The following is a 56,903-nucleotide window of genomic DNA, read 5'->3' on the forward strand; positions in this document are numbered from 1 at the left end:
ACAGTGGACGCGAGCATCTTTGTTAGTAAGTGTTTAAGAGCGTACGGTGGATGCCTTGGCACCAGGAGCCGATGAAGGACGTAGGAGGCTGCGATAAGCCTCGGGGAGCTGTCAACCGAGCTGAGATCCGAGGATTTCCGAATGGGGAAACCCAGCACGAGTGATGTCGTGTTACCCGCATCTGAATATATAGGGTGTGTGGAGGGAACGTGGGGAAGTGAAACATCTCAGTACCCACAGGAAGAGAAAACAACAGTGATTCCGTGAGTAGTGGCGAGCGAAAGCGGATGAGGCTAAACCTCAAGCGTGTGATACCCGGCAGGGGTTGCGTTTGGGGTGTTGTGGGGTCATTCTTCTTGATTCTGCCGGATCAAGCGAGAGTAAGAAACCAATGTGTTAGTCGAAGTGGTCTGGAACGGCCTGCCATAGACGGTGATAGTCCGGTAGACGAAAACATGTTGGCTCTCGTGAGTGATACCCGAGTAGCAGCGGGCCCGTGAAATCTGCTGTGAATCTGCCGGGACCACCCGGTAAGCCTGAATACTCCCTGGTGACCGATAGCGGACTAGTACCGTGAGGGAAAGGTGAAAAGTACCCCGGGAGGGGAGTGAAATAGTACCTGAAACCGTGCGCTTACAATCCGTCAGAGCCTTCGTACTTGTGCGTGGGGTGATGGCGTGCCTTTTGAAGAATGAGCCTGCGAGTCATCGGTGTGTGGCGAGGTTAACCCGTGTGGGGTAGCCGTAGCGAAAGCGAGTCCGAATAGGGCGCCCTTTAGTCGCACATTATGGACCCGAAGCGGAGTGATCTACCCATGGCCAGGGTGAAGCGACGGTAAGACGTCGTGGAGGCCCGAACCCACTTAGGTTGAAAACTGAGGGGATGAGCTGTGGGTAGGGGTGAAAGGCCAATCAAACTCCGTGATAGCTGGTTCTCCCCGAAATGCATTTAGGTGCAGCGTCACGTGTTTCACGCCGGAGGTAGAGCTACTGGATGGCCTAGGGGGCCCACAAGCTTACCGAAGTCAGCCAAACTCCGAATGCCGGTGTGTGAGAGCGTGGCAGTGAGACTGCGGGGGATAAGCTTCGTAGTCGAGAGGGAAACAGCCCAGATCGCCGGCTAAGGCCCCTAAGCGTGTACTAAGTGGAAAAGGATGTGGGGTCGCTTAGACAACCAGGAGGTTGGCTTAGAAGCAGCCACCCTTGAAAGAGTGCGTAATAGCTCACTGGTCAAGTGATCCTGCGCCGACAATGTAGCGGGGCTCAAGTACACCGCCGAAGCCGCGGCATTTCAGCATTATCCTGCTTTCGAGCCAGGAGCTGGGATGGGTAGGGGAGCGTCCTGTGGCCGTGGAAGCAGCGGAGTGATCCAGCTGTGGAGGCCACGGGAGTGAGAATGCAGGCATGAGTAGCGAAAGACGAGTGAGAAACTCGTCCGCCGAATGACCAAGGGTTCCTGGGCCAGGTTAATCCGCCCAGGGTGAGTCGGGACCTAAGGCGAGGCCGACAGGCGTAGTCGATGGACAACGGGTTGATATTCCCGTACCCGTGTATCCGCGCCAAATATCGAATCAGTTGTGCTAAGTATCCAAAAGCGGATGGACCTCCTTCGGGAGGCCGGATGTGGCTGCATACGACCCTGGCTGTAGTAGGTAAGCGATGGGGTGACGCAGGAAGGTAGCTGGGCCAGGTGATGGAATACCTGGTGTAAGCCTGTAGGGCGTTGTGTAGGCAAATCCGCACAACATATAGCCTGAGAGGTGATGCGTAGCCGTTGTGGTGAATTCAGTGATCCTATGCTGCCGAGAAAAGCCTCTAGTGAGTTGGTACACGGCCCGTACCCCAAACCGACACAGGTGGTCAGGTAGAGAATACTAAGGCGATCGAGAGAACTGTGGTTAAGGAACTCGGCAAAATGCCCCCGTAACTTCGGGAGAAGGGGGACCTGCCCTGGTGACGAGTCTTGCACTCAGAGCTGGGGAAGGTCGCAGAGACCAGAGAGAAGCGACTGTTTACTAAAAACACAGGTCCGTGCGAAGTCGTAAGACGATGTATACGGACTGACGCCTGCCCGGTGCCGGAAGGTTAAGAGGACCGGTTAGCGCTTCGGCGCGAAGCTGAGAATTTAAGCCCCGGTAAACGGCGGTGGTAACTATAACCATCCTAAGGTAGCGAAATTCCTTGTCGGGTAAGTTCCGACCTGCACGAATGGCGTAACGACTTCTCTGCTGTCTCAACCACAGACTCGGCGAAATTGCATTACGAGTAAAGATGCTCGTTACGCGCGGCAGGACGAAAAGACCCCGGGACCTTCACTATAGCTTGGTATTGGTGTTCGGTACGGTTTGTGTAGGATAGGTGGGAGACTGTGAAGCTTGGACGCCAGTTCAGGTGGAGTCGTCGTTGAAATACCACTCTGATCGTATTGGACTTCTAACCTCGGACCATGATCTGGTTCAGGGACAGTGCCTGGTGGGTAGTTTAACTGGGGCGGTTGCCTCCCAAAATGTAACGGAGGCGCCCAAAGGTTCCCTCAGCCTGGTTGGCAATCAGGTGTCGAGTGCAAGTGCACAAGGGAGCTTGACTGTGAGAGTGACAGCTCGAGCAGGGACGAAAGTCGGGACTAGTGATCCGGCACCGGCAAGTGGAAGCGGTGTCGCTCAACGGATAAAAGGTACCCCGGGGATAACAGGCTGATCTTCCCCAAGAGTCCATATCGACGGGATGGTTTGGCACCTCGATGTCGGCTCGTCGCATCCTGGGGCTGGAGTAGGTCCCAAGGGTTGGGCTGTTCGCCCATTAAAGCGGCACGCGAGCTGGGTTTAGAACGTCGTGAGACAGTTCGGTCTCTATCCGCCGCGCGCGTTAGAAACTTGAGGAAGGCTGTCCCTAGTACGAGAGGACCGGGACGGACGAACCTCTGGTGTGCCAGTTGTTCCGCCAGGAGCACTGCTGGTTGGCTACGTTCGGAAGGGATAACCGCTGAAAGCATCTAAGCGGGAAGCCTGTTCCAAGATGAGGTTTCTCTCCCACTTGATGGGTTAAGGCCCCCTACAGACCATGGGGTTGATAGGCCGGAACTGGAAGCCAGGTAACTGGTGTAGGTGACTGGTACTAATAGGCCGAGGGCTTACTATCGAAGGTGTTACGCGTCCACTGTGCGGTATCTGAAACAACACACAGATCACCGAGACAACAATTATCTGCCCTTGGGGGTGGTTGGTTGTGGCTCTCTGTGTGACAGTTTCATAGAGTTACGGCGGTTATAGCGGTGGGGAAACGCCCGGTCCCATTCCGAACCCGGAAGCTAAGGCCACCTGCGCCGATGGTACTGCACTCGACAGGGTGTGGGAGAGTAGGACACCGCCGGAACATCATTGCGAAAGGCCCTCCAACTTCGGTTGGAGGGCCTTTTTGCGTTCCCGGACTGGTGCCGTAACCTGTGCTGCCGGTTGACAACTCGCATGTCGGATCTCCACACTAGCGGGAGGGCGTGGGCCTCAGGCGGACGTCGCTGTGAGCTGACCGAGCTGTGTTCACACCACGCACCAGGGGAAGGTCAATGGCTGTCTTCATCAGCTACCACAGCAGCAAGCGCTCCGTCGTCGAACACATCGCCGGCTACTTTCAGCGTCGGGGGATCACCACATGGTGGGCGCCACGGGACATCCCACCGGGCTCGAAGTGGGATGAGGCGATCTCGGTCGCCATCAGAGACGCCTCGGCGCTGGTTCTCCTGTTCTGTGCCGGCGCTGATTCGAGCGTCCACGTCAAGCGCGAGGTCCTGCTCGCCGATCGTGCCAAGATCCCGATCTACTGGGTGCGCCTGGAACAGGTGGAGCCGGACAAACTCGGCTACTTCCTCTCGCCGACCCAGTGGGTGGATTGGCTGGACAGACGCGATGGCACGCTGGAGGGTCTGGTCGCGGACCTACTGAATCCCGCGGTCGGCGGCCGCGGTCTCGAGCGGGGACAAGAGGGCCGGCAGGTCGAACCCGCGAAGGTGACGGGATGGCCGGCGGGCGTCGTGGCTTTCGACAACGAGGCACAGGCCGCTGAAGCTGCCGCGCACACCTATTTTCGGGCAGCCAACGAGATGCCGCACCGCAGCGTCGTGCTACCGACGGGACGTGCTGGGACCCAGCTGTTCAATGCCATGCTGCGCATCGCCGACGACTATCACCCGCTGCCGTTCGGCTCCGCGCCGATCCTTTCCGACACCGAGACCTTCGGTGTCTTCGACCGGCACGATTCCTCACGCACCCGACACGTCCTCGAAACCCTGGTCGAGCCCTTGGCAGACCGTGGCCTAGGACCCACGGCGAAGCAGCTACAGCTGCTGTCGGGACAGATCAACCAGAACTCCGACCCGCTGCAATCCACCCGGCGAATGCTGCGCATGTATCCGCCTGCAGTGCATGGTATTTCGATCTCTCCAGATGGCGAGGTGCTCGGCTACGAGGTCGGCGCATACACCGACCCGGACGACATCGCGGGTGACGGCTGCCGAATCGTCGAGTTGAGCGAACACGGGCGCCGCTACATCGACCCGAACCAGCCCTCGCGGTCCGTGATAACGATCGGCCTGGCGGCTGCTATCGAATGCTCGGCCCTGATGATCCTCGCGTTCGACCGAAGCAAGTCACGCATCATCCACCAGATGTCCCACTTTCCGGCGACCGCGGGAGTGCCCGCGACGCTGCTGCGGCGCAATGCCGGCGCGGTGATCGTCACGACCAGGCGCATCGCCCAGGAAGCCGAACTCGATCACGTCCACTATCCGATCTCGGCCAAGGCAGGTAGCGAATGGATCTTCAACAAGTCTTTGTGAGACCGACTCCCACCGTGGCGGTGGTCGGGATGGCCACCATCGACTACCTCTATGTCCTGGACAGCCACCCTGCCGAGGACAGCGAGAACCCGGTGCGCCAGCACGAAGTGGTGATCGGAGGCCCGGCTGGGCGCGGTGCGATCGCGGCCGCACGATTGGGCGGTGAGGGAGTCACCCTGTCGGCGATGTGCGGGACCGGTGTCCACGCCGATGTGCTGCGACGCGAACTGAAAGCTGAACCCCTGACGACGAATCTGGCTGTGCGGCACCAGGAGAGCCAGCATTCGGCCGTGATTGTCACGGCCGATCGCGGCACCCGCACGACGATCTGGACCCCGCAGCCGCGCGCGGACGAGCAGTTCATCGACGCCCTACCCACGGTGTTCGATGGGGCTGACGCGGCTTTGCTCGACTGCACCGACCCGGCGTTGAGCAAGGCGGCGATCGCGCGGTGCCGCGAGTTGGGCGTCCCGGTCGTGATCGATACCGGCGGCTACAAGCAGTCCAGTGAAGACCTGTTGGCCGGCGTCGAGTTCATCGTCTCGCCAGAGAAGTTCTTCACCGGAAGGCACCCCGGCGAACCGCTGGAACGTAGCATGGCGAAGGTGCACGAGGACTTCCAGCCGAAGGTTCTCGTCGCCACCCAAGCCGCGCGTGGCGGCGTCTATCTCGACGAGACCGGCACACATCGCTACCGCGGATTTCCTGTGGACACCAAGGACTCCTGTGGCGCCGGGGACACCTTCCACGGTGCGCTCGCATGGGCGGTGGCGGCGGGCGCCGACACCGCAACCGCCCTGGACATCGCGTCGTGGGCAGCGGCGCAGAAGTGCGCGGTATTCGGGAACGGCGGTATTCCGAATCGCGCTCAGCTGGAACGATTCCTGGAGGAGTCGATCGGGGATAGCACCAGGTAGCTACTGGGTGTGCGAGGCCCGCCACAAGGTGTGCTCGCGACTGATCGCTTCCTCGGCATCGGCGACCGCCGACGACCATTCCTGCTCCGTGTGATCGCGCTCGAGCATGTCCCGGATCGTGCTCAGCTCGTGCGCGGCCACCGAGTACGCGACCGCGGTGGTCGTGTGCTGGCGCGCGGACGACCAGGCGGCGAGGCCGGCGATCGTCGCGGCGACGATGCCCGCGAGGTCGAAGTCGACAGCACCCAGCGCCTTCGCTAGAGCCGCCGAGATCCCTACGATCTCGAAGCTGAGCGAGACGAAGCCGAACTGATTCGCCCGCCGGTAGTGGTACTCCGCTTTGGTCGCGTACCAGTGCTGCTGCTCGAGCACCCGCCCCTCGTTGTAGACAGCGCGGCGCTGCCCCAAGGGGAGCTGTCGTACCTCGCGCATCCGGTCGCTGATGGTCCGCCCGGTCGGCGGCGGAAAGTTCAGCGAGCGCAGCGGACGCTGTAAGCGGCGCACCCGGTCGACGAGCAGCTGATCGGCCGCCGCCGCTGGCATACCACTCGGGAACGGCGAACCGCCGACCATGTACTTCCAGGTCAGCGTCTTCACCGACTCTGCTAGTGCGCGTCCCTCGTACCAGTCCTGATCGGGACGGTCGCGAAGCTGCCAGACGTTGAGCGCGAGCATCGTCACGAACGCCACGGTCGTGACGATCGCAGCGGCATCGATGCCGTGCGAGCCAACGCGAATGGTGAACGCGGCGAACACAGCCGCGACGACGGCCAGGACCAGCCGCGCACCATGAGCGCGCAGGAACTGGAACTGCCCCCGCAGCGAGGCGGAATCGGCAGATTGGTATAGAGCGGGATAGTCCTCGATGGAGAACACGAACCCGTCCGCATGGCCCCCAGACACCAAACGAGACTAGCAGCGATCGCCGAGATGTTCCGAGATACGTTTGACCACATTGTGTTTCAACGAGCACCGGTCGGATTGGGTATCCGAAATGCGATCTGGCGTAGATGGCCTCGTCATCCATCGTGATCACATAGCAGGTCCTGAGAAGGACGGTCGGCATCCCGCGGTGCCGAGGTCCACAGCGACGGTGCACCGGGCTGTCGAATCTGTCACAAATCGTCGACATCCTCCGATACGCAGTCTGGCCGCGATGATCTCGGAGGGTGCGATGGTAGAACAGCTCAACGTAGGCAATGCCAAAGATGGCATCGGCAGGACAGTCGACGGCATCGGCAAGGCCGCGCGAACCGCGTCAACGCAGTTCGTCGGGCAAGTCGGCAACGTCAAGGACGCTGCCAGAGGCCGGGTCGAGAAGCTGACTGTGAAGAAGCCGGATCCCTACGAATCGGCTGTGGCGGAATACAACGGCGTCTTCACCGCGATGGCTGACCGGGGCTTGTCTCTGTTGCGGCAGCGCGAACGTTCGACGGACCTGATCGAGCTGGTCGAGCAGTTGGTGAACAGCATCGCCAACACCCCGAAGTCGTTCGAAACCGACTTCGACGAGATCGAGGTGCATAAGAAGCACTTCCTGCAAGCGGAGGACTTCGCTCAGAAGGAGCTGGAAGCGGCACGGCTGTCGGCGGCCGGTGCCGGTGCCGGGTTCGCGGCGGGCACCGCGGTGGCGGGCTTGGCACCGTCGGCGGCGATCTGGGTCGCCACCACCTTCGGGACGGCCTCGACCGGCACCGCTATCTCGACCCTGTCCGGGGCCGCGGCCAGTCAGGCAGCGCTGGCGTGGCTCGGTGGAGGCGCGCTGGCCGCTGGTGGCGGCGGCACGGCGGCAGGCACCACACTGCTCGCGCTGGCCGGCCCGATCGGCTGGACTATCGCGGGCGCAACTCTGCTCGCGTCTATCGCTCTGTTCGCGAAGAAAAAGTTCGAGAATCGAGAGGCGAAGCACGAAGCGCTGACCGCGATCAAGCGGAACACTGCCCTTGTCAAAGGCATGGATGCGCAAATCGAGGACCTCCTCCAGCGGACGACCTCGCTTCGCGAAGGTCTGGTCAAGGGCTACGGCGAAGCATTGGTGCACTTCCGCGCTGATTTCCAAGCGCTCGCCCCAGGCGAGCGGACGGAACTCGCTGCGTTGGTGAACAACACGAAGGCGTGTGCGGCCATGCTGAGCCTGCGCATCGAGCAGGACGCCGCCGGTGAGTGATGCTGCCGAGTTCCTTGCGAACACACAGGAGCAGGCAGTCGCGTCCTGGGTGAGCTATCTCAATCAGCTCCGCATAGACAACCTCCTGAGCGCGCTCAGCCAGCAGGACGAGCATCTCCAGGACGCGCTCACCAGCGTCGGTGAAGCCATCAGGAAGATAGACCTCGAGGTGGTCGCCGCCAACCGTGGCGGACAGCGTGGCATGCACGGGTTCATCGCCGAGGTCGCTGAAGTCGGGATCGGCAACGCCCGCAAACAGATCCTCGGCCACGCGCCCGATTACCAGTGGGTGAACGACAACGGACCCGTTGACTTGATGCGCGGAAGTGTCGAGATCCAGCAGAAGTTCGTCGCCGCAGGCGGCCGCTTCTCACTGGGCGCGATCGCCGAGCACCTCCAGAAATATCCCCAGTACGTGAACAACGGTGGAAAATACCAGATCCCGCGCGATCACTTCGAGGTGATCCGGCGGTTGCACGGCTTGTCGCGCGATGAGGCCGGCAAGCTCCTGTCACGCAGTTCCGACGGACCTTCCCTCAGAGACTGGCAGCGGGTCCAGACGTTCTTCCACACCAGATCCGTCGGCATCGAATCGCTCGAACCCTCGACGCTCAGGTACGACGAAGTCCAGCGCGAGGTCTACGCCTCGACCCTGGCGGCGGAAAAGGACTCGCTCCGTGCCACGGACCGATCCCTGCGTGCCGACGCCCACCAACAGAGCCGACCGACGCTGAGTCAAGGAGGTACGGTCGCGCTCACCGCCGCCGCGACCGCGGCCGGAACGGCATTCGTACTGGCCGTGTTCACCAGGCGTCGGGAAGGCAAGAGGCTCAAAGAGTTCAGCGGGCAGGACTGGTTCGAGATCGCGGGCGAAACCGGTGTGGGTTTCGGCAAGGGCGGTGTCCGAGGACTGAGCATCTACGGGCTCACGAACTTCACCGCCACCTCGGCAGCCGTTGCCAGCTCGATCGTCACCGCCTCCTTCAGCATCGCCGAGCAGGCGAACAAGCTACGCCGCAACGAGATCGATGAGCTGGAGTTCATCGAGAACTCCGAGATGATCGCCTTGGAAGCCGCGGTACGAGCGCTGTCCTCTTTCGTCGGCCAGGCGGCTATCCCTATTCCCATCCTCGGTGCCGTCATCGGCAACACGGTCGGCACCGTGATGTACAAGGCCGTCGCATCGTCGTTGACAAAGCGAGAGGCAGCGTTGATCGAGCGCTACCTCGACGAGCAGCGTGTGCTCGACGAGCACCTCGCCGCTGAGTATCAGGTGATGGTGGAGAAGCTGACCCAGAGCATGTCCGACTATCTCGGACTGCTCGAATTGGTCTTCTCGCCTGACGTGCAGGTCGCACTCGTCGGATCGGTTGAGCTGGCGGCGGCACTCGGTGTGGCTTCGGACGAGATCCTGGACTCCGAGGAGAAGATCGACGCCTACTTCCTCGACTAGCTAGGTGCGACAGGAGTTTCGAGGTAGACCTCGACGGTGCCGGTAGCCCTGCGGACGCTCGTCCAGCTACCCTCGCCGTCTCGTCACGTCCGCGCCGCCGAGTCTTGGCAGAGTGTCGACGGAGGGCCGAACTGCCTTATACACCAATGTATTCCGCGTATCGTCATCATTGCCCGGTCGCCGGAATCCGCAGGATCCGGCGGTTCCGCGATTCCCTCGATGACGACCTGTGCTCGCGCCGCGCCAGGATCGAACATCTCCCGGCCCGACGAACGAGCCCCGAGTCCGCGGTGCTTCGCCCGCATTGCCGCCCAGGCGAAGAGCGCCAGCGGGCCGATGATCACGATCAGCACCAACAAGTCCAGGCCTGGCTCTACCGCTACCCGCAGTTGTAGATCGAAACGATTATGAGGACCGAGTCCCCCTTGCGCACGGAATCCAACTGATCCGGTGACAGCACCTCCCGGGGACGCTTCTGTCTTCCCCACGGCTCGGCGATGTTACGAGGATTACGGTCTAGGACGACCGATACCCCACAGCGGCCCTCTTGTTCGCCTCTCACGACGATCGTGTAATCATTCGGAAGCTGCTTCGGTGTCGAAACGAAGGGCGGATCGAGTTTGTGCAACGGATAGCCGGGAACGCTGATAGTCGCTGCAACATCCGATGGAACCGGTGGCGGGCCAAGAAAATATGCTTTTGCGCCAGGCGGACTGTCTCCGCTCGACACGTCGGTGACATCTACCCGGACAAATCCGGTCGCGGTCGTGTTTTCCGCGATACGTCGTGCCTCGCTCGGGCTGTAGCGCCACTCATCCCACCAGTAATACCCGTAGATTCCCAGTCCGACCACTACCCCCAGCACAACAACTCGAACGGCCCAGCGATGCCAAACGTCACGCTCTAGCGACCGGATTCTCAATAGTATGCCCCAGATCCTCGCAGTATGTTGTCTGCCGCCTTGAACACTTCAAGTGTGCTCTGGCCATGCTCTACTTCGTTGGCGCTGAACGTCCCGCCGCCCGCAGCGACATCTGTAGTGCGTTGCACCATACCGCCAGCGTTGTATCCTGAACCTAGAAACTGATTCAGTGGCGTACTCGCACGTACCTCGGGGGTAGCGTTTTCCATCGCCACGTCCTGCAACATTCGGAGATTGTATGCTGCAGCCTTGATTCCTAGTTCGTCACTTGTTGTCAAGTCCGCCCATTCCTGCCCTTCGAACTGTGCTGGATACTTATCCTTCACTTCGTTGAACGGGCCTGGCTTTTGGTTTGTCAAGCCGATCGAGTTGCCGGCGTCGTTCTTGTCGATTCCGAATGGTGTTGCCCACCTTCGTGCTTTGTCCCAGGCGTATCCGGCGAGAATACCTTTGTCCGAGTCCGGGTGATAGTTCTCGGGGTTTCCGTGGGTCGCGGCGTGGAAGTCGTTCCCATTGGCGTAGCCGGATCGCAGCGGTGCCCCTTCTTGCAGGGCCATGGCCAGGACCATGCGCGGATCGACGCCCGCTTCGTGCCCGTACTGGACCGACCAGATGGCCCAGGCTTTCATCTGCGGCCCCCAGGCATCCAGTGCGCTGGAGTCGCCGAGAGTCAGCGTCGGGGCCGGGGTAGTCCACGTGGACAGGTTCGTGAGGTCATCGACGATGGCCGCGTTGTCGTGCTCGTTTCCGGACTCGACGATCATCGCCAGTGCTTGGATCGCCTGGAGATCGCGCAGACCAGTAAGAGCGTCACATCCAGGTAGTCCGCGGTTGGATCCGACTACCGACAGTTGGTTGTAGAGGTCAGTGCTGCTCAACGCGGTGGACAGTGCGCTGCGAGCGATTCCGATGTCAGGCTCGATCAGGTCGGCATCGACCGTGATCGTCATCGAGGTGGTGCCGATCGCTGTGGCCACAGTGGCGTCGGGATGAGCCGGGAATGCTGTGGTAGCAGCAACTGTCGAGAGCTTCTGGCGGGCGGCGAGGAGATTGGTGTGGTGTGTGCGGGTTGCATCAGCCAGCGCCATTGCGACGGTGGAAATCTGCTGTGCAGCACCACGCAAGGCAACCAAGCCCATTTGCAGATCACGGACTTCATCGGCCTGGACGACGGCAAACGAGTCGTGCACGGTCTGCAGGGTTGCCGCCGCTCCGCTCAGCTCCTGGCTGTTCGAGAAGGTCTCCCACCCCGAGGCTGCGGTGTCGAGAGCATCAGCGCGCGCATTTGGTGCCCCGGTCCACCCAGAGGAACTGATCCCGGTGGAGTTGATCACGACGCCAGGGCCGTTGTCGCCTGTTGCGCAGGGAATATCAGGGAACCCCGTGCCTGCGATGGATGACAGCGGTGCCCGGGCCGGATGGCTCGGCGAAGCGCCCTTGCTCGGGTTCGAATCCGCGTTGTACTCCGCCGTATCCCAGTTGAAGCCTGCGGCGTTGATGATGTCGCTGTAGTGACGCAGTGCGTCGGCGTATGTCTGAACGAAGGTCCGAATCTCGCTGGCGTGCAGGAGATACGCGGTCGCCCACGGCACAGCGGCCAGGTAGTTCCCCGCCATGCCGGTCGTAGTGGTCAGAGCCGGAGCGAGATCGCGGGTGACCGCAGTGCCGATTTCGGTCGACAGCGTACTGAGTTTCTGCGCGGCGTCGTAGTAGATGTCGGATCTGATCGCGAGCCCGGGCGCCATCAGCCTTGCCCGGGCGATCGCCGTGCCGCGGAGGACAGTGCTGCGTCAGGAACCACGGAACATCCTCGAGTTGGCCGACTGAGCGGTCCCGTAGTGCCCGTGTGCAGCTTTGGCCGCGTCACTCATCGTTCGGATGCCGTCTGCGAAGTCGCAGATCGATCGGTCGGCTGTCCGGCACTGACCGAACTCATCCTTGTGCGCGACAACCCATCTCGCCTATTCGGGCCGAGGCCGATCACGATTACCGGAGGTCTGTTGTCTCGGCCGACCGTCACTTGGTCGCACCCAGAACCCAGCTCGTCGAGGTCGGCTGCGGTTCTCTCGACCTTGTCGGCCATCGCCGCAGCCGGCAGCCTCATGACTCGTTGATTCCGTGCAGTACCGGGCTGTTGGTGATCTCGGCGGCTGATGACGGGGGCGCGTGGCGGCGACCGCCGACATGCGCACAGGTGAGTGTCGCCGCGACGGCCTCACTGACGGGACGGACCACCGGGTCGGCCGAGTCGGCAGGCGTCGGCGTACCTGTCCGATGTGGATGCCCTTCGAGATCGAAGAAGAACTGGATGCCCTCGGCGCTGCTCGGAGTATTGGCCGATCATTACGTGCCTGAGTCGGCCCGGCTCGAGCTCAACGGTTGTCTGGCCGCGCATGACAACGACATCGAACCGCTGCTCCTCGTGGTGGCCGACTGTCCCTTCCGGTGGAGTGCCGCCGCGATGACCTGCCCCAGGAACTTCGGGCGTGGTGTTGACGACATCCTCGCCAGCCTAGCGGCATGGGCCGCCAGGTATGACTCGGGCATGAGGGTGGAACGAAAAGGACAAGTTGACGGCCGACATGATGAACCGTCCCGATCGGTGGGCTGACGTAACGATGGATCAGGTGCGAGCCGAGTGCAAAGACGTGGAATGCGGCCGAATGACGTGGATGCCGCGTCGAAGCAACATCGGCCAATACGGGCATCGCTTGACGCGGTGCTAGCAGAGGGCGTGGATGAAGACGATCTCGGATGTGTCCTTGCTCGTATAGGCGACCCACCTGGTCAGGGCGGTTTGCCCTTCGTCGGCGCGAAAGGTATGTTCCGATTCCAACAGCGGGAGGTTCTTCGTATCCCGCCAGTGGTACTTCCAATCTTTCGGCACCCCGGAAATGAATTTGGTAAGGCCTGACTTGGTCTTGAACTCATCCATTTCGTTGGCGGGGATTTCTACCACAGCGGTAACTACTTCATCTCCGAAACCTGTCTGCTGCTCGAATTCGACAAGTTTGACGCTGTTTGGGAACACGAGTGAGCCGCAGGTCTCGAGGGATAGGAGGTCTTTGCGCTCGCTCGAGCAGGCTGTCAGTGTAAATATTTGCGCGCCTATCGCGGCGATGAGGAGTGCATAGGTCAGTCTTCGTTTCATAGCCTCTGTGTCCAGGTCTGTATGGTGTCGGATTGTCCGCGTGCTATGAAACTTCGTGCCCACCCGAATTCTTCGAGTTCGCGCATGTGATTGCCAACCGAGTTGGCTTGGTTTCGTTTGACGTTGCCAAATGGAATCCAATTCTTTGTTTCAAAGTTGTAGTAATCCCAGATGTACACCTTATAGCTCAACTCGGCGTATAGACCGTCGTCTCTGGAACGAACGATTGTGTCGCTTCCGACTGACACATCGAAGTGCCCGATCCCGAACTCGACGTCTGGATCCTCGGTGGGTCCGCAGCCCTTCCAGTCAGAGGTGAGCTCTCGAAGGATACCGACCTGTGGGTCCAGTCTCGCCTGTTCGACGATCCCGTCGAGACACAACGCGACGGTGTCCCGGACGTTCGTTGTGTTCACCGCTTTTTGGAAATGTTCGGATTTTATGGTGAAGTCGGAGTTCGGTCCAGGGTTCGACAGGTAGAATTTGAAGAGGTCCGCTGAGAAGGTGTAGCCAGCGCCCTGAAAATATTGTAGAGCGAAGAAAGCGTCGACGGTCTTGTAAGTCCTGGCTTCGATCTTGTCGGCGATTCCAGTGCGTGATCCATACGCGGCCGGATTCTTCTTCGGCGGATCAGGCGGTGGATGCAAGGCTGTTCTCCCACCAAACGTTGTCGCTGTAACCGTATCGCCTAGTTCCCATGTCAGCGATGGCCCAGCCCGGAGCAGTGAAATCGTCGGGCGCAAAGGCCGGAGGGACCCGGCCTGACGTGTACTCCAATGCTTGGGACACTTTTCCGATCGCGTCTCGTATCTGGTCCTGACGAGCACGAGCGGCCGCGATGAGGACGTCCAACTCGGAGGAGATCGTCGAGCGATACGATTCCTGGATCGGCTCCGCCAATGCTTGAGCCCAAACTCCCAACGGGAATGTGAAGTCGAGCAGCGTGATCGACTTGGCGAGGCCGCCACTGAGTTCCGTCGCTTGGTTGTGGACGAGTCGTTCTAGAAGGGTGGCGGCGGCCTCGACTATCTGACAGACAGCCTCCATGTCGTCGCTGCGGTTGGTCAGCGTCATCGCAGTCGTGCTCGAGCTCGCCTCGAAGGCCTGCGCGGCGTTGCCGGACCAACTGCTCCGCAGCCAGGTCGCACCGCCGGAAAGGTTCTGGGAAGCGACGTAGTCGTTGATCCCGATCAGCCGGACCAGCTTGCCGGCGGTCTTCAGTGACTCCCAGTCGGCCTCCAATGGCTTCAGGAGATCGGCTGCCGGCTGGACGCCGACAGCGGCCATGATCGCGGCGTCGTAGCACGAGATCGACTCGATGGCGGAGGTCACGGTCTGGCGGACCGAGTACGTGACAGAGTCGGTGTTGGTGAGTGCTGGAAGTTGCAGCGACGGGTATCGCACGCTGTCGCCAGTGCCCAGCTGATCGCCGGAGCGGCTATCTCCTCCGACGCTCGCCAAGGCGTACGCATTGTTCTGGTCTGTTGCTTGATAGGAGGTTGCCGCAGTCGAGAGATTGTCGGCGAGGTCCTGGATAGCGGTTTGATCCGTGCGTTGCGCGGCCTCGACCGCGACGTGGAACCGCTCGAGTGGCGGCGATACCTCGGCGAGAAGACCGGCGACGCCCTCGGGTAGCCGGATCTCGGGCATCAGGCGCGAGGCGTTGGCGGAGAAGTTCGAACCGATATCCTGCAAGTCCAGCCTGAAGCCGTTGAGCTGAGTCGACTCTACCGATAGTTCAGCCATGGTCCAGGCCTGGACGAGATAGCCGGCGGTGTATATGCGCTATCGCAAATCGCATGTGATGCCCACTCCCCCTTAGTAGTTCAGCGATCTGGGCTGGAGAGTACAGTAGGTTCCACCCGTGCGCCATCGCGGATGTCGGTGCTGTGAGCGCATCCGAAGTGGTGCTGGCTCAAACCGTATCGAGTGCACGATCGACGAGCGCCGGGCACCGAATCGGAGACTGAAGCCGAAGAAGCTCATCGACTGCATGATTCCGCCGGCCAAGGCTATCGCCTGGTTGTAGACCAGGCGCTCGAGACATGCGCCGCCGTTCTCGACGATCTTCGAGACGGCGTTCAGGTCGTCACTTCGCCCCGTGACCGTCTGCGACAGGGTGGACGTGCTCGATCCGAAGGCGGTAGAGGCGTCGCCCTGCCAACTGTTCTGCAGCCATCGCGTGCCTTCGGTGAGGTTCTGTGACGCCACATAGTCGTTGATGCTGAGGCTGCCGATGCGTCGGCCGATAGCCTGCAGCGTCTCCCAGTCGGCTTCCAGCGGTGTCAGATAGTCTGCGGCGGGCTTCATGCCGATCGCCGCACTCAATGCTTCGTCGTATCCGGCTATCTGCTCGATCGCGCTGACCACAACCGCGCGCAATGTGTAGGCATCCTCCGGGGTGTCCGGGAGAGTGGGCAACTGCAGTCCGCCGAAGCGTTTCACGGTAGCGCTGGATCCGGTTGCTGTATCGGAGCCACCATGGGCGTTCGTGGAGGTCGTTGACAGCGCGGTTGCCGTCGCATCGTCGGTGGACTCGTACTCGTTCGCCGCTGTGGTCAAGGTCGTGCGGAGTGTGTCGATGGCCGCCAGATCCGATTGTTGCGCTAACGATATCGCGACGCGGAACTTCTCGAACGCGGGTGTCAGGGTGGCGATTACCCCGGATGCTCCGGGCGGGAGCGTCACTGCTGGAAGCAGTCGTGTGGTGTTCGACGCGAGGTTGGTTCGGGCGTCCTCGAGGTCCAGGTGGAATCCGGTCAGGCTGCCGACGTCGACGATGAGATCGGTCATGTCGTCACCGCATTCGGACGGGCGGTGTGGTCGGTCGTGATGACCGAGCTGTGTTGTACGGCAACGCGATACGGACGGAACACGATATCCCCCAATTGAATCCGGTGGCAGCTATCTCACCGCGCACGCACGACGATGCCGTGGGGGAGCGGGGCGCCCGGGCGAATCACGGCAGTAGGAGAGGGGTACTGCAGGCGATCGTCTCCTGCCCGCCGGGCAAGCCGGTGTACAGGGATTCGCCGTCGACGTCGCGAGGGGCAGGGCCGGCTGTCGACGAGAAGCCGAGGCAGAACGAGATCGAATACGGAGGGCCCGTCAGAGGCGGCAGGTTTTCCGTCGCCGAAGGTCCTTCCGGGTGGACTACACGCAATGGCAGCGGCACGTGGATCCTGTCGGTCAGAGTGGATCCGGGTTCGATTCGGGTTGCCAGTGGGGGCGGGAGCGGGATCGATCTCGGCACTAGGCAATTCGGTGATCGGTACAGGAATTGTCGCTGGCTGATCTCGACGACACCATCGGTGCGGGGTACGACGAAATGCCTCTCGCGAGGGGCGGCCGAGCCGGTGTCCTGCTGGATTCGGTTGATCGCGTAGACGGGGCTGGTTCGGTTGTTGGTCGCGGTGTAGCGGATGATCAGTTCCGTTGGGGTTTTCGTGATGTCCACAGTCAGCCCCAGTTTTTCGTCCCAGTGCGCCGGGGCGGGTTCGCACCACTGGTTTCGGTTCTCGTCGATCGGAGTGGTCGATGGTTGTGGCGAGGTGGTTGGAATCGCCGAGTATCGCGTAGCCGAGTCGATGTGCTCTTGGGTGCACCCGGTGAGGACGAGGATCGACGATGCGAAGAGGACCCGTCGTATGTTCATGGGAGTACTGATCACTTCCCGGGTGCGTAGTGTTCTCGGCGGGGGATTCCCAGTTCGTCTCGTAGTGCGTTCTCGGTCAGCACCGAGGGATGCTCGCTCTCGTCGGCGAACTGTTCCGGTGTGCTGGGGTCGTTGTCGTGGTCGATGGTCAGGCCGACGGCGACCCGTTCGCGTTCGAACATGCCTTCGCCGGTGGGCGAGTACTTGTTCGGGTACTGGCGGTCGACCGCGTCGGTGCCGGTGTAGACATCGGACGTCGGCCGCATTGTGCCATGCGTTTCGTCGTAGGCGTGCGCGGCTTCGTGGTAGAGGGTCGTGATCGGTGGGTGGTTGTCGTACGGCGTTCCAGCGTACGCGGAGCTGACCTCGGAGAACGATGTGCCGCGTGGGTTGTAAGTGATCGTCGACGAGGTACCGGCGCCTGGTTTGCCGTCGGCGCCGAGATCCGCTGCGGCGGGATCTGTCGCTCTGGCGGAGTCCGATCCGGCCGCTCCTTCGATGATCGTGACGCTGTGCGGGGTTTCGCCCAGGCTCGCGAGCATCTGTTGCCCGATCGGCGATGACCGCATGAACTCCAAGTCAGCTCGTACGCGATCCTGGAATTCCGGGGATCCGGTGACGGTGACTTTGTCGGGTATGTCGCTGAGCACCACGTTCACGACGTTGTTGCTGCCGTTCTGGCCGGCGGCGCCGACGGAATCCTCGCCGTCCTGGGCGTAGATGGTGTCGTTGCCTCCGTCGTTGCCGACCGCGTCGGTACCGGCGCCGGTGTAGACCTTGTCGTCGCCGCCGCCCGACTGGAGGCGATCGTTGCCGGCGCCGCCCGAGACGGTGTCGTTGCCGAAACCGCCGAAGACGGTGTCGTCACCGGCCGAGCCTTCGACGTAGTCGTTGCCGTCGCCGCCGAAGAGGGTGTCGTTGCCCTCGCCGCCGTAGATGACGTCGTCACCGGTGCCGCCGCCGAGGATGTCGTCGCCGGAGGCTCCGTTGATGTAGTCCTTACCGCCGCCGCCTTGGACCTTGTCGTTTCCCGCGCCGCCTTCGAGCTTCAATCCGACCTGGGTGCCCGCGTCGACGGAGATCTTGTCGTTGCCGCCTTCGGTGAAGAGTGTGATGTTCTGGGCTTGCCGGCCTTCGAACTTGTACTCCTTGCCGTTCACGGTGACGGTCACGATGTGGGTGTTCGGGTCTTCGTGGACGTCGACATCGTCGTCGCCGTCGCCTGTCTTGATCACGACGGTCTTGTCGGTGGTGACGACCACGGGTTGCCCCGCCGGGTCGAGGCCGCCGCCCAATTCGGTGGCGGCGGTTCGGAGTGCCGCGGCGGTGGTCTGGTCGTCGGTGTTCGCGTCGGCGATGATGGCCGTGACCGAGGCGACGATGTCCGATTGCACCGTTGTGCGTCGGGTGCGTTCGGAGTCGGTCAGGTCGGTGTCTCGTCCGTCGCGTTTCCAGCTGTCCGTCACCGACCCGTCCGCGGCGATTTCTATCCCTCTGTCGTTGCCCAGGTTTCGAGATCGGTCGCTCGTGTTCGGAGTCGATCCATGGTGTCGGCACGGTTGATCGCGACCTGTTTGAGTGGTTCGACGATTCCGGCGATTCGGCTGAGTTCGTTCTTCGACGTCAGCAGATTCTGTTGCGCGGCATCCTTGGTCGCGCCGGTCCAGTCGGGGAACGCGGAGGCGCGATCGATGTAGCCCTCGAAATCGCGCACCGATTGGCTGCGGCGGGACAATGCGCGGACCGCGGTCATCAGTGTGTCGGAGTTCCAGGAGATCACGTCGGACCAGGTCGCGGCCATCAGGCGCCCGTCTGAGCGGTCAGGGCCGCCGCCGTCGAGCCGTCGACCGCGGCGAGCGAGTCGATGCTGGATATGACGGCCTCGGTGAACCCGGTCAGGACCGTCAGCAGCGCGGATCCGACAGTGTCGAAGGCGGCGTCGAGGGTCGCGGCGGCGGTTGTCGATTCACCGCCCCAACCCGGCTCGGCGCCGTGCATCTCGGTAGACAGCGAGTTCCAGTCGTATCGAACTGTCTCGGTCTCGGTCACGAGCCGCTGGATAGTCGAAACCAATTCCGCGACAGGCAGGTCCAGATTTCCGGTACCACTCATGTGCCCCCCTTGCTGGAAGGCTAGTGAGGGAGCGGTGCGGGGTCAACAGCTGGCGTCTAGGACTCGTTCGACAATGCCGCGGCGACTTCGTCGAGGCCGCAGGTACGGGCCTGCACAACCAGGAGTTTGCGGACGCGGTCGGGGAGTTCGGCGTTGACGGCGACGATGGTTTCCCAGGCGGTGGCGTCGCCGGTGCCGAGGAGTTCGACGAGGGAGTCGAGCTCGGGGAGGCCGTCGAGGAGGGTGAGGACGCGGGTTCGGGGTTCGCCGTCGATGATCAGGGCCAGGGGGAGCATGGTGGGGGCTGCGGGGCTGGCGAGGAGGATCAGGTCGCGGAGGGCGGTGTCGTCTTCGGCGAGGACTCGTCGGGCGATGCAGCGTTGCTGGTTGTGATCGAGGTGGGGGACCAGGGGGAGGAGATCGAGCCAGAGGCCCTGGGCCAGGGAGATGTCGGAGACTCGTTCCAGGGTGGCGGGGTCGTGCATGACCGGGCGCTGGGCCAGGCGTTGCAAGCCGGTGATGGCCATGCCGGCGGCGACGGGGAGGAGGGCGTCCCAGGCGTCGAGTTCGGTGACGGCGGTGAGGAGGCCGTCGAGGATCTCGTCGTCTTGTTCGGCGACGATGTCGGCCATGCGGGCGCGTTCCTCGGGGCCGATGATGTCGAGGAGGGAGATGGCGTCGGCCCATTTCTCCTCGGCGTACATGGTGGTGACCATGCCGGGGACGCGGTCGGTGACCATGTTCAGGAGGCGTTCGGCCTGGGAGCTGTCTTCCAGGTGGAGGCCGACCTGGAGGATGTCGCTGTCGGTGGCTTGGGGGAGGGCGGCGAACAGGATGGAGTCGGGCATGGCGCCGGCCAGGCGGCCCATGGTGAGGTAGTCGCCGCGGGCGATGAGTTCCTTGGCTACCTCGGCGGCCATGGTGTCGGGGACGCGGGCGATGACTTCGGCGGCGCGTTTCGGGTCGAGCAGGACGGTGGCGTCGGCGAGGAACTTGGGGGACAGGGATTCGGCGATCCCGACCGCGCGGGCCGGTTCGACCGCGCCGGCGACGGCGGCGGCCAGGGCGGGGCCGAGTGCCTTTTCGGCGACGAGCGCGGCGATCGGCTTGGGGACCAGTTTCACCGCGGCGGCGACGCGTTGCATGCGCAGGACGTCGCGGCCGGACATCTCGTCGCTGACCTGGTCGCGGAAAGCCTTGATCGCCGAAGGGGATCGGGTGGTCAGGAAGTTCAGTTCGGCGGGGTCGACGTCGAGGACGCGGGCCAGTTTCGCGATCTCGGCCAGGGTGTGCCGCATGCTGCTCATAGTCCTAGGACCTTTCGGACGGCGGGGCGGGCCAGCCGGGGGATCAGGTGCATTCCCGCGCCGAGGGCGTCGTCCATCGCGGCCTTGCGGGCGGCCAGTGCCGATTCGGTGAGACCGTGGAGGCGGGTGAGGTCGTCGGCATCGAGGGTCGCGAACTCCGCCGGGGGAGGGGCTCCGAGGGTCGCGGTCAGCTGGTCGAGGCGGTCCGGCACCGTCGGGCTCCTTCGATGGTGTTGTGGCAGTGGCGATTACACGATAGCTGTGGGTGATCGCCGCCGCTTCTTCGGCGGCGAGGATCACTGTCGGATATGGGAGGTGCGTCGGCGTCGGGGCTGGACTGTTATCGGAAGCCGATGATGTCGAGGGTGGCGTTGCCGATCGCCTCGTTGTTCTGGCACACGACCAGGACGGTTGACGAGGCGCGCATCAGCGTGGGCTGGGCGAGACCGGGGCGGCAGGGGTTGGTGATGGGAATCGTGCTGGTGGGAAGCAGGGTTCGGCGGTCCCGGATCGATAGTTCGTGGGTGGAGCCACCGAAGTTCAGATCGACGAATTCGTCGGCGAGAAAGTAGAAGTAGTCGCCGTCGATGCCTTCGTATCCCGGTGTCATACCGGGTATCCGTCGGAGGTCGATGCTGTCGGTTGTCGTCATCCCGGCGTATTTGCTGTGCTGTGGGCCTTCGGGCTCCGGCATCGCGACCAGCACCTCCGGACCGTTGGGGTCGGCGGCGAAGGGGCTGCCTGCGGTACGGATCGGGGCAGTCGATATTCGGTCGGCGCGGTCGACGAGTAGGTAGTAGTTGCCCTGGTCCTCGTGCTGGTACCAGCTGATTCGCAACGTGTTCTCGAGCAGCGAGGCCGAGGGACTGTTGCGGGTGGAGATATCGCGGGATCCGACCAGCGTGCCTGTGGTGGTGTCGATCGCGAAGAGACGACGGGTCGATTCACCGCAGCGGTACAGCCGGTACACGGCTCGGTCCGACGCCAGCGTCTTCCCCTGGTCCGGGGTGCAGCCGGCGGTGGGGAGAGCGACCGTCCAGCGCCGGGCGGCGGTGCGGGCGTCGTATCCCGTGACTGCGTCGTCGGTTTCGACCAGGAGGTCGGTGGCGGTGGTTGCACTGATCACCCTGCGGGCAACGTCGGGATAGTCGGCCGTGTAGTCGTTGTGGTCTGCGGAGGTCCAGAGGAGCCGGCCGGTCACGGCGTCGAAAGCGATACGTGTCGTGGTGTCTTCGGCGAACCAGCGGGTGATCAGGACCGAGCGGTCGGCCGTCGTGAACGCGGCGCCCGAATCGGGCCACATGACGCGATGGCCGGACTGCGGTCGGCGCAGATAGTGCCAGCGTGGTTCGCCGGTGGCGCCGTCGTAGGCGCGCACGCCGTCGATGCTCACGACGACGAATCCCGTTCCCGCCGCGAGTACTTGGCGGCCAGTGGACTCCCGTCGTTCGTTGGTCGGGGGCAGTTGGAGGCGATACGCCTCGGCCGTGATCCGGCCGGGAACCGGGGCGATCGGAGCCTCGGCGACCGTCAGGTGGTCGATGTTGGCGCTGTCGTCGCCCGCGCGTACGGCGGTGACTGCGACGGCGGTCGATACCGCCAACCCGGCGGTGACGGCGATCGAGAGAATGCGGCGGCTGACGGTTCTGGCCAGGCCCATGTGAATCGTGAGCAGCAGGGCGAGAATCGCGCCTACGCCCACGAGCGCGATCGCGCCGACTGCCGTGGGGAGTTGGTCGAAGTAGGGATAGTCCGCGCGGATCTCCGAGAAGCTGCTGGGCAGATGCCGACTCCAGGACATGCCGACGAGGATCAAGAGCACCAGCACGACCGCACCGCCGGCGCGGAGTTCCCAGGCGTGCTGGCTGTTCCACAGATCGATCCTGCGTCGCCGTCCGGTGAACCATGCGGCGACGACGATCGCGAGCACGACGGTGCCGAGCACGCCGGCGACGGCGGCGAACTGCGCGGGCTGGGCCAGCGTCGTGCTCACGGGGCGTGTGGTGGCGCCGAACCAGCTGTAGAGGGCGAGGAGGACACCGCCGATCAGCAGGCCGGTGCCGGTCGCGGCGGCTGTCGCGCGGGTGCGGGGCAGGCGGCCGAGTGGACGCTCCAGGGTGGGGAGCGTCGCGGTTGGGCGGTCGTCCGGCGTGGTGCTGTGTAGATCCCCCATGGAACTGAACTCCCCTTGTCAGTGACCGATGTGTCTCCGGCAGGGAAGTAGCGTAGTCGCGGGCTACCAAGCCCGCGCGTCTCGACGGCCCACGGCGGTAACCACTTCCGTCTACTCTGGAGGGGGACGAGGGGAGCTGAGATGTCCGAGCAGCATGATCCGCGGGCGAGGTGGCGGGAACTTCCGCCGGAGCCTTCGGAGCTCATCGAAGAGACGACGATCGAGACGCGGGGCGTGGATCAGGGGGTTCCCTCGGTGGATCTCACCGAGGAGTTCGTGCGCAAGTATGGGTTGTGAGGGTCAGCCGCCGGCGACGGCGGGGATGATCATCAGTTCGGTGGTGGTGGTCAGTGGGGTGTCCACGCCGTGCAAGGTGCGGCATTCGTCGCCGTCGATGTAGAAGTTGACGTAGCGGCGGAGGGTGCCGCGTTCGTCGCGGAGGCGGCGTTCCAGGGCGGGGGACCGGTCGCGGAGGGTGTCGAGGACGTGGCCGAGGGTGGGGCCGTCGATGTCGAGTTCTCGCGCGCCGTTCGCGTAGGGGCGCAGGGCGGAGGGGAGCAGGACGCGGGCCATGGGTCAGCCGATGACGGCGGCGCGGACGCAGAGGACGTCGGGGAGTTTGTCGGCGACGAGGTGCCAGTGGTCGCCTTCGTCGGGGCTGCAGTAGACCTCGCCGTTGCGGGTGCCGAAGTAGATGCCGGTGGGGTCGGCGTCGTCGGTGGTCATGGCGTCGCGCAGGACGGAGGCCCAGAAGGGCACCGTCGGTAGGCCGTTCGTTGTCGCGGTCCAGGTGCGGCCCGCGTCGTCGCTGCGGTAGACCGCGCAGGTGGCGTCGGGTGGGAAGCGGAAGCGGTCCATGTCGGCGACGAGGGGGAAGGTGTAGATGACGCCGGGGCGGCGGGGGTGGGCGACGATGGGGAAGCCGAAGTTCGACGGGGGGAGGTCGGCGTCGATGGACTGCCAGGTGGTGCCGTCGTCGGTGCTGCGGAAGACGCCGCCGTGGTTCTGGAGGTAGAGGGTGCTGGGGGTTTCGGCGTCGCGGGCGACCTTGTGCACGCACTGGCCCCATTCGGGCAGCTCGCCGGGCATGAAGTCGGCGGTGACGCCCTTGTTGGTCGGTGTCCAGGAGGCGCCGCCGTCGGCGGTCTGGTAGACGCCGCCGGTCGACATGGCCACGGCCAGGCGCTGGGTATCGGTGGGGTGGGGAAGGACGGTGTGCAGTGCGAGACCGCCGCCGCCCGGCGCCCACTGCGGCCGGTGGGGATGGTCCCACAGGCCTCTGACCAGCGTGAAAGTCCTTCCGCCGTCGGTGGAACGGAACAGCGCCGACGGTTCGACGCCCGCGTAGACCACCTCGGGTTCGGCGGCGGTGGCGGGGGCGATCTGCCAGACACCCTCGAGTGCGGCGTCGGTGTCGGCGGGGAAGGCCAGTGGGGCGTCGTCGGGTTCGGTCCAGGTCGCGCCGAGGTCGTCGCTGGAGACCAGCGTCGGGCCGAAGTGGCTGTTGAGGACACCCGCGAGCAGACGTGGTGGCGTGCGGCGGGTGTCGATGGCCAGGGCTTTCACATCGGCGACCGGGAATTGGGGCGGGCTCACCGTCCAGCTCGCCCGGTCGTCCGAGCTGCGGGCCAGGAACAATCCCTTGCGCGTGCCGATTCCGAGAAGTACGTCCATCGCCGACCTCCAGGTCGTCTCACCGACGCGGATGAAAATGAGCGTACTCCGCGGGGACGTAAGGGCCGCATGATCGCGATCGGTGAGGGATACTGGTCCGATCGTGCGCAACCCGTCGCACGAGCGTGACTTTTTCGCGACCATTTCGTAATCTGGCAGTGACCTTGTTCTCGACAGTAGCTGGTGATTGATAAAGTGCCTGGTCAACATCGCACCCCCGCTCCTCCGACGGGGCGCATGTCGTTGGCTGTGTGCAGCCTCGCAGCAACGGTTCCCGGCATGCTCTGGATGGCGTTCCGGCCGGGCGGAACCGAAGTACAGCAGGTCGCGGCCGTCGTGCCGCACACGCCGTCCGCGGTCGAGGTCGACGTCCTGCCCGCGCTGACCCACGACGAACCGACCATCGCGCCGGCGCCGGTCGCGGCGGACGACGAGTCGGCGACGCTGTCGGCCTCGAAGCTGAAGTACCTGTGCTCGACGGAGTGGAAGGGCACCCAGCCCCACGTCGCGCAGGTCAGCCACATGGTGCAGAAGATGTTCGGGCTCGACGACATCGGCGGCGCCAACGGGCGATTCGACGGTGACCACGGCGCGGGTCTCGCGCTCGACATCATGACCTCCAACCCCGCCCAGGGTGACGCGATCGCCGCGTTCGTGCTGGCCAACAAGGCGCGCTTCGGCGTCACCTATGTGATCTGGCAGCAGCGTTACAACGACGGCGGCGGCTGGTCCTACATGGAGGACCGGGGCAGCCCGACCCAGAACCACTACGACCACGTGCACGTGTCGTTCTCCTCGTACGGCGCGGCCAACCTCACCTGCTGATCACGGCGAATCATCCGGCCGCAGGGGCGTAGTGGCGCATCGGCCAGGGCTGAAACCCGGTGCGGCGAGCGGGCCGTGTCGGTATTTCGTCGGATCGACTCACCTTTCATTTAGGCATATCCCCACGCGGAACGGGTCCACGCTCCTACGGTGAGAGTGGCTCAGTTCTGGTGAGAGGAATGTGGACATGGGACGGTTGGCCGGCAAAGTCGCGGTGATCAGCGGCGGAGCGCGGGGGATGGGCGCGGCGCACGCGCGCCGGTTCGTCGCCGAGGGCGCGTCGGTGGTGCTCGGTGACGTGCTCGACGACGAAGGCGCCGTCGTCGCCAAGGAGCTCGGCGATGCCGCGATCTACCGGCACCTGGATGTGCGCGAACCCGAGCAGTGGGCCGCGGTCGTGGCGGCGGCGGTCGAGACCTTCGGCGGACTGCACGTGCTGGTGAACAACGCGGGGATCGTCAACGGGAATCTGCTGGTCGACTTCGCGCTGGAGGAGTGGCAGCGGATCATCGACATCAACCTGACCGGGACGTTCCTCGGGATGCAGGCCGCGGTGCCCGCGATGACGAGCGGCGGGTCGATCGTGAACATCTCCTCGGTCGAGGGGATGCGCGGCAGCCCGGGTCTGCACGGGTACACGGCGACGAAGTTCGCGGTGCGCGGACTCACCAAGTCGGCGGCTCTGGAGCTGGCGGCGCAGGGAATCCGGGTGAACTCGGTGCATCCCGGGCTGATCAGCACGCCGATGACCGAGGGGATTCCGGCGGACTTCCTGCAGATTCCGGTGAAGCGGGCGGCCGAGCCGGACGAGGTGTCGGCGTTGGTCGCGTATCTCGCGTCGGACGAGTCTTCGTATTCGACCGGTGCGGAATTCGTGGTCGACGGTGGGCTCACGGTCGGGGTGCCGCACAAGAGTTTCTGAACGAGGACGAGGTCCGTACCGGGTGATTCGGACTCAGCCCCACGGGCCGATCCGTGGGGCACGAACCGACCATGACGGGTAGTCGGGGCCGGCGACGGGCTGTGTCGCCGACCCCGACACCAGGTCACTGATCGGTGATGTAGGCCAGCCACGCGTAGTCGCGTGCTCGGGTGACGGCCACGAGCTTCTGCCGTGCGGCGAGTTCCGCCCGATCACGGGTGGCGCCCCGGACGGTCGCGAAGGTCGCCGGTTCGGTGGTGATGTGGAAGACGGCGGCGAAGTCCATGCCCTTGGCGCGGTGCACGGTGCCGATCTTGATCTCGGCGAGCTGAGTGCCGTTGTAGTCGTCGAGCGCCATCGTCGGCAGGCCGGCCGCGTGGAGAAGGTCGCGACAGTGCTTGGCATCCCGGTGCGTATCCACGATCACGGCGATCTCGCCCGTGGGGACACCACAGTCTCGGACGGCGTGCAGGAAGGCGGCATCGAGTTCGTCGCGGCGTAGACGGACTTTCACGGCCGCGCCGTCGGGCAGCGTCCCGTCGCTGTCGCGCAGGACGAATCCGCGCCCGCCGTCCAGGTCGTCGACCGTATTGCCCGCCTCGAGCTGCTTGGCCAGATCCAGCACGGCGGCACGATTCCGGTAGTTCGTGCGCAGCACCCGGCCGCGGCCACCCGCCAGCGGGATCCCGGCATCGGAGAGCCGCCAACCACCTGGATAGACCTGCTGCTGTCCGTCGCCGACCAGGAGGAGCTGGTCGGTGTCGGTGCCTCCGGCGATGCGGTGGACCAACCGGAGCTCCATCAGCGTGCAGTCCTGCACCTCGTCGACGACCACCATCGAGTAGCGCTCGTCGTCGTCGAACGGGCTCTGCCGGAGTTCATCGGTGGCCAGCGCGATGACGTCGTTGAAGTCGTGGGTCTGTTTGTCCGCCAGTCTTTGCTGATAGGGCAGAAACAGGTTGTCCCAGACGTATTCCCGTTGGCGGCCGGTGAGGCGCAACCCGTCGCGACCGGATCGTTCGATGGCGCGGTATTCGTCGAGCGTGGTCAGGCCGCGACCCTTGATGACCCGTTTGATCTCCTCTTCCCAGTAGGTGAAATCGGTCCCCCCGTAGCCGTCGAGCCGGTGACGGACACCCATCCACGTTCGGGCCATGGCGTCGTCGGCCGCGTCGACGTCGAGGTGGAAGGTGACCTTGCGGGATTTGAGGAATCCGGTCGCCCACGCGTGCAGGCCGATGAACTCGGTGCGGTCGACCACGGTCGGTGCGATCCGCGCGAACCCGGACCGGTGATAGGTGGGCAGCGTGCGGACGAAGCTCGTGAACAGCAGCCGACCTGGGTTCCGCTTGGCGAAATGGGCCATGCGGTGCAGCGCCACCACGGATTTACCCGTGCCCGCCGGGCCGCTGAACCGCGCGGGCCCGGTGAAATTGGCGTGGACGAGGGCGAGCTGTTCGGGGTCGAGGAAGGTGATCCACTCGCGAAACGGCCGGGTCAGAGAGGCGGACCGGGTGTCGTTGTCCAGATCGGCGCTGTCGAACAAGCCATCCGTGGCGACGGTTTCCGGTGTCGGTGCGTCGTCGGTGCTGATCGAGGTGAAGCTCGCGCCCACCCGGGTGGCGACCGTGGCCGCGATGGTCGCGGCCCGACTCGGCGACAGCAATCGTTCACGCGTCAGCAGGGTGTCACGGATCGTGGCTTCATCGGCGGTGAGGAAAGGATCGTGTGCCTCCGTGGGCACCCGCCGTTGCATGAGCAGCACCAGTTCGAGGGTGTGCGGGACGAACTGCGCACGGTCGAACAGCAAGTTCGCGAACATCTCCTCGGCGGTGCGGCGGATTCCGCGAACGACCTGGTCGGCTGGCACCGTATCGGTGAAGATTAGCGCGAACACTCCGGACCGGCCGATCGCGAATGCCGCCGCCCGGTCCGGCGTGGGCGGTGTCGTGTCGAGCAAGAGATGCCATCGCGGTTCGATCAGGATGGCGGAGAGGAAGCGACGTTGCGATGCGGTGAGCTGCGGATGCGCGGCGATCTGCTGCTCCGCCCAGTGGGCGCGGCGATGCCTGCTGATGTCGGACATGATCCCCCCGATGCGGTCCGTGGCATTAGGTCGTAATGCCTTGTCTGACAAGATACTTCATGTCAGACGAGGAATCCGGTCATCGAGGGAGCGGCGTTCGGCCGGACTGCCGGTCAACTCAGGCGGCGGATGTCGCCGCGGACGCGGTAGAAGCCGCCGCGGGCGGATTCGGTGACGGCGTCGACGACGTAGCGGGTGCCCGCCTGGCGGATGTCGCGGGGGAACTGGACGTTCCAGCCGCGTTCGTAGCCGGGGCTGACGACGTGGACGCGCAGGGAGCCGCCGTGTTCGACGCATTCGACGACGATGCCGGTGCCGGCGTCGGTGGTGACCTCGAGGGTGCTGGAGGCGGGGACGGCGGAGATCTCGGGGGCCTTGACCGAGACGGTGCTGGGGAGCACCCCCTGGTCGGCGTCGCGGACGGCGGACTCGCTCACGTCGAGGCAGGCCAGCGCCCCGGACGTGGTGACCAGGTACAGCTTGTCGTCGTGGTACTGCATGGAGTAGGCCGAGCCGCAGCCGGTCGCCAGCTTCCACCGGCGGGTGCCGGTGGCGTCGAAGCAGTAGACCGAGGAGTGCGAGTCGCCGGCGAAGACGTAGCGGCCGTCGGGGGAGGCGGCGCAGGAGAAGACGGCGGCGTCGCACTGGTAGGCGCGGGTGGTGACGCCCTGCTTGGTGATCTCCTCGACGCGGTTGGCCGAGGTGCCCGCGTAGACGTCGGAGGTCTCCTGCCAGCCGAACAGGACCGAGCCCCGGGTAGGCGAATGCCATTGGGTGGCACCGGTTTCCAAGGTGTACTTGGTGACGCCCGCGCTGTGGCCGTGGTAGACGCCGGTGGGGTCGAGGCGGACCATCCAGCCGGAGTTGCCGATACTGCGCGCCGACCAGAGGGATTCCTCTTCGTGGTCGATCACGGTCAGGCCGCCCGCGGCGTCGGAGGCGGCGAGGATGCCGTCGTGGATGTCGAGCCAGTAGACGTCGGTGGCCGAGACGTCGTAGGCGGCGCGCGGGACCTTGCCCGACAGGTCGTAGACGCGGCCGTCGTCGCAGCCCGCGTAGATCCAGAAGTCATCGGCCACCAGGCATTTCACGCCGTCGGGGAGCTGGTAGCGGTTGGTCACGACGCCGTCGGGGGTGAGGGTGTAGACCTCGCCGTTCTCGTTGCCGACCCAGCAGCGCTGCTCGTCGACGAAGATGCCGAACGCGGCGGCGCCGGAGTCGAAGCGCCACAGGACCGGAGCGCTCTTGGCGGTGGAACGCTGGCTGGTGATCACGCGGCGGGTCACCGAGCGACGCTCGCGCGCGCCCATGACGGCGGGCGCGTAGCCCTTGCGAACCTTCTCGCCGATCTTCTTCTGCGCGGCCGAATTCGCCTTCTCCGCGGTGGCGAACGAGCTCGCCTTGGACTGACCCTGTTCGCCGATCCGGCCGAAGCGAATGTTCACCTGGGTGCCGGTGACGATCACCTCGTAGAACTTGTGCGAGGAACCGGTGTCGTCGGACAGTTCCAGGTAGGTGGTTTCGGCGGTCGTCATGGATCCTCGCTGAGCTCGTGCGGTGGGTCGAACGAGCGAAAACTAGCAAGGCACACCGACATCGGCGGGGCGGGTGGAGTCCGCGCAGGTCACATGCCCGCGACGTCGAGTAGCGGTGGGGGATAGACGGAGTGGGGGATCTCGGCGCGCCAGGGGCGGTGGATGGTGGGGCCGTCGAGGTGGGCCAGTTCGGGGAGCCAGGTGCGGACGTAGGTGCCGTCGGGGTCGTAGCGGTCGGCTTGGCGCAGGGGGTTGAGGACGCGGTTGGGGCGGGTGTCGGTGCCGGTGCCCGCGGCCCACTGCCAGTTGAGCTGGTTGTTGGCGAGGTCGGCGTCGACGAGCCAGTGCAGGAAGTGGGCCGCGCCGATGCGCCAGTCCAGGCGCAGGGATTTGGCGAAGAAGGAGGCGGTGATCAGGCGGGCGCGGCCGGGGAGCCAGCCGTCGGTGACGAGCTGGCGCATGGCGGCGTCGATGATCGGGTAGCCGGTGCGGCCGTCCTTCCAGGCGGCGACGGCGTCGGCGTCGGTGCGCACGGCGAACGGGCCGGGACGGTAGCTGGTCCAGGCGGTGTCGGGGCGCGCCGCCAGGAGCTGGTGGTGGAAGTCGCGCCAGGCGAGCTGGCGGGCGAAGGCGTGACCGCCGGGGTCGGACAGGTCGGTGCGGTGGACGATCTCGACCGGCGACAGGCAGCCGAAATGCAGGTGCGGGGAGAGGTGGGAGGTGGCGTCGGCGGCGAGGTCGTCGTTGCGGTCGGCGTAGTCCTGGATCGGGCCCGCGAGCCATTTGCGCAGCAGCACCCGGCCGCTGATCTCGCCACCACGCGGGCAGTTCGGGGACGGCTCGCCGGCCGACAGGTCGCCGGGCGCAGGCAGAGCGTCGCCGGCCACGTCGGGAACGGACAGCGCGCGCGGGGTGCCCAGCGGGTGGCGCTGGTGAGCGTCGACCCAGCGCCGGAAGTAGGGGGTGAACACCGCGTAGTGGTCACGGCCGGTCGCGGGGGTGAGGACGGCGGGATCGGCCGCGGTGACGACCGCGCTGTGGGTGCGCACGGCGCAGTCCGTGCCGGCGAGGCGGTCCCGCAGGGCCTGTTCGCGGCGGGKGGCGTAGGCACTGACGTCCTCGGCCAGATGCACCGCGCTCGCGCCGGTCTCGGCGGCGATCCGGGCCACGACGTCGGTCACCTCGCCCCGCCGGACCACCAGGCGCCCGCCGATCCCGCGCAGGCGCTCGTCGAGTTCGGCCAGCGCGGTGGCGAGGAAGACGGCGCGATTGGGCGGGCAGCGGTCCGGGACGATGCCGTCGTCGACGACGAACAGCGGGACGACGGCATCGCTGTCGCGGTGCGCGGCGGTGAGGACCGGGTTGTCGGCGGTGCGCAGGTCCCGGGTGAACAGCGCGATCGAGACGGTCATCGGGCGCACAGCGGGGTGATGTCGGAGCGGCCGCCCGCGGTCGGCGTGGTCAGGTAGACACAGGTGTTCTGGCCGGCGGCCACGATCGCGGCGTCGATGTCGTTCCAGGTGGCGGCGTCGACGGCGGGGGTGCGTGACAGGACGAAGCCGGACAGGCGGCTGGGATCGGTGACGACCGCCCAGGAGTAGTCCGGGCCGAGGGCCGTGACGATGTAGTTGGGGGCGCCGGTGCGCTGATCCTGGCCGGGCACGCCGGGGAAGGAGACATGCAGCTGGGCGTTGGTGACGGGATCGGTCACCGTCGCGGTGCCCCGGATCTCGTTGGTGCCGCCAGACCAGGTACGGCAGCGGTTGTAGACGCCGACGTCACCGGCGTCGTCGAGGGTGTAGGTGGCGGTGGTGTCGCCGGCGCAATCGAGGCTGAACGGGGCCGGGATCGCGGCCAGCTGGTGCCAGACGCCCAGATAGCGCTCGACATCGAGCGACGGCACCGGCGCCGGGGGCGCGGCGGACGCGGTGGCCGGTGCCAGCGCCACGGCGGCCATCGCCGCGCAGGCGAGCAGCGGGAGGCGGAGCGGAACGGAGGAATGGGCGATGCGCACGAGAACTCCTCGGATTGTTGGTACTGACAGACTATCAAGAAACGATGCATAATTGATTCACCCGGCGAGAGGAGTTGTCGATGACACGGGAGTGGCCGTTCCGTCTGCTCGGCCTGGCGACCGCCGCCTACGGCGCGAGTGTGGCCGTTCGCCCCGAGGTGCTGCTGCGGCCGTGTGGATTCGAGACCGACCGGCCGGGCAGCCGGGCGCTGGCGCGCATGGTCGGCTGCCGGGACGCGATCTCCGGCGCGGCCATGGTGCTCGCGCCAGACGCCCGCGTCGCGCGGGCCGCCGGGGGCGTGCGGATCGCGGCCGACCTCGCCGACGCGCTGGTCCTCGGCACGGCGGTCGATCCTCGCCTGCGCCGCACCGCGATCGCGGTGCCGCTGGTCTGGGGCCTGCTCGGTGCCGGAACCACGGCACTGGCGTGGCCGCGGCGACCCGCCGCCGCACGGCCGTGACACGCGGGCGGAGCGGCATCGGTCAGAATGGAACGATGTCCGCCGGTTCCGCCCCTGTCTCCGACGCGGCCGGGTACACCGTGCGCGCGGTCGCGGATCGTCTCGGCATCCCGACGGCCACCCTGCGTAGCTGGAATCGCCGCTACGCCATCGGGCCCGCGCAGGACCGTCCCGGTCGGCATCGGCTCTACACCGAAGCCGACATCGGCCTGCTCGAACGCATGCTGACGCTGATCCGCGACGGTGCCAGTCCGGCGGGCGCGGCGGCGGCCGCCCGCGGGCCCGCGGTGCGGGCGGGCAACCGCGTCGACCTGCTCGACGCCGCGTTCGCGCTCGACTCCGCGACCTCGGTCGACCTCGTCGAGGCGCACGTGCGCGCCTACGGCGTCGTCCGCACCTGGGACGAGCTGTGCAGGCCCGCCTTCGCCGACATCGTGGCACGTCAGGGTGTCGGGGAGAACTGCATCGATGTCGAGCATCTGCTGTCGTGGTCGATCGCGGCGGTGATGCAGCGGGTGCAGACCGCGCCCGCGGTCGCCGATCGGACCGTCGTGCTCGCCTGTACCGGCGGTGAGACCCATTCGCTCCCACTGGAAGTGCTGCGCGCGGCACTGGCCGAGCAGGGAGTGGGCGCCCGGATGCTCGGCGCGGACGTGCCGACCGTCGCGCTGGTCGGCGCGCTGGCCCGGCCCTCGGGGCCGACCTCGCTGCTGCTGTGGTCGCAGCGGGAATCGAGCGCGCTGACCTCGGCTGTGCTGGCCGGCCTCGACGCGGGCGCACGGGTCTTCGTCGGCGGGCCCGGCTGGGACGCGGCGCTGCTGCCGCCCGCGGTCGCGCGGATCGCCTCCCTCTCGAGTGCGGTCGAGGCGTTGCGCTGACGACTGGCCGTCGGTCACCAAACGATGCATAATTGATTCACTTCGGGTGGATCGTCCATCCGCTGGCCGGGGGACGACCGGAGGAATCGCAATGAACGCATCGAACGGGCAGCGCCGAGTCGCGGTGATCGGCGGTGGTGTCGCCGGGCTGACCGCGGCCTGGGTGCTCGCGCGCTCGGCCGAGGTCACGCTCTACGAGGCACAGGACCGTCTCGGCGGGCACGCCGACACCCACCGTGTGGTCGCGGGCAATGGGCAGACCATCGGCGTGGACACCGGGTTCATCGTGCACAACGACCGCACCTACCCGACACTGCAGCGGCTGTTCGGCGAGCTCGATATCGCCACCGGGGAGACCGACATGAGCATGTCGGTGCGCTGCGACGGCTGCGGGCTCGAATACGCGGGCGCGCGCGGGCTGCCCGGCCTGTTCCCGCGCCCCGGGCACCTGATGCGGGGGCGGTATCTGCGACTGCTCGCCGAAGTGCCGCGGTTCCACCGCCTGGCCCGCGCCGAACTCGCCGCGGACCCGACGACGGAACGCACCGTGGCCGAATTCCTGGCCGACGCCGGATTCTCCGCCTACTTCCGCACCCACTTCCTGGCACCGCTCATCTCGGCGGTCTGGTCCTGCGATCCCCGCACCGCGCTGCGTTATCCGGCCCGCTACCTGTTCACCTTCCTCGAACACCACGGCATGCTGACGGTGTTCGGCTCACCCACCTGGCGCACGGTCACCGGGGGATCGGCGACCTACGTCGCGGCGGTCGCCGAACGCCTGCACCGAGTACAGGTCGCGACCCCGGTCCGGGCGCTGCACCGGCATCCCGACGGAGTCACCGTCCGCACCGCCGACGACGGCGTCGACGACTTCGACGCCGCGGTGATCGCGACCCATCCGCACGAGGCGCTGGCCCTGCTCGCCGAGCCGAGCGCCGCCGAACGCGACCTCCTCTCGGCGATGCCCTACTCAGTGAATCACACTGTCCTGCATACCGATTCCCGTCTGCTGCCGCGCGCCACCGGTGCTCGCGCGTCCTGGAACTACCGCCTGCCCGCCTGCGCCGCCGAACCCGACCGCGTCCTGGTCACCTACGACCTGACCCGGCTCCAGCGTCTCGACGACACCGGCGACCGACGATTCCTGGTCACCCTGGGCGACGGCGACCGGATCGATCCCGGCGCGGTGCTGGACACGATGACCTACGAACACCCGCTCTACACCCCGGAATCGGTGGCCGCCCGCGCCCGCGCCGGGGAACTCGGGTGCGCGCGCACGGCGTTCGCGGGCGCCTACCACGGGTGGGGCTTCCACGAGGACGGCGCGCTGTCGGGACTGCGCGCCGCCGAGCGGCTGGGCGGACGCTGGACGGGACCGCTGCCCGGCCTGGTGGCGGTGTCGTGACCGCTCGGCTGATCCGCACCGACATCCGGCACACCCGGTTGGCGCCGATCCGGCACGCCTTCCGCTATCGCGGGCACAGCTGGCTGGTCGATCTGGACCGGCTGCCCCGGTTCCCCTGGTGGCTGCGGCCGTTCGTCGGCTTCGACGCGGGCGACCACCTGGGCGAACGCGGCGGCTCGCTGCGGGCCGCCATCGACGGGTACCTGGCGACCCAGGGCATCGACCTGCGGGGAGGACGGGTGCTGATGCTGGCCGGCGCGCGTGCCTTCGGCTACGTCTTCGATCCGCTGACGCTGTACTGGTGCCGTGACCGTGACGGCACGCCGGTGTGTGTGATCGCCGAGGTCCGCAACACCTACGGTGGCGCGCATCGCTACCTGCTGCGGCCCGACGGCGACGGTCGCGCGCGGGTCGGCAAGGAGTTCTACGTCTCGCCGTTCAACCCGGTGGCGGGCGAGTATCGGCTGCGGGTGCCCGAGCCGGATACCACGCTGCGGGTGTCGATCACGCTGGCGACCGACCGGCCGATCTTCGTCGCCACCATGGCGGGCCGATGCGTGCCCGCCACCACCGGCGCGATCGTGCGCGCCGTGCTGACCGACCCGATTCCGCCACTGCTGGTGGCCGCGCGTATCCGGTGGCAGGGCGTGGTGCTCTGGGCCAGGGGACTGCCGGTCGTACCGCGTCCGGTGGCCGTGCCCGAGGAGGCGCTCCGATGACAACCGTGGACACCACCGCGAATCCCGCTGTGCCGGAGCGGGATCGGTGGCCGGACCTGGCCGTGCCGAACGGCCTGCGCGCGGGCGTGTCGGCGATGGCCGTCGACGTGCTGGTCCGCCGCCTGACCCGCCGCTTGCCGCTGGCGGTGCGCTACCCCGACGGCACCGTCGCCGGTTCGGCCACCGGAGTGCCGTGCCTGATCCTGCACCGGCCCGGCGACTTCGCCGCCCGGGTCGGCGCCGCCGGGCTCATCGGCTTCGGTGAGTCGTACATGGCCGGTGACTGGGACGCGCCCGATCTCGTCGGCGTGCTGACCGTGCTCGCCGCCCACGTCGCCGAGGTGGTGCCGCGCCCGCTGGCCCGGTTGCGCCGTCTCTACGTCGCCGGACATCCCGCCGCCGAACGCAATTCCGAGGACAACACGCGCGGCAACATCGCCCGGCACTACGACCTGTCCAACGACTTCTTCGGGCTGTTCCTCGACGAGACCATGACCTATTCGGCCGCGCTGTTCGCCGATCCGGCCGATGATCTCGCCACCGCCCAGCGCGCCAAGATCGACCGGCTGCTCGACCGCGCGGGCGTGCGATCCGGCACCCGGCTGCTCGAAATCGGCACCGGCTGGGGCGAACTCGCCGTCCGGGCGGCCGCGCGTGGCGCGCGGGTGCACACCGTGACACTGTCGTCCGAGCAGCAGGCCGCGGCCAGGGCGCGGGTGGCGGCGGCGGGACTGGCCGAGCAGGTGCGGGTGGACCTGCTCGACTACCGCCGGGTGCGCGGCACCTACGACGCCGTCGTCTCGGTGGAGATGATCGAGGCGGTCGGTTACGAATACCTGGACACCTATTTCGCGACCATCGGCCGGGTGCTCGCACCGGGTGGGCGGGCCGCGATCCAAGCCATCACCATGCCGCACGAGCGCATGCTGGCCACCCGGCACACCTATACCTGGATCCAGAAGTACATCTTCCCCGGCGGGTTCCTGCCCTCGGTGCGGGCGATCGAAGAATCCGTCGCGCGTGGCTCGGACCTGCGCGTGCGCGAGGAGTTCTCGATGGGTCCGCAGTACGCGCGCACCCTGCGTGCCTGGCGGGAACGGTTCGAGGACGCGCGGGCGCAGATCGGCGCGCTCGGGTTCGACGAGACGTTCGTGCGGATGTGGCGGCTGTATCTGGCGTACTCGGAGGCGGGTTTCCGGTCCGGGTACCTCGACGTGGGGCAGTTCGTTCTCGCGCGGGAATGATCCCGGCTCAGCGGCCGAGCAGGTGACGCAGGGTCTGTTCGAGGTCGGGAGCGCGGAAGGTGTGGCCCGCCTCGGACAACCGCGCCGGGGACACCCGCTGGCTCGCCTCGGCCAGTTCCCGCGCGCCCTGCTCGCCCAGCAGCAGCGCCGGGCCGAACGAGGGCACCGGCAGCAGGGCGGGCCGGTGCAGGACGTGGGCCAATACCTCGGTGTACTCGCTGTTGCAGACCGGATTCGGGGCGACCGCGTTGACCGGGCCGGTGAGGGAATCGTCCCAGAGCGCACGATGATAGACATCGAGCAGGTCGTCCAGGCCGATCCAGGACAGCCACTGGGTGCCGTCGCCGATCCGGCCGCCGAGGCCCGCCGCGAACAGCGGTCGCAGCAAGCGCAGGGTGCCGCCGGTGGGTGACTGGACGATGCCGGTGCGGACCTGGACCACCCGGCCGCCGCCGGCCTCGGCCGGTGCGGTCGCCGCCTCCCAGCCGGTCACCACCTCGGCGAGGAAGCCGTCGCCGGGATCGGCGGTCTCGGTGAGGACCTCCTCGCCCCGGTCGTAGCCGTAGTAGCCGATGGCGGAGGCGCAGACGAACGTGCCGACGCCGCTGCGGGCCGCGGCCTCGGCCAGCGCCCTGGTCGGGCCGATCCGGCTGTCGGCGATGGCGCGGCGGTGTTCGTCGGTGAATCGGCCCGCGATGGGCGCGCCCGCCAGATGAACCACCGCGTCGACGCCGTCGAGCAGGTCGGGCGCGGGATCGGCGGGGTCCCACCGGCGTTCGGTGCGATCGGACGGGGCGTGGCGCACCAGCCGGACGACATCGTGACCGCCGGTGGTCAGGAACGCGCACAGCGCGGTGCCGACCATGCCGGAGGCGCCGCTGACCGCGATGGTGCGGGCGGTGAAGCCGCGCTCGGCGGCGCGCCGGTGGGCGGCGAGGTCGTCGGTGAGCTGGCGGTAGCGGTAGTCGAACATCGGGCGCAGCAGGCGGGTGGGCAGTGGGGTGTCGACGTGGTCGGCGACGCGGGTGTGCTCGTCGTCGACGGCGGTGAAGTCGTGGGTGTGCCGCCACGGCAGCAGGCGGCCGACCGGGGCGGAGGCGAGCCCCTCGGTCGCGACGGCGTCGGCGAAACGGCGGGGCGGGTCGTAGGCGGCCGGATCGTGCCGCGCGACCCAGCGCAGGCCGCCCGGCAGGCCGAGGACGGCGGCGCCGCGGGCCAGATCGTCGGCTTCGCTGAGCAGCCGGACCGGTTGCCAGGGCGGCGCCAGGCGCGTGAACGCACCGGGCCTGGCGAACCAGGCGAAGACCTCGTCGCGAGGTGCGGAGACAACTGTCGAACAGTCGATGCCCATAGTTCGACTGTAACCCGTCTGCCCGGCGGTGTGAATCGTTTGTGCATCGTTTATCGCGGTACTCTGGAGGGGTGACCGCTAATGACGTGAGTAACGATGCGAACTTCGAGCCATCGCGCGTCGATGCGCTCCTCGACCGAACTGTGTTGCCCGGATACAGCCGCCTGGGCATCGCCCTGCGCCGGCGTTGCTGGCCGGATGACGATCCCCCCGCCGACGCGATGCGGGGGCGTCGGGTGGTGATCACCGGCGCCAACAGTGGGATCGGATTGGCCGTCGCCGACGGCCTGGCCGAGCTGGGCGCCGCGATCGTGCTCGCGGTCCGGAATCCGCAGCGGGGCGCGGACGCGGCGGACGGCCTGCGCGAACGGCATCCCGACGCCACGGTGACGGTGGTCGAATGCGATGTCGCCGAACCCGATTCGGTCCGGCGCTGTGCCGCCGCGCTCGGCGACACGCCGATCGATGCCCTCGTGCACAACGCGGGGGTGCTGTCACCGGAACGCCGTGAGACCAGCACCGGCCACGAGCTCACCTTCGCCACCCATGTGCTGGGTCCGTTGCTGCTGACCGAGCTGGTGCGCCCGTTGCTGGCCGCGGCACGCGGGGCCAGAGTCGTGCTCATGTCCTCGGGCGGGATGTATGCCCAGCCCCTGACGGTCGAGGATCCGGAATACCGGCACGGCGACTACCGCGGCGCCGCCGCGTACGCGCGCACGAAACGGATGCAGGTCGCGCTGACGCCGCTGCTGGCCGTCGAGCTGGCCGAGGAGCGGATCGGCGTGCACGCGGTGCACCCCGGGTGGGTCGACACCCCCGGTATCGCCGACGCGCTGCCCCGGTTCCGCCGGATGACCCGGCCCTTGCTGCGGACCCCGGCCGAAGGCGCCGACACCGCGGTCTGGCTCGCCGCCACCCGGAACACGCTGCCGTCCGGCCAGTTCTGGCACGATCGCCGGATCCGCCCGCTGCACCTGCGGCCGGGCACCCGCTACTCCGATGCCGACGCCGTCGCGCTCTGGCGGGAGTGCCGCGCGCTGATCGGGGCTCCCGGCGCGAGCTGATCGCACCGACGGCGAAGGGCGGCGGCTCCGCCGGCGCCACCGCCCTTCGGGGTGACGACGATCAGCCGAAATGGCAGACGTAGTGCAGGGTTTCGACGACCTCGATGTCGAAGGCGCTGTTGCCGGGGACCGAGAACGATTCGCCGCCGCGGAAGACCTTCGGCTCGGTCTCGCCGGGGAGGGTCACCTTCGCCTCGCCCTCGATGAGCTCCATGATCTCCGGGGCGCCGGTGGTGAAGGTCAGGGTGGCGGGCAGGATCACGCCCACGGACTTCGAGGTGCCGTCGGGCAGCTCGATGTTGTGGCTGACGCACTTGCCGTCGAAATAGACGTTGGCCTTCTTCACGACGGAGACGTTCTCGAACTTCGACATGGGTCCTTCCGGGGGTGAGGGGACCCTTAGTCTACTGAGGGGCCAGAGCTCACCGAGCTCTGGCCCGACGTGGTCAGCTGCCGTAGCGAGCCAGCACCGAGCTGGCTTCCTGGGAGGCGGTGCCTTCCTGGGCCAGGTGGGTCATCGCCTCGGGGATCTCGCGACCGTGATGGGCCATGGCCTGGGCGTAGAGGCGCCCGGCGCGGTAGGAGGACCGGACCAGCGGACCCGCCATGACACCGGCGAAGCCGAGTTCCTCGGCGACCTTGGAGTGCTCGACGAACTCCTCCGGCTTGACCCAGCGGTCGACCGGGTGGTGGCGCGGGGAGGGGCGCAGGTACTGGGTGATGGTCAGGATGTCGCAGCCCGCCTCGTGCAGGTCACGCATCGCGGCGGTGACCTCCTCGGGAGTCTCGCCCATGCCGAGGATGAGGTTGGACTTGGTGACCAGGCCGGCCTCGCGGGCAGCGGTGATGACGGCCAGCGAGCGCTCGTAGCGGAAGGCGGGGCGGATGCGCTTGAAGATGCGCGGCACCGTCTCCAGATTGTGCGCGAGCACCTCGGGGCGGGTCGAGAAGACCTCGGCGAGCTGGTCGGGGTCGGCGTTGAAGTCGGGGATGAGCAGCTCGACGCCGGTGCCGGGGTTGAGCGCCTTGATGGCGCGCACGGTCTCGGCGTAGAGCCAGGCGCCGCCGTCGTCGAGGTCGTCGCGCGCGACGCCGGTGATGGTGGAGTAGCGCAGGCCCATGGCCTGGACGCTCTCGGCCACGCGACGGGGCTCGTCGCGGTCGAGGGCGGCGGGCTTGCCGGTGTCGATCTGGCAGAAGTCGCAGCGGCGGGTGCACTGCTCACCACCGATGAGGAAGGTGGCCTCGCGGTCCTCCCAGCATTCGAAGATGTTGGGGCAGCCCGCTTCCTCACAGACCGTGTGCAGGCCCTCGCGTTTCACCAGGCCCTTGAGCTCGGTGTACTCCGGGCCCATGGTGGCGCGGGTGCGAATCCACTTGGGTTTGCGCTCGATCGGGGTCTCCGCGTTGCGCGCTTCGATGCGCAGCAGCTTGCGTCCGGCGGGGGCAGAGGCGTCTACGGAGGTCACTGGACCGACTCTACGCTCGGGGCGACGACGTTCGCGGCGGTGGTGGTGCGATCAATGTCATGCGGCCGAACGGGAATGTCGCCGTCGAGCGCGGCAACGATCGCGGCCGCGACGAGCGGCTTGATCTCGGCGACGGTGACCTCGCGGCCGAGTTCGCGGGTCAGCGTGGTGACGCCGGCGTCCTTGATGCCGCAGGGCACGATCGCCTGGAAGCCGTCGAGGGCGGAGTTGCAGTTCAGGGAGATGCCGTGCAGGGCGACGCCGCGCTGCACACGCACCCCGATCGCGGCGATCTTGCGTTCGGCGAGCCACTCGGTGGCGGGCAGCCACACGCCCGAACGACCCTCGACGCGGCCGCACTCGATCCCGAGGCCGGAGACCACCTGGATCAGGGCCTCCTCCAGGCGGCGCACGTACTGCACGACGTCGACGGGCTCGGCCAGGCGGATGATCGGGTAGCCCACGAGCTGGCCCGGACCGTGCCAGGTGATCTTGCCGCCGCGGTCGACCTGCACCACCGGGCTGCCGTCGATCGGCAGGTCCTCGGTCTCGGTGCGGCGGCCCGCGGTGTAGACCGACGGATGCTCGAGCAGTAGGAGCTTGTCGGCACCTTCGCCTGCGGCGCGCTCGTCGGCGATCTGCCGTTGCAACTCCCAGGCGGCGTTGTATTCGATGAGTCCGAGATCCTCGACCACGATCGGGGTCGTATCGAATCGAGCGGACGCGGTGGGGCGCGTGTCGTTCACCGTCCTGACGTTACGCCCACCGGCCACCGGAGGTGAAGACCGGTCGGGACGTGCGGGTCGGCCGGTCAGACGTCGAGCGCGAAGGTGCGCTGCATCAGCGTCAGATCCATCCAGCGGCCGAACTTGTGGCCGACTTCGGGCAGCTCACCGACGGTGCGGAAGCCGAAGCGCTCGTGCAGGGCGATGGAACCGATGTTGCTCGATTCGATGGCGGCGATCATGGCGTGCACGCGGCCGGAATCGGTGGCGCGGGCGATGAGTTCGGTGAGCAGCGCGGTGGCGACGCCGCGACGCTGGAAGCGCTCGTCGACGTAGACGGAGTTCTCGACGGAGAAGCGGTAGCCGGTCTTCGGCCGCCACTGGCCGTAGGAGGCGTAACCGGCGACCTCGCCGTCGATCTCGGCGATCAGGATCGGCATGCCCGCGGCGGTGCGATCGGCGAACCAGGACAGGCGATTGTCGAGGTCGACCTCGTCGGTGTCCCAGATCGCGGTCGAGGACGCGATATTGGTGTTGTGGATCGCCAGGACGGCGGGGAGGTCGGCCTTGTCGGCGTCGCGGATGAACATCAGTGATCTCCGGGGCGACCGACGGCCGCGGCCAGCGCGGCGCCGATCGTGGGGTGCTGGAAGGTATAGCCCGCCTGCTCCAGCGCGGCGGGGATGGCGCGTGGACCGCGCAGGATGGCCTCGTCGGCCAGCTCGCCGACCAGCGCGCGCAGGGCGAGACCGGGCACGAGGAACGGGGTCGGCCGGTGCAGGGCCCGGCCGAGGGCGCGGTTGAACTCCGCGTTGGTGACCGGCGCCGGGCCCGCGGCGTTGATCGGGCCCGCGACCTCGGGATGGGTGAGCGCGAAGGCGATCGCGCCGACCTCGTCGTCGAGGGAGACCCACGGGGTGTACTGGCGACCGCTGCCCAGGCGCCCGCCCAGGCCCAGCCAGTACAGCGGTTGCAGCATGCTGAGCATGCCGCCGTTGCGGGCCAGGACCACGGCGCTGCGGACCAGGACGGTGCGCACGCCCGCCGAGCTCGCGGGCTCGGTCGCGGCTTCCCAGTCGCGGCACAGGGTCGCGAGGAAACCGGTTCCGGCGGGGGAGGTCTCGTCGACCACCGCGTCGCCGGTGTCGCCGCCGTAGTAGTGCACGCCGCTGGCGTTGACCAGCGTCGGCACTCCGGCGGCGGCGACCGCGGTGGCCAGGACGTCGGTGGGGGTGATCCGGCTGTCACGCAGCGTCTGCTTGTAACCACCGTTCCAGCGGCGCGCGCCGATGCTCGCGCCGCACAGATTCACCACCGCGTCGGCCCCGCGCAACGCCCGCTCGTCGAGCTGGGCGCGCGCGGGATCCCACGCGAATTCGTCCGGTGCCGCGGGAGCGCGGCGCACCAATCGCGACACCTCGTGCCCGTCGCGGCGCAGAGCCGCGACGAGCGCTGTCCCGATCAGCCCGGACGAACCGGCGATCACCACCTTCATACGTCGGCCGAATTCCTCGACTACAGACCGAGATCGGCCTCGAACGCCGCCTCTTCCAACCGATGCTTGATGGTGGTGAGGAAGCGGCCCGCGTCGGCGCCGTCGATGAGCCGGTGATCGTAGGTCAGCGGCAGGTACACCATCGAGCGCACGCCGATGGACTCGCTACCGGCCTCGTCGGTCACCACCACCGGGCGCTTGACGATCGCGCCGGTGCCGAGCATGGCCGCCTGCGGCGGGACCAGGATCGGGGTGTCGAACAGCGCGCCCTCGGAGCCGATGTTGGTGATGGTGAAGGTGCCGCCGGACAGCTCGTCCGGCTTCAGGCCCCCGGTGCGGGCGCGGTTGGCGATGTCGGCGATCGCGCGGGCCAGCCCGGCCAGCGACAGGTCGCTGGCGTTGTGGATGACCGGCGAGAGCAGACCCTGCTCGGTGTCGACCGCGATACCCAGGTGCACCGACGCGTGGTAGGTGATCTCCTTGGTGTCCTCGTTGTAGGAGGCGTTCACGTTCGGGTGCACACCGAGCGCCTCGACCACGGCCTTCGCGAAGAACGGCAGGTACGTCAGGTTGACACCCTCGCGCGACTTGAACGAGGCCTTGGCGAGCTGACGCAGATGCGCGATCTTGGTGACGTCGGCCTCGTGGACCTGGGTCAGCTGCGCGGTGGTCTGCAGCGATTCGCGCGTCTTGGTGGCGGTGATCTGCCGGATGCGGCTGGCCTTCTGCGTGGTGCCGACCAGACCGGCCAGCTTCGGCGCGGCGGCCTGCTTGGCCGGGGCGGCGGGCGCGGCGGCGGCGGCCGGAGCCGCGGCGGGCGCGGGCGCCTTCTTGGCCTCGGCCGCGGCGAGCACATCCTGCTTGCGGATGCGGCCGCCGACACCGGAACCGGTGAGGGTCGCCAGGTCGACGTTGTTCTCCTCGGCCAGCTTGCGCACCAGCGGGGTCACGTACGGGGAGCTGCCGTTGGCGGTGGCTGCCGGGGCAGGAGCCGACGCGGCCGGAGCCGGGGCAGGCGCGGGAGCCGGTGCAGGCGCGGGAGCCGGGGCGGGGGCGGGTGCAGGCGCGGGGGCAGGTGCCGGAGCCGGAGCCGCCGCGGCGGGCGCGGGAGCGGGAGCCGGCGCGGGCGCCGGAGCGGCCGCGGGAGCACCGCTACCGATCACACCCAGCTGACCACCGACGGCGATGACGTCGTCTTCCTGCGCCGAGATCTCGAGCAGGGTGCCCGCGACGGGCGAGGGGATCTCGGTGTCGACCTTGTCGGTGGACACCTCGAGCAGCGGCTCGTCGACGGCGACGGTGTCACCCACGGCCTTGAGCCAACGGGTCACGGTGCCTTCGGTGACCGACTCGCCCAGTTCGGGCATCTTCACCGGGGTGCCGGAAGCTGCGGCGGGGGCGGCGGCGGGCGCGGGCTCCGGAGCCGGGGCGGGCGCCTCGGCGGCGGGCGCCGGCGCGGGCTCGGGGGCCGGAGCCGGAGCGGGTTCGGCAGGCGCGGCAGCAGGTGCGGGAGCGGCAGCGGCGGCTTCGCCGGCCTCGCTGATCACACCGAGTTCACCGCCGACCTCGACGATGTCGTCTTCCTGGGCGACGATCTTCGACAGCACACCGGCAGTGGGCGACGGGATCTCGGTATCGACTTTGTCGGTGGAGACTTCGAGCAGCGGTTCGTCGACCTCGACCGTGTCTCCTTCCTGCTTCAGCCACCTGGTCACCGTTCCCTCGGTGACGCTCTCACCAAGAGCCGGCATCTGGACGGAGAAGGCCATGTCCTCTGTCTCCTCTGACTGTTAGACGGGTAATACAACAGTGCTTCGACCCCGGCAGACACCCGTCGCGGGTCGCGGCGTACGTCCACCCCGCCGCTGGAGCGAGGCGTCCGGGAATCGTCGGTTTCTTGTTCCGGCAACCATCCTTGCACTCGCTCGCCGCCGACGTAGCGCAGGGCGGCATTCCGGGCAGAGCTGGCACCATGGAATGTACGGCGGTGAGCAGAATTCCGTCGGAGCGCAGGAGGTTGTTACCGGTGGGTTTGCTGGATCGTTTCCGCGGCGCGCGCGGCCGGAGCAGGACAGTCGCTCGCGACAGCGCGTCGGAGATCGCCGCGCTCGCCGACTGGGCGCGCGCCCGCCGCGGCGTCGAGGCGTTCATCGAACCGAAAACCGCTGTGACCGATGTCACAGCGGTGCTGGTCGCCGCGGACGGTGAATGGACTCGGCGCATCGTCGGCGAACGCGGCGCCCGGCGATTGGCCGGGGCGCTGAAGATTCCGGTCTACGACGTCAACCGGACGGGCTATCCCCAGCGCATGCGCGACTACGATGCCCGCCGCCGGATCGAGCGGCGGCGGGCCCGCGAGCGCGAGCAGTGACTACTCCGCGCCGATCTCCTCGATCACCGTGATCAGCGTGCGCACCGGGACACCGGTGCCGCCCTTGCCGATGTAGCCGAACGGCCCGCCGGTGTTGTACGCCGGACCTGCGACATCCAGGTGCGCCCACTGCACGCCCTCGGGCACGAACTCCTTGAGGAACAGTGCGGCCGAGAGCATTCCGCCCCACCGGTGCGGTGCGACATTGGCCAGGTCGGCGACCTTGGAGTTGAGGTCGGCGCGCAGCTCGGCGGGCAGCGGCATCGCCCAGCCGTGCTCGCCGACCGAACGCGAGACGGCGGCGACACGGTCGCGGAACTCCTCGGTGCCCATCACGCCGGGCGTGCGGGTGCCCAGGGCGACCATCTGCGCGCCGGTCAGGGTGGCGACGTCGATCAGGTAGTCGGGCTCGTCCTCGGCGGCGCGCACGATCGCGTCGGCCAGGATGAGCCTGCCCTCGGCGTCGGTATTGAGCACCTCGACGGTGGTGCCGCCGTACTGGGTGAGTACATCGCCGGGGCGCTGCGCGGTAGCCGAGGGCATGTTCTCGGCCATCGGCACGGTCGCGGTGACGGTGACCGGCAGGCCGAGCCGGGCGGCGAGCAGGGTGGTCGCGATGACCGCCGCGGCGCCGGCCATGTCGGAGGTCATGTTCTCCATGTTGGCCGCGGGCTTGATGGAGATGCCGCCGGTGTCGAAGGTGATGCCCTTGCCGACGAGCGCGACCTTCTTGGGGCCGCCCGCGTAGGTGATGCGCACCAGGCGCGGCGGGCGCGCGGAACCCTGACCGACGCCGACGATGCCGCCGTAGCCGCCCGCGGCCAGCGCGTCCTCGTCGAGCACCTCGACCTCGAGCCCGGCCGCCTCGGCGAGCAGGCGGGCCCGCTCGGCGAACTCGGCCGGGTACAGCGCGCTCGGCGGAGTGTTGACGAAATCGCGCGCGGTCGCGACGGCCTCGGCGACGAGCTGGGCGCGCAGCAGTTCCAGCACGCCGAATTCGGGTTCGGGAACCAGCAATTCGACGCGCAGCACCGGCTGCTCGTCGGGCTTGGGCGCGCTCTTGGCCGACTTGAAGGTGGTGAAGGTGTACGCGCCGAGGTAGAAGCCCTCCGCCGCGGCGGCCAGGTCGACGCCCGAGAGGGTGGTCGCGACGAGTTCGGTGCCGCTGAGCGCGCGCCCGGCGACACCGGCGCTACGGCGCACCTGCTCGGCATCGACCTTGTCCGCCGCGCCGAGGCCGACCGCGAGCACACTGGTCACATCGGCCAGCGCCGCGGGCGCGGGCACCCGGGTGAGTTCCTCGGGCTTGCCCTTCGCGCCGACCGCGCCGAGAGCGTCGAGCAGCTCCGCGCGAACCTCGGCGGTGAGCACGTCGCCGAACAGGTCGGCGGGGACGATGGCCGGTCCGTTCTCCGAGGACGTCAAGCCGATCACCAGGACATCGGTGTCCGGGCTGATGGTTTCGGTACGTGCCAATTCCGGTCCGAGTGAACGATCTGCAACAGCGGTCATCGCCCCAGATTATGCGGTCGGCCTCGGCTGCCGCATCGCGACGCCGTCGAGCAGTAGTGCGACACCGGCGGTGAGCAGTTCGTCGAAGGAGAGGTCGGGTCCGTGCGGCTCGGCGGCGAACATCCGGTGCAGCACCGGGCGGGCGCACGGGTCGAGGAGTTCGGCGAGTTCGGCGCGCACCGGGTCGGCGGTCGCGATCGCGGCGGCACCGATGCGGTCGCCGCGATCGGTGCTCCACATCAGCGCCAGGCCCTGGACCATGCCGGAGTAGGCGAGGTAGATCGTGAGCATCTCGCCGCTGGTCAGGTCGAGTTCGTCGAGCGCGGCGAAGGAGCGCTCCAGTGAGTCGAGCAGGGCCGGGCCCAGTGGCGGCCGGGTGCGGGCGAGCACGGTGAGGATCCACGGGTGCCGCCGATAGAGTCGCCATTCCCCGTCGGCCTCGGTCGCCAGGGCGGCGCGCCAGTCCGGGGCCGGCGCGGGTGCGGGGGTGCGCGCGAGCGCCAGTTCCGTCATCGCCGCCAGCAGGGCCTCCCGGTCGGGGAAGTGCCGGTAGAGCGCGGCGGTCGCGACGCCGAGTTCGCCGGCGAGGCGACGCATGGTGAGGCCGTCGAGCCCGTCCCGGTCGGCGACCTCGATCGCCGTGGCGGCGATGTGCACCGGGGTCAGCCTGGTCGGCCGGGCACGGCGTACCGGCGGGCGCCGGTCCCGGCGGGCCCGGTAGGCCCGCCCCTGACAGGACCGGGAGCAATAGCGGCGCACCCGGCCTCGGTCGGCCTGCTCCACCTCGCGTCCACAGTGCACGCACAGCGTCGATTTCCGCACACCAACCAGTGTGACGAAATACTCGTAACCCTGCTGGCGCACTCCTAGATTGGCGACTACGCACACTGTTCACCCAGGAGGAGAGACCGATGAACGTCCACGTCAGGCAGGCCCGTCCCGACGAACTCGCCGCGGTCGCCGACGCTTTCGTCGCGGCGAGTCTGGACGAGGTCGTCTCGGCGTGGATCCGCGCCGGCGACCCGGAGATCGAGCAGGCCTATCGCACCACGTTCGGACCGCAGTTCGTGGCCAAGGCCTTGGCCGAGGACGAGGTGTGGGTCGCGGGCGACGGCGAGGACATCTGGGCGGTGTCGCTGTGGCAGACGGTCACCTCCGCCGACCGGCTCGCCGCCGAAGCCGACGAAGCGCGCGCGCTGCTGAAGGCGGCGCCCGATGTCGTGTCGTTCCAGCGGATGGCGGCGGTCTCGAGCCTGGTCGCCGCCGCGCATCCGCGCGAATTCCCGCACCGCTACCTGCATGTCATCGTCACCGTGCCCGAGCATCGCGGCAAAGGCGCGGGCGGCGCGATCCTGACCGATCGGCTCGCGGCCTTCGCCGACGCGGGCGAAACGGCGTATCTGGAAGCCAGTACGACCAGATCGTCGCGGCTCTACGCCCGTCACGGCTTCGCGCACGAGGGCGAGCCGATCGAGTTGCCCGACGACGGACCGACCCTGCTGCCCATGTGGCATCGAGGCTGAGCGGCCCGTTCCGCAGGGCGACGCCGTCCGGCACGCACGGCTGCCGGAGGGAGAACGCCAGGCCGGGCCCGCGCGGCAGCGCGGCGCTCGACGACGGCGGTGGCAAATTCTGGCAACCGCGGCCTACGGGGACGGATCCTCGATGTGGTCCACGCGGCAATCCGGTGGTGAATACTGGCAAACACTGGACAACACTGGAACTGCTGAATACGCTCACGCTCGTGACGGACACGGCCGAGGAGCTGGAGGCGCGCATCGCCGACCTCCGCGTCGAGGTGCGCCGGGCCGCCGCGTCCGGCGATCGTGCCACCGCCCGGCAGCTGCGCGCGGAACTGCGCAAGACCGAATCCGCCTGGGACGCTGTCGTCCTGGGGTCGATCCCGGAGCCCGCCGCCGCGCCGGAACGGGCCGACGCGCCCGCCGTGCCGGTCCGCGAGCACGTGCACCGCGCGCTGACGCTGCTGTCGGTGCCGTCCTCGCCCAAACTCGTCCTGGCCGTGCACGAGGCGTTCTTCTCCGGCGAACTCCTGCCCGCCCGGTTGACCAGCCTGCGCCGCGACGAGGAACGCTCGTTCCGTTCGGCGCCGTATGCCCGGCCGTACTACCTGTGCGCGGCGCTCACGACGGATCTGCTGTCGCAGGCGCGCGGATTGCTCGCGGTGAGCTCCTGGCCACTCGAGCGCCGGATGGTGGGTCCGCTGAGTCCGCGTGTCGGCCTGCTGATCTCGGCGATCCGACTGGCCGACCACCTCGCGGCGCAGCCTGCCGCGACGCGGGCGGGACAGCGCGTACTGTGGCGGCTCGCCGTCTCGATTCCCGGAGTGTCGGGCGCGCCCGACACACTGGACCCGGCGGCGGTGATCGAGGCCGCCCGGCGGGAGCTGGCCGTCCACGAGGACGAGGACGCACGGCAGCGCATCGCGGCCGCGCGCCGGGCGTCCGACCAGCTGGCCGATCCGGCCGCCCAACTATTCGGGGTTCGGCTCGGGGTGGCCGACCGGCGACGAATCGAGGTGAAATGAGCACTCTCGCAGCACAGCTGGACCAGTTGCGCGGCGCGGCGCCCGCGACCAGGCACAACGCCCGCACCATCGCCGCGCTCACGGCCAATCCCGGGTGCGCCCGGCGCGCCCTGCTCGACGCGGCCGCGGTCGACAAGACCGTGATCGCCCAATCGCTCGGTTTCCCACCACAGTTCGGTCAGTCCCAGTTCGCCATCACCCGTGGCAACGCCTTCGAATCGATGGTGAAGGCCAACGGCTGCGCCGAACTGCTGGCGCTGCTGCGCGACAAGCTCGGCCTCACCATCCCCGAAGTCGCCTACCACGACCTGAACTCGGTCGGCGAGAACACCGGCAACGCCGTGCGGTATCAGCGCACCCGGCAGTTGCTGAAGTCGACGATCGCCGCGGGCGACGGCACTCTGTTCGACCATCCGATGCTGCGTCTGGACATCGCCGGTGCCGCCGCCTACCTGGAGCCCGACGTGGTCGCCGTGCAGCTCGACGGCAAGTTCCACGTCGTCGAGATCAAGGCGTTCCCGGTGATCGACGGGCAGGCCGACCCGGCCCAGGTCGCGGCGGCCGCCCGCCAGTCCGCGGTGTATGTGATCGCGTTGCGCGAGTTGATGACCGAGATCGGCGAGTCTCCGGAGCTGGTCTCGCACAACACGATCCTGGTGTGCGCGAAGGACTTCACCAACCGGCCGACCGCCGCCCTGGTCGACCTGCGCAAGCAGCTCGCGGTCGTGTCCCGGCAGCTGACCCGGCTCACCGCCATTCCCGAACTGCTCGAACTGCTGCCGCCCGAGGCCACCTTCGCGCCGGGGGAGGACCTGGAGAAGACGATCGCGGCCATTCCCGCCCGCTACGCCCCGGAGTGCATGTCGAGCTGCGAGCTCGCTTTCGCCTGCCGCGACGAGGCCAGGACCTGCGGTTCGGTCGACGCGCTCGGCCGCGGCGTGTGCGACGAGGTCGGCGGCATCGAGAATCTGCACACCGTCCTGGGTCTGGCCGACGGGACGCTGCAACCGGGACCCGAGCACGCCGACATCACCGCCATGCTGCGCACCGCGCACCGGTTGCGGCTGGAGATCGCCGGATGAGCGTGCGGCAGATGCGCGCGGCCGTGTGCACGGTCAGGGGGCAGGGATGAGCGTGCTGTCGGCCCTCGCCAAGGCCGAGGCGGTCCGCGCGGGCCGAGCCCAGCCGACCGCGGCGGTGCGGCACCTGCACCTGGGCGAGCGGCCGCTGGTCGCGGTGCCGCTGCGGCTGGCCGGTGAGGCGGCGGCGCCGCTGGCGATCATGATCGGCACCGCGCGCGGCGACCAGAACGTGCTGATCGTGCCGCAGCCACGCGACCGGGTCCTGCGGCTGCGGTTCATCGAGCAGCTGGCCGACATCGTGCTGCCCTATCTCGCGTCGTTCCTGGCCGAGAGCGAGGAACTCACCAGCAAGGCGGGCGAGAGCTACACCCGCTGCCTGGACGCACCGCAGATCTGGACGCCGAACGAGGGCGGGGTGAACTTCCTCAAGCTGCTGGGCCGCTCGGTCCGATTCCACCGCACCGACGGCGACAACCCGGTGCCCGTCTCGATTCCCCTGCTGGGCCGTTGGCTGACCTGGTTCGGCGACCGCGCCGAACACCCCGGGTCGGCGGTGCTGCCCGCGATGACCTCGGCGCTGTCGGCGCACTGGGCCACCGGCCAATCCGCGCTCGAGGACGGCAATCTCGCCGCGCTGCTGGGCTGGATCGACCCGCCACCGGGCCGCACCGGCGCCCAAGCCGCGGCCATCGCCGAGGACCCGTTGCAGTCCCCGCCCGCGGGTCCGGCCACCGATCCCGGTTTCGACAACGAGGAACTCGCGCCGCTGATCGCCGCCTACAGCGCCGCCGTGGACGAGAACGCCAGGGCCGTCGCCGCCGAACGGCTCGAGCGGTCGCTGCGCGGTCAGCTCGAACCCACCTGGCAGCTGATGTGGCGCGCGCTGGACCTGCTGCGCGCGCTGCCGCCGGGCGCCAGCGTGGAGAACCGGTGGACCGACGATCGCGGCGCGTTCTCCTATTTCGCGGCCGAGGTCGCCGAGGGCACGCCGCAGGCCCGGCGCGATCCCGCCGTGCGCGCGGTGCGCAGGTTGCTCGAACGCGAGCGCGCCCTGGAAGCGCTGCAGGCCCAGTGCGCCTTCGACGATCCGCTGCGCATGCTCGAGCACCGGGTCACCGGGGCGGCGTTTCGCGGCACCGTCGTGCACAGCGAACCGGACCGTGTCGACCGTTCGGGCGCGCGCCCGAAACTGCGCCCGCACATCCACATTCGCACCACCGATCCGTTCCTGGCGGTCGTCGGCGAGGAGCTGACCTGTGTGGAGCGGCCCAAGCAGAGTGGGGTCGTCGTCGAGATCGACGGCGACCGCATGGTGCTGGAACTCTCGGGTGGGATGGGCCGCAAGCTCGTCGCCGAACCGGGCTCGGTGCCGACCGACGGTGAGGCGCTCGGGTTCGCCCGGTTCTCGCCGTCGCCGTTCAACGGTCTGCTGAATCTGCCCGCACGCGAGGACACCCCGTGGACGCACGGCGGCCCGCCGCCGGAATGGGTGCCGCCCACCGACGACGAAGGGGAGGAGCTGCAGTGACCACGCCGGACGAGGCCGTCGCGAACATTCTCACCGACCTGCGCGACGCGAGTCATCGCGCCATCGTCGTCGACTCGCCGCCCGGGGCGGGCAAATCCACGCTGGTCGTGCGCGCCGCCCGCCAGCTCGCCGAGGACGACGACCAGCGGATGATCGTCGCCCAGACCAACGAACAGGTCGACGACCTCATCGACCGCCTCGCCGGCGCCGACCCGGGAATGCGCATCGGGCGCCTGTCCAGCACCGCCTACGTCACCAGCGAGCGGGTCGACCAGCACGCCAACGTCCGCGTCGCGACCAAACCCGGCGATCTGGCCGATCGCACCATCGTCATCGGGACGGCCGCCAAATGGGCCACCATCACCGAGGGCAGCTGGTCGCACGCGATCATCGACGAGGCGTATCAGATGCGCTCGGACATGTTGTTGCGCATCGCGAACCGGTTCGATCGCGGGCTGTTCGTCGGCGATCCGGGGCAGCTCGATCCGTTCGCGACCGTCGAGACCGCGCGCTGGGCCGGGCTCACCTGGGATCCGACGATGAGTGCGGTGAGCGTGATGCTCGCCAACAACGACAACATCCCGATCCACCGGCTGCCGGTGTCGTGGCGATTGCCCGCCACCGCGGCGCCGGTCGTCTCGCAGGCCTTCTACCCGTTCACCGGTTTCGAGTCCGGCACCGGATTCGGTGACCGCAGGATGGCTTTCACCACCCGTGGCCTCGGCGGATCGATCGACGCGGTGCTCGAGGAAGCGGCCGCGACGGGCTGGGGCTGGTACGAACTGCCCGCCCGGCACACCCTGCGCACCGACCGCGAGGCGGTGCACGCGCTCGCCGCGATCGCCGCCCGGCTGATCGAGCGCGGCGCCACCGCGCACTCCGAATCGGGCAGTCACCCGGTCACCACCGACCGTGTCGCCATCGGTACCGCCCACCGCGACCAGGCCGACGCCGTGCGGACCGCCCTGCGCGGCACCGCCGCCGAGCCGGTCACCGTCGATACCGCCAACCGGCTTCAGGGCCGCGAGTACGACGTCACCCTGGTGCTGCACCCGCTCTCGGGCCGCCGCGACGCCAGCGCCTTCCACCTCGAAGCGGGCCGATTGTGCGTGCTCGCCTCCCGGCACCGGCACGCCTGCATCCTGGTCGGCCGCGCCGGCATCCCGGAACTCCTCGACGCGCACCCCTCGGCCGAACCGGTCCATCTCGGGGTGCCGGTGAAGTTCCCCGACGGGTGGGAGGCGAATCAGTCCGTGCTGAGCCATCTGACGCGACACCGGGTGCGCGCGACCGCGCTCTGAGATCACGTGACGGTTCACCGTCGCGGTGCTGTGAGTTTGCTTGACACGAGGGCTTTTTCGCGTCCCACGCAAACCGCGCGCGGGTGCGGCCGGTCGGTTAGTCTCTGGCGCGAAGACAAGCGTGCCGGATCGTCTGTGTCGCGGGCGCAGCACGCAGCGGAGCGCCGGGGCGGCTCCGGGAGCGGAAAGTTTCGGTGTGAAGAACTGGCGTAACTCGTTGCTCGGGACATCGTGGTGGGGCGGGCGCGGTGTTCGCGGCCGGGTGAGCGTGCGGATCCGGCTCCTGTCGATCGTGCTGATCTCCAGTGTGATCCTGCTGGTCACCGGTGGTGGCGCGGCGGTGTATCTGGTGGACTCGGCGCGCGAATCCACCGAATGGGCCGAGCTGGCGAGCAGCACCACCGCGCCGGCGATCCTGATGGTCTCGGCGTTCCAGGAGGAGCGCAGGCTGTCGCTGCTGCGGTTGGCCGGTGACCCACCGTCCACGCCCGCCCTGGTCACCGCCCGCCAGCGCTCCGACGAGGCGCTCGCCGCGGTGATGGCCAAGGGCGACGCCGCGCGCAAGCTCAATCCGGACGGTTCGGCCGAGGACATCGAGGGCTACAACAAGCTCTTCGCCATCGTGCCGACGGTGCGCGGCGGCGTGGACGCGCTCCAGATCCCGCCGGATCAGGTGTTCACGTTCTTCTCCCAGGTGATCGGCACGATCGTCGCCGCGTCGATGCTGGCCGCCCGGGTGGCGCCGCAGGCGAAGATCGGCATCGAACTGAGCTACGGCGTGGAACAGTTGCGCGCCGCCGAGGCGCTGTCGCAGGCCGACACGCTCGGCTCGGTGGCCTTGACCAACGGCCGGATGTCGGCCGCCGAGCTGGCCGACTTCGGGCACCGGGTCGGCGAATTCCGTGGCGAGGTGGCCTATTCGGCCACGGTGCTGAAGGGCGACCGGCTCGCCCAGCTCGGTGCGATCACCGCGAGCGCGGACTGGCAGCAGGTGACCTCGATGCAGGACGCGCTGGTGACGCGCGGTCCGGTCGGCAACGATCGCGGGGACGCGGCGCTGCCACTGAGCCTGGCGGGCTGGCAGGACGCCTCCCGGCACGTGAATCTCGCGTTGCAGAAGCTGTGGGCGGACCAGAGCGGCGACGCCCACGTCATCGCCCGGCAGCAGGGGGAGACCGACACCCGCAACGCCCTGCTCGGCGGCGCGCTCGTCGCGGCGCTGGCGGTGGGCGCCTTCCTGGTGGCGCTGGTACTGGCCAACCGGTTCATCGCCCGCATGCGGCGGTTGCGCCACGACACCCTGGAACTGGCCGACGAGCGGATGCCCGACCTCATGCGCAGACTCGCCGCGGGCGAGCAGGTCGAGGCCCGCGCGGAGACCTCCCGGCTGGACTTCGGCTCCGACGAGCTCGGCCAGGTCGCGGCCGCGTTCAACCGCGCGCATCTGGCCGCGGTGTCGGCGGCGATCGCCGAGGCCCAGACCAGGGCGGGCATCAATACCGTGTTCCTCAATATCGCCCACCGCAGCCAGGTCGTCGTGCACCGCCAGCTCGCCCTGCTCGACCGCGCCGAACGCGACGAGAGCAACGCCGATCAGCTCGAATTGCTGTTCCAGCTCGACCATCTCGCGACCCGCACCCGCCGCAACGCCGAGAACCTCATCATCCTCGGCGGCGAGCAGCCGGGCAGGCGCTGGCGCAATCCCGTCGCGCTGCTGGAACTGGTCCGCGGCGCCATCGCCGAGAGCATGGACTACACCCGGATCCAGACCAAGCAGATGCCCGAGGTGCGCATCGCCGGCCACGCGGTCGCCGACGTGATCCACCTGCTCGCCGAACTGATGGACAACGCGACGGCGTTCTCGCCGCCGGAGGCGCACGTGGTGGTGTCCGGGGTGGTGGTCGGGCGCGGTGTGGCGGTGGAGATCACCGACCAGGGTCTCGGCATGCCGGAGGCCGATCTCGCCGCACGCAACGCGATGCTGGCCGACCCACCCGAGTTCAGCGTGGCGACGCTGTCCGGTAGCTCCCGGCTCGGCCTGTTCGTCGTCGCGAAACTGGCAGGCAGGCACAACATCTCGGTGCGGCTGTCGGAATCGGTCTACGGCGGGGTGCGCGCGGTCGTGCTGATTCCCTCGGCGCTGGCCGAGGCGAGCGATCCGTCCGCGCCGATCTCCGGCCAGTTCCCCGCCGTCTCCCCGCGCGCATGAGCGACGAACGCGAACACTGGTACGAGGAGGACGCCGGGCCGATCGTGCGTCTCTACGCGGTCACCCGCGGGCGCGGCCGGACCGAGCGCGACGAACTCGACCTCACGACCCTGCTGGTCGACGCCGGCGCGGGCACCCGATTGCGTCGGCCCGAACCCGAGTACGCCGCGATCGTCGACCTGTGCCGCACCCCGATGGCGGTGGCCGAGGTGTCGGCGCACCTGGGACTGCCACTGAATCTGGCCAAGGTGCTCATCGCCGACCTGATCGACGAGGGCAGGCTGATCGCCCGCGCCCCGCAGCACCGCGCGGTCGGCAGTGCCGACCTCGGGGTGCTGCGGGCCGTCCTCGCCGGCATCCGCCGGGTCGACGGCTAGGTGAGCCCGGCCGCCAGACGCTTGGCGTTCATGTAGCCGATCGCCTCGATGGTGACCATCGGGTTCACCCCCGGTGCGGTGGGGAAGGTGGAGCCGTCGGCCACGACGATGTTGTCGACATCCCAGGTGACGCCGTCCGGGTTGGTCGCCGACAGTTCCGCGCTGCCGCCCATCCGGGCCGAGCCCATGATGTGCAGCGCGCCCAGCGAGCAGCGGCCCGGACCGTAGCCCGCCTTCTTGCAGGCCGCGTCGAATTCCGCGAGCGAACCGCGCACGCCGGGCTCGAATGAGATGCCCGCCTGGTGGCCCGAGTAGATGCGCTGCGCGCCCGCGGCTTCGAGCACCGAGGCCGCGCCGACGATGCCGGTGTGCAGGTGGTTCGCGTCGTAGTCGGAGAGCCGGTACTTCACCACGGCCTCGCCGCTGCCGTCGATCGAGACGGTGCCCGGATCGCGGTCGCGGGTGATCACGCCGATCGAGTTGGTGCGGGCGAAGTCGAGCATGGTGTCCCGGTGCGCGGCCGCGCCGCGCCAGCTCATGAAACCGGTCGCCAGACCCGGATGGATCGGCCCGGTCTCGTAGATGACGCCGTAGCCGTTGCCGTCGAGATCGGCGTGGTGCCTGCTGATGCGCGCCTGCAACGCGCCCTCCCAGGGCCGGATCTCCTCCTCGAACACCCCGAACACCGCGGCGGCGGGATGCAGGCGCAGGTGCTTGCCGATGTTCTTGTTGCGCAGGCCCGAACGCTGCAGCAGCGCCGGTGTCTGGATGGCGCCCGCGGCGACGACCACCGCGCGCGCCCGCACCGTGATCTCGACACCGTCGGACGTGCGGGCCGAGACCGACTCCGCCCGACCGGCTTTCACCGTGATCGTGCGGACGTCGGCGTCGACGACCAGGCGCGCCCCGTGCCCGGCGGCGTCCTGGAGCCAGGTCTTGGTGACCGACTGCTTCGCGCCGAGCCTGCACCCGTAACCACACCGACCGCATTCCACCGCGGCGTCGCAGGCGTCGCCGACATTGCGCGGCAGGGTGTCGACATCCCAGCCGAGCGCTTTGGCGCCACGCTCGAGGATGCCGTCACGGGCCGAGAGCGGCGACCGGCCGCCGGTCACCCCGATCCGGCGCTGCACCGTGTCGAGCGCGGCACCGAATTCGTCGTCGGCGAACTGCGGGACCCCCGATTCGGCCCATTCCTTGCGGACGTTGTCGGGGGTGGGCAGCGAGGTACTCCAGTTGACGACGGTGCCGCCGCCGAGGCAGGACCCCGCCACCAGCGTGATCTGCCCCTCCGCCGACGCGGGCGGACCCGAGGCGTACAGGCTGGTCAGCGCGTCGAGCTCGCCGTGGCCGAAATCCTTGTCGTCGTAGTAGTTTCCGCGTTCGAGGACCACCACGTCCAGGCCCGCCTCGGCCAGTACCGC

Annotated in this window: 52 protein-coding genes and 2 rRNA genes (1 of these 54 running past the window's edge); 24 read left to right on the forward strand and 30 right to left on the reverse strand. The window is 67.7% G+C overall.

Annotated features, from left to right (window positions below):
• Window positions 1-23: 23 nt before the first annotated feature.
• From Q7X29_RS03255 to Q7X29_RS03270, 4 genes are all read left to right on the forward strand, one after another.
• Window positions 24-3,137 (forward strand): 23S ribosomal RNA (locus tag Q7X29_RS03255).
• A gap of 117 nt (window positions 3,138-3,254) precedes the next feature.
• Window positions 3,255-3,371: ribosomal RNA gene (gene rrf / locus Q7X29_RS03260) — 5S ribosomal RNA — on the forward strand.
• A 190-nt stretch (window positions 3,372-3,561) separates the two neighbouring features.
• Window positions 3,562-4,830 (forward strand): TIR domain-containing protein, encoded by a 1,269-nt coding sequence (locus Q7X29_RS03265; protein WP_316573252.1) that lies wholly within the window; start codon window positions 3,562-3,564, stop codon window positions 4,828-4,830.
• On the forward strand, window positions 4,806-5,747 hold the full coding sequence (locus Q7X29_RS03270) for a PfkB family carbohydrate kinase (RefSeq protein WP_316573253.1): 942 nt from the start codon (window positions 4,806-4,808) through the stop codon (window positions 5,745-5,747). Before Q7X29_RS03265 ends, Q7X29_RS03270 begins: the two co-directional genes overlap by 25 nt.
• Here Q7X29_RS03270 and Q7X29_RS03275 read toward each other — a convergent pair whose 3' ends face one another.
• Complete coding sequence (locus Q7X29_RS03275; protein ID WP_316573254.1) at window positions 5,748-6,650, reverse strand: DUF4231 domain-containing protein; 903 nt, start codon at window positions 6,648-6,650, stop codon at window positions 5,748-5,750.
• Between the two features lie 271 nt (window positions 6,651-6,921).
• Between Q7X29_RS03275 and Q7X29_RS03280 the strand changes: the two genes are divergently transcribed.
• Together Q7X29_RS03280 and Q7X29_RS03285 are read left to right on the forward strand one after the other, a co-directional pair.
• On the forward strand, window positions 6,922-7,914 hold the full coding sequence (locus Q7X29_RS03280; protein WP_316573255.1) for a hypothetical protein: 993 nt from the start codon (window positions 6,922-6,924) through the stop codon (window positions 7,912-7,914).
• Window positions 7,907-9,367, forward strand: coding sequence for a hypothetical protein (locus Q7X29_RS03285; protein WP_316573256.1), 1,461 nt, complete (start codon window positions 7,907-7,909; stop codon window positions 9,365-9,367). Before Q7X29_RS03280 ends, Q7X29_RS03285 begins: the two co-directional genes overlap by 8 nt.
• Window positions 9,368-9,746: 379 nt before the next feature.
• Here Q7X29_RS03285 and Q7X29_RS03290 read toward each other — a convergent pair whose 3' ends face one another.
• Window positions 9,747-10,220 (reverse strand): hypothetical protein, encoded by a 474-nt coding sequence (locus tag Q7X29_RS03290; RefSeq protein ID WP_316573257.1) that lies wholly within the window; start codon window positions 10,218-10,220, stop codon window positions 9,747-9,749.
• 65 nt (window positions 10,221-10,285) lie between these two features.
• Entirely contained in the window at window positions 10,286-12,034 is a 1,749-nt protein-coding gene (locus Q7X29_RS03295) for a hypothetical protein (protein ID WP_316573258.1), read from the reverse strand.
• Window positions 12,035-12,597: 563 nt separating this feature from the next.
• On the opposite strand from Q7X29_RS03295, the gene Q7X29_RS03300 reads away from it, so the two are divergent.
• Window positions 12,598-12,900, forward strand: a complete 303-nt coding sequence (locus tag Q7X29_RS03300; RefSeq protein ID WP_316573259.1) for a hypothetical protein — start codon at window positions 12,598-12,600, stop codon at window positions 12,898-12,900.
• Window positions 12,901-13,011: 111 nt separating this feature from the next.
• Here the strand turns inward: Q7X29_RS03300 and Q7X29_RS03305 are convergent, their stop codons facing one another.
• The 11 genes from Q7X29_RS03305 to Q7X29_RS03355 all read right to left on the reverse strand — a co-directional run bounded on the left by Q7X29_RS03305 (window position 13,012) and on the right by Q7X29_RS03355 (window position 22,687).
• A complete protein-coding gene (locus Q7X29_RS03305) occupies window positions 13,012-13,440 on the reverse strand; it encodes a hypothetical protein (RefSeq protein WP_316573260.1) in 429 nt (142 codons plus the stop codon).
• Complete coding sequence (locus Q7X29_RS03310) at window positions 13,437-14,087, reverse strand: hypothetical protein (RefSeq protein ID WP_218716446.1); 651 nt, start codon at window positions 14,085-14,087, stop codon at window positions 13,437-13,439. Before Q7X29_RS03310 ends, Q7X29_RS03305 begins: the two co-directional genes overlap by 4 nt.
• The gene (locus Q7X29_RS03315; protein WP_316573261.1) at window positions 14,071-15,186 is read right to left on the reverse strand and encodes a type VII secretion target; all 1,116 of its coding nucleotides are present in this window, start codon (window positions 15,184-15,186) and stop codon (window positions 14,071-14,073) included. The genes Q7X29_RS03310 and Q7X29_RS03315 overlap by 17 nt, the downstream gene beginning before the upstream one ends.
• A gap of 72 nt (window positions 15,187-15,258) precedes the next feature.
• Window positions 15,259-16,233: a hypothetical protein gene (locus Q7X29_RS03320; protein ID WP_316573262.1), complete on the reverse strand. Its 975-nt coding sequence runs from the start codon at window positions 16,231-16,233 to the stop codon at window positions 15,259-15,261.
• 166 nt (window positions 16,234-16,399) lie between these two features.
• Window positions 16,400-17,110, reverse strand: coding sequence for a hypothetical protein (locus Q7X29_RS03325; RefSeq protein WP_316573263.1), 711 nt, complete (start codon window positions 17,108-17,110; stop codon window positions 16,400-16,402).
• Entirely contained in the window at window positions 17,107-18,561 is a 1,455-nt protein-coding gene (locus Q7X29_RS03330) for a M91 family zinc metallopeptidase (RefSeq protein ID WP_316573264.1), read from the reverse strand. Before Q7X29_RS03330 ends, Q7X29_RS03325 begins: the two co-directional genes overlap by 4 nt.
• A gap of 20 nt (window positions 18,562-18,581) precedes the next feature.
• The gene (locus Q7X29_RS03335; protein ID WP_316573265.1) at window positions 18,582-18,896 is read right to left on the reverse strand and encodes a hypothetical protein; all 315 of its coding nucleotides are present in this window, start codon (window positions 18,894-18,896) and stop codon (window positions 18,582-18,584) included.
• Entirely contained in the window at window positions 18,896-19,207 is a 312-nt protein-coding gene (locus tag Q7X29_RS03340; RefSeq protein WP_316573266.1) for a hypothetical protein, read from the reverse strand. The genes Q7X29_RS03335 and Q7X29_RS03340 overlap by 1 nt, the downstream gene beginning before the upstream one ends.
• A gap of 56 nt (window positions 19,208-19,263) precedes the next feature.
• The gene (locus Q7X29_RS03345; RefSeq protein WP_316573267.1) at window positions 19,264-20,514 is read right to left on the reverse strand and encodes a hypothetical protein; all 1,251 of its coding nucleotides are present in this window, start codon (window positions 20,512-20,514) and stop codon (window positions 19,264-19,266) included.
• Window positions 20,511-20,726: a hypothetical protein gene (locus Q7X29_RS03350; protein WP_218716440.1), complete on the reverse strand. Its 216-nt coding sequence runs from the start codon at window positions 20,724-20,726 to the stop codon at window positions 20,511-20,513. The genes Q7X29_RS03345 and Q7X29_RS03350 overlap by 4 nt, the downstream gene beginning before the upstream one ends.
• A 128-nt stretch (window positions 20,727-20,854) precedes the next feature.
• The gene (locus Q7X29_RS03355; RefSeq protein WP_316573268.1) at window positions 20,855-22,687 is read right to left on the reverse strand and encodes an outer membrane protein assembly factor BamB family protein; all 1,833 of its coding nucleotides are present in this window, start codon (window positions 22,685-22,687) and stop codon (window positions 20,855-20,857) included.
• Between the two features lie 141 nt (window positions 22,688-22,828).
• Between Q7X29_RS03355 and Q7X29_RS03360 the strand changes: the two genes are divergently transcribed.
• Window positions 22,829-22,984 (forward strand): hypothetical protein, encoded by a 156-nt coding sequence (locus tag Q7X29_RS03360; RefSeq protein WP_218716438.1) that lies wholly within the window; start codon window positions 22,829-22,831, stop codon window positions 22,982-22,984.
• Window positions 22,985-22,987: 3 nt separating this feature from the next.
• Here Q7X29_RS03360 and Q7X29_RS03365 read toward each other — a convergent pair whose 3' ends face one another.
• Together Q7X29_RS03365 and Q7X29_RS03370 are read right to left on the reverse strand one after the other, a co-directional pair.
• Entirely contained in the window at window positions 22,988-23,260 is a 273-nt protein-coding gene (locus Q7X29_RS03365) for a MoaD/ThiS family protein (protein WP_218716437.1), read from the reverse strand.
• Window positions 23,261-23,263: 3 nt separating this feature from the next.
• A complete protein-coding gene (locus Q7X29_RS03370; RefSeq protein WP_218716436.1) occupies window positions 23,264-24,361 on the reverse strand; it encodes a WD40/YVTN/BNR-like repeat-containing protein in 1,098 nt (365 codons plus the stop codon).
• A 279-nt stretch (window positions 24,362-24,640) separates the two neighbouring features.
• Between Q7X29_RS03370 and Q7X29_RS03375 the strand changes: the two genes are divergently transcribed.
• Window positions 24,641-25,186 (forward strand): hypothetical protein, encoded by a 546-nt coding sequence (locus tag Q7X29_RS03375; protein WP_218716435.1) that lies wholly within the window; start codon window positions 24,641-24,643, stop codon window positions 25,184-25,186.
• A gap of 187 nt (window positions 25,187-25,373) precedes the next feature.
• The gene (locus Q7X29_RS03380; RefSeq protein WP_218716434.1) at window positions 25,374-26,108 is read left to right on the forward strand and encodes an SDR family oxidoreductase; all 735 of its coding nucleotides are present in this window, start codon (window positions 25,374-25,376) and stop codon (window positions 26,106-26,108) included.
• A gap of 124 nt (window positions 26,109-26,232) precedes the next feature.
• Here Q7X29_RS03380 and Q7X29_RS03385 read toward each other — a convergent pair whose 3' ends face one another.
• From Q7X29_RS03385 to Q7X29_RS03400, 4 genes are all read right to left on the reverse strand, one after another.
• A complete protein-coding gene (locus tag Q7X29_RS03385; RefSeq protein ID WP_316573269.1) occupies window positions 26,233-28,194 on the reverse strand; it encodes a UvrD-helicase domain-containing protein in 1,962 nt (653 codons plus the stop codon).
• A gap of 113 nt (window positions 28,195-28,307) precedes the next feature.
• The gene (locus tag Q7X29_RS03390; RefSeq protein WP_316573270.1) at window positions 28,308-29,729 is read right to left on the reverse strand and encodes a WGR domain-containing protein; all 1,422 of its coding nucleotides are present in this window, start codon (window positions 29,727-29,729) and stop codon (window positions 28,308-28,310) included.
• A gap of 89 nt (window positions 29,730-29,818) precedes the next feature.
• A complete protein-coding gene (locus tag Q7X29_RS03395) occupies window positions 29,819-31,141 on the reverse strand; it encodes a cryptochrome/photolyase family protein (protein ID WP_316573271.1) in 1,323 nt (440 codons plus the stop codon).
• Window positions 31,138-31,686 carry a lipocalin family protein gene (locus Q7X29_RS03400; RefSeq protein ID WP_316573692.1) on the reverse strand — a complete coding sequence of 183 codons (549 nt, stop codon included), beginning with the start codon at window positions 31,684-31,686 and terminating at the stop codon, window positions 31,138-31,140. The genes Q7X29_RS03395 and Q7X29_RS03400 overlap by 4 nt, the downstream gene beginning before the upstream one ends.
• 137 nt (window positions 31,687-31,823) lie before the next feature.
• Between Q7X29_RS03400 and Q7X29_RS03405 the strand changes: the two genes are divergently transcribed.
• From Q7X29_RS03405 to Q7X29_RS03425, 5 genes are all read left to right on the forward strand, one after another.
• Window positions 31,824-32,204 (forward strand): hypothetical protein, encoded by a 381-nt coding sequence (locus tag Q7X29_RS03405; RefSeq protein WP_316573272.1) that lies wholly within the window; start codon window positions 31,824-31,826, stop codon window positions 32,202-32,204.
• 35 nt (window positions 32,205-32,239) lie between these two features.
• Window positions 32,240-33,082, forward strand: a complete 843-nt coding sequence (locus Q7X29_RS03410; RefSeq protein ID WP_316573273.1) for a MerR family transcriptional regulator — start codon at window positions 32,240-32,242, stop codon at window positions 33,080-33,082.
• Between the two features lie 91 nt (window positions 33,083-33,173).
• On the forward strand, window positions 33,174-34,487 hold the full coding sequence (locus Q7X29_RS03415; protein WP_316573274.1) for an NAD(P)/FAD-dependent oxidoreductase: 1,314 nt from the start codon (window positions 33,174-33,176) through the stop codon (window positions 34,485-34,487).
• Window positions 34,484-35,206, forward strand: coding sequence for a DUF1365 domain-containing protein (locus Q7X29_RS03420; protein ID WP_316573275.1), 723 nt, complete (start codon window positions 34,484-34,486; stop codon window positions 35,204-35,206). Before Q7X29_RS03415 ends, Q7X29_RS03420 begins: the two co-directional genes overlap by 4 nt.
• Window positions 35,203-36,450 (forward strand): cyclopropane-fatty-acyl-phospholipid synthase family protein, encoded by a 1,248-nt coding sequence (locus tag Q7X29_RS03425; RefSeq protein ID WP_316573276.1) that lies wholly within the window; start codon window positions 35,203-35,205, stop codon window positions 36,448-36,450. Before Q7X29_RS03420 ends, Q7X29_RS03425 begins: the two co-directional genes overlap by 4 nt.
• A 7-nt stretch (window positions 36,451-36,457) precedes the next feature.
• Here the strand turns inward: Q7X29_RS03425 and Q7X29_RS03430 are convergent, their stop codons facing one another.
• Window positions 36,458-37,801, reverse strand: coding sequence for a TIGR01777 family oxidoreductase (locus tag Q7X29_RS03430; protein WP_316573277.1), 1,344 nt, complete (start codon window positions 37,799-37,801; stop codon window positions 36,458-36,460).
• 71 nt (window positions 37,802-37,872) lie between these two features.
• Here Q7X29_RS03430 and Q7X29_RS03435 point away from each other — a divergent pair, with 71 nt between their 5' ends.
• Complete coding sequence (locus tag Q7X29_RS03435; RefSeq protein ID WP_316573278.1) at window positions 37,873-38,865, forward strand: SDR family NAD(P)-dependent oxidoreductase; 993 nt, start codon at window positions 37,873-37,875, stop codon at window positions 38,863-38,865.
• A 61-nt stretch (window positions 38,866-38,926) separates the two neighbouring features.
• Here Q7X29_RS03435 and ppnP read toward each other — a convergent pair whose 3' ends face one another.
• The 6 genes from ppnP to sucB all read right to left on the reverse strand — a co-directional run bounded on the left by ppnP (window position 38,927) and on the right by sucB (window position 44,323).
• Entirely contained in the window at window positions 38,927-39,238 is a 312-nt protein-coding gene (gene ppnP / locus Q7X29_RS03440) for a pyrimidine/purine nucleoside phosphorylase (RefSeq protein WP_218715933.1), read from the reverse strand.
• 73 nt (window positions 39,239-39,311) lie between these two features.
• Window positions 39,312-40,334 carry a lipoyl synthase gene (gene lipA, locus Q7X29_RS03445; RefSeq protein WP_218715932.1) on the reverse strand — a complete coding sequence of 341 codons (1,023 nt, stop codon included), beginning with the start codon at window positions 40,332-40,334 and terminating at the stop codon, window positions 39,312-39,314.
• Window positions 40,331-41,080 carry a lipoyl(octanoyl) transferase LipB gene (lipB, locus tag Q7X29_RS03450; protein WP_218715931.1) on the reverse strand — a complete coding sequence of 250 codons (750 nt, stop codon included), beginning with the start codon at window positions 41,078-41,080 and terminating at the stop codon, window positions 40,331-40,333. Before lipB ends, lipA begins: the two co-directional genes overlap by 4 nt.
• Window positions 41,081-41,145: 65 nt before the next feature.
• On the reverse strand, window positions 41,146-41,649 hold the full coding sequence (locus Q7X29_RS03455) for a GNAT family N-acetyltransferase (protein WP_316573279.1): 504 nt from the start codon (window positions 41,647-41,649) through the stop codon (window positions 41,146-41,148).
• Complete coding sequence (locus tag Q7X29_RS03460) at window positions 41,649-42,554, reverse strand: TIGR01777 family oxidoreductase (RefSeq protein ID WP_316573280.1); 906 nt, start codon at window positions 42,552-42,554, stop codon at window positions 41,649-41,651. The genes Q7X29_RS03455 and Q7X29_RS03460 overlap by 1 nt, the downstream gene beginning before the upstream one ends.
• 20 nt (window positions 42,555-42,574) lie before the next feature.
• Window positions 42,575-44,323: a 2-oxoglutarate dehydrogenase, E2 component, dihydrolipoamide succinyltransferase gene (gene sucB, locus Q7X29_RS03465; protein ID WP_316573281.1), complete on the reverse strand. Its 1,749-nt coding sequence runs from the start codon at window positions 44,321-44,323 to the stop codon at window positions 42,575-42,577.
• Between the two features lie 257 nt (window positions 44,324-44,580).
• Here sucB and Q7X29_RS03470 point away from each other — a divergent pair, with 257 nt between their 5' ends.
• The gene (locus tag Q7X29_RS03470) at window positions 44,581-44,925 is read left to right on the forward strand and encodes an oxidoreductase (protein WP_218717160.1); all 345 of its coding nucleotides are present in this window, start codon (window positions 44,581-44,583) and stop codon (window positions 44,923-44,925) included.
• Here Q7X29_RS03470 and Q7X29_RS03475 read toward each other — a convergent pair whose 3' ends face one another.
• Both Q7X29_RS03475 and Q7X29_RS03480 read right to left on the reverse strand, forming a co-directional pair.
• Entirely contained in the window at window positions 44,926-46,437 is a 1,512-nt protein-coding gene (locus Q7X29_RS03475; RefSeq protein WP_218717155.1) for a leucyl aminopeptidase, read from the reverse strand. It abuts the gene before it with no gap.
• 9 nt (window positions 46,438-46,446) lie between these two features.
• Complete coding sequence (locus tag Q7X29_RS03480; protein WP_308248398.1) at window positions 46,447-47,259, reverse strand: helix-turn-helix domain-containing protein; 813 nt, start codon at window positions 47,257-47,259, stop codon at window positions 46,447-46,449.
• An 89-nt stretch (window positions 47,260-47,348) separates the two neighbouring features.
• On the opposite strand from Q7X29_RS03480, the gene Q7X29_RS03485 reads away from it, so the two are divergent.
• From Q7X29_RS03485 to Q7X29_RS03515, 7 genes are all read left to right on the forward strand, one after another.
• Complete coding sequence (locus Q7X29_RS03485; RefSeq protein WP_316573282.1) at window positions 47,349-47,960, forward strand: GNAT family N-acetyltransferase; 612 nt, start codon at window positions 47,349-47,351, stop codon at window positions 47,958-47,960.
• A gap of 221 nt (window positions 47,961-48,181) precedes the next feature.
• Window positions 48,182-48,982, forward strand: coding sequence for a hypothetical protein (locus Q7X29_RS03490; protein ID WP_316573283.1), 801 nt, complete (start codon window positions 48,182-48,184; stop codon window positions 48,980-48,982).
• Entirely contained in the window at window positions 48,979-50,064 is a 1,086-nt protein-coding gene (locus Q7X29_RS03495; protein WP_316573284.1) for a hypothetical protein, read from the forward strand. Before Q7X29_RS03490 ends, Q7X29_RS03495 begins: the two co-directional genes overlap by 4 nt.
• A 46-nt stretch (window positions 50,065-50,110) precedes the next feature.
• On the forward strand, window positions 50,111-51,592 hold the full coding sequence (locus Q7X29_RS03500) for a hypothetical protein (RefSeq protein WP_316573285.1): 1,482 nt from the start codon (window positions 50,111-50,113) through the stop codon (window positions 51,590-51,592).
• Window positions 51,589-52,893 (forward strand): AAA domain-containing protein, encoded by a 1,305-nt coding sequence (locus Q7X29_RS03505; RefSeq protein WP_218717150.1) that lies wholly within the window; start codon window positions 51,589-51,591, stop codon window positions 52,891-52,893. Before Q7X29_RS03500 ends, Q7X29_RS03505 begins: the two co-directional genes overlap by 4 nt.
• 196 nt (window positions 52,894-53,089) lie before the next feature.
• Window positions 53,090-55,102, forward strand: a complete 2,013-nt coding sequence (locus Q7X29_RS03510) for a sensor histidine kinase (RefSeq protein WP_316573286.1) — start codon at window positions 53,090-53,092, stop codon at window positions 55,100-55,102.
• Complete coding sequence (locus tag Q7X29_RS03515) at window positions 55,099-55,479, forward strand: DUF742 domain-containing protein (RefSeq protein ID WP_316573287.1); 381 nt, start codon at window positions 55,099-55,101, stop codon at window positions 55,477-55,479. The genes Q7X29_RS03510 and Q7X29_RS03515 overlap by 4 nt, the downstream gene beginning before the upstream one ends.
• On the opposite strand, the gene Q7X29_RS03520 is transcribed toward Q7X29_RS03515, so the two are convergent.
• On the reverse strand, window positions 55,476-56,903 hold the 3' portion of the coding sequence (locus Q7X29_RS03520) for a GMC family oxidoreductase (protein ID WP_316573288.1). Its footprint extends 528 nt past the window's final position; only the last 1,428 of its 1,956 coding nucleotides appear in the window; its start codon lies off the right edge, out of view — the gene reads right to left on this strand; its stop codon occupies window positions 55,476-55,478. The genes Q7X29_RS03515 and Q7X29_RS03520 overlap by 4 nt on opposite strands.

Origin of the sequence: Nocardia canadensis (assembly GCF_032656385.1) — a bacterium.
GTDB lineage: Bacteria > Actinomycetota > Actinomycetes > Mycobacteriales > Mycobacteriaceae > Nocardia > Nocardia canadensis.

Excerpts from the sequence above, each read along its gene's own strand:
- Q7X29_RS03365 (WP_218716437.1), bottom strand. The coding sequence starts at position 23,260 with ATGGCCCGCGTCCTGCTCCCCTCCGCCCTGCGCCCCTACGCGAACGGC.
- Q7X29_RS03280 (WP_316573255.1), top strand. The coding sequence starts at position 6,922 with ATGGTAGAACAGCTCAACGTAGGCAATGCCAAAGATGGCATCGGCAGG.
- Q7X29_RS03380 (WP_218716434.1), top strand. The coding sequence starts at position 25,374 with ATGGGACGGTTGGCCGGCAAAGTCGCGGTGATCAGCGGCGGAGCGCGG.
- Q7X29_RS03455 (WP_316573279.1), bottom strand. The coding sequence starts at position 41,649 with ATGTTCATCCGCGACGCCGACAAGGCCGACCTCCCCGCCGTCCTGGCG.
- Q7X29_RS03415 (WP_316573274.1), top strand. The coding sequence starts at position 33,174 with ATGAACGCATCGAACGGGCAGCGCCGAGTCGCGGTGATCGGCGGTGGT.
- Q7X29_RS03430 (WP_316573277.1), bottom strand. The coding sequence starts at position 37,801 with ATGGGCATCGACTGTTCGACAGTTGTCTCCGCACCTCGCGACGAGGTC.
- Q7X29_RS03460 (WP_316573280.1), bottom strand. The coding sequence starts at position 42,554 with ATGAAGGTGGTGATCGCCGGTTCGTCCGGGCTGATCGGGACAGCGCTC.
- Q7X29_RS03265 (WP_316573252.1), top strand. The coding sequence starts at position 3,562 with ATGGCTGTCTTCATCAGCTACCACAGCAGCAAGCGCTCCGTCGTCGAA.
- Q7X29_RS03385 (WP_316573269.1), bottom strand. The coding sequence starts at position 28,194 with ATGTCCGACATCAGCAGGCATCGCCGCGCCCACTGGGCGGAGCAGCAG.
- sucB (WP_316573281.1), bottom strand. The coding sequence starts at position 44,323 with ATGGCCTTCTCCGTCCAGATGCCGGCTCTTGGTGAGAGCGTCACCGAG.
- Q7X29_RS03500 (WP_316573285.1), top strand. The coding sequence starts at position 50,111 with ATGAGCGTGCTGTCGGCCCTCGCCAAGGCCGAGGCGGTCCGCGCGGGC.
- Q7X29_RS03425 (WP_316573276.1), top strand. The coding sequence starts at position 35,203 with ATGACAACCGTGGACACCACCGCGAATCCCGCTGTGCCGGAGCGGGAT.
- Q7X29_RS03515 (WP_316573287.1), top strand. The coding sequence starts at position 55,099 with ATGAGCGACGAACGCGAACACTGGTACGAGGAGGACGCCGGGCCGATC.
- Q7X29_RS03410 (WP_316573273.1), top strand. The coding sequence starts at position 32,240 with ATGTCCGCCGGTTCCGCCCCTGTCTCCGACGCGGCCGGGTACACCGTG.
- Q7X29_RS03360 (WP_218716438.1), top strand. The coding sequence starts at position 22,829 with ATGTCCGAGCAGCATGATCCGCGGGCGAGGTGGCGGGAACTTCCGCCG.
- Q7X29_RS03305 (WP_316573260.1), bottom strand. The coding sequence starts at position 13,440 with ATGAAACGAAGACTGACCTATGCACTCCTCATCGCCGCGATAGGCGCG.
- Q7X29_RS03375 (WP_218716435.1), top strand. The coding sequence starts at position 24,641 with ATGCTCTGGATGGCGTTCCGGCCGGGCGGAACCGAAGTACAGCAGGTC.
- Q7X29_RS03495 (WP_316573284.1), top strand. The coding sequence starts at position 48,979 with ATGAGCACTCTCGCAGCACAGCTGGACCAGTTGCGCGGCGCGGCGCCC.
- Q7X29_RS03475 (WP_218717155.1), bottom strand. The coding sequence starts at position 46,437 with ATGACCGCTGTTGCAGATCGTTCACTCGGACCGGAATTGGCACGTACC.
- Q7X29_RS03405 (WP_316573272.1), top strand. The coding sequence starts at position 31,824 with ATGACACGGGAGTGGCCGTTCCGTCTGCTCGGCCTGGCGACCGCCGCC.
- Q7X29_RS03340 (WP_316573266.1), bottom strand. The coding sequence starts at position 19,207 with ATGAGTGGTACCGGAAATCTGGACCTGCCTGTCGCGGAATTGGTTTCG.
- Q7X29_RS03270 (WP_316573253.1), top strand. The coding sequence starts at position 4,806 with ATGGATCTTCAACAAGTCTTTGTGAGACCGACTCCCACCGTGGCGGTG.
- Q7X29_RS03320 (WP_316573262.1), bottom strand. The coding sequence starts at position 16,233 with ATGACCGATCTCATCGTCGACGTCGGCAGCCTGACCGGATTCCACCTG.
- Q7X29_RS03355 (WP_316573268.1), bottom strand. The coding sequence starts at position 22,687 with ATGGGGGATCTACACAGCACCACGCCGGACGACCGCCCAACCGCGACG.
- Q7X29_RS03485 (WP_316573282.1), top strand. The coding sequence starts at position 47,349 with ATGAACGTCCACGTCAGGCAGGCCCGTCCCGACGAACTCGCCGCGGTC.
- Q7X29_RS03400 (WP_316573692.1), bottom strand. The coding sequence starts at position 31,686 with ATGGCCGCCGTGGCGCTGGCACCGGCCACCGCGTCCGCCGCGCCCCCG.
- Q7X29_RS03370 (WP_218716436.1), bottom strand. The coding sequence starts at position 24,361 with ATGGACGTACTTCTCGGAATCGGCACGCGCAAGGGATTGTTCCTGGCC.
- Q7X29_RS03335 (WP_316573265.1), bottom strand. The coding sequence starts at position 18,896 with ATGGCCGCGACCTGGTCCGACGTGATCTCCTGGAACTCCGACACACTG.
- Q7X29_RS03345 (WP_316573267.1), bottom strand. The coding sequence starts at position 20,514 with ATGAGCAGCATGCGGCACACCCTGGCCGAGATCGCGAAACTGGCCCGC.
- Q7X29_RS03300 (WP_316573259.1), top strand. The coding sequence starts at position 12,598 with ATGCCCTCGGCGCTGCTCGGAGTATTGGCCGATCATTACGTGCCTGAG.
- Q7X29_RS03390 (WP_316573270.1), bottom strand. The coding sequence starts at position 29,729 with ATGACGACCGCCGAAACCACCTACCTGGAACTGTCCGACGACACCGGT.
- ppnP (WP_218715933.1), bottom strand. The coding sequence starts at position 39,238 with ATGTCGAAGTTCGAGAACGTCTCCGTCGTGAAGAAGGCCAACGTCTAT.
- Q7X29_RS03315 (WP_316573261.1), bottom strand. The coding sequence starts at position 15,186 with ATGGCTGAACTATCGGTAGAGTCGACTCAGCTCAACGGCTTCAGGCTG.
- Q7X29_RS03295 (WP_316573258.1), bottom strand. The coding sequence starts at position 12,034 with ATGGCGCCCGGGCTCGCGATCAGATCCGACATCTACTACGACGCCGCG.